Source organism: Duganella aquatilis (assembly GCF_009674565.1).
Lineage (GTDB): Bacteria > Pseudomonadota > Gammaproteobacteria > Burkholderiales > Burkholderiaceae_D > Rugamonas > Rugamonas aquatilis.
Map to the genome: position 1 here is coordinate 282,045 of NZ_WKJL01000002.1, position 56,383 is coordinate 338,427.

51 protein-coding genes and 1 riboswitch (2 of these 52 only partly in view) are annotated in these 56,383 nt (G+C 63.9%); of the genes, 14 read left to right on the forward strand and 37 right to left on the reverse strand.

Annotated features, from left to right (window positions below):
• The 3 genes in view from GJ698_RS05680 to GJ698_RS05690 are tightly spaced (at most 11 nt apart) and all read left to right on the forward strand, a layout consistent with a single transcriptional unit that may run on beyond the window.
• Positions 1-1,066 carry the 3' portion of an aromatic ring-hydroxylating oxygenase subunit alpha gene (locus tag GJ698_RS05680; RefSeq protein ID WP_154356632.1) on the forward strand. It extends 35 nt beyond the left edge of the window, so 1,066 of the gene's 1,101 nt are visible here — the last part of the coding sequence; its start codon lies beyond the left edge, outside the window; the stop codon is at positions 1,064-1,066.
• A 9-nt stretch (positions 1,067-1,075) separates the two neighbouring features.
• Positions 1,076-1,999, forward strand: coding sequence for a DMT family transporter (locus GJ698_RS05685; protein WP_154356633.1), 924 nt, complete (start codon positions 1,076-1,078; stop codon positions 1,997-1,999).
• A gap of 11 nt (positions 2,000-2,010) precedes the next feature.
• Positions 2,011-2,865: a sulfurtransferase gene (locus GJ698_RS05690; protein ID WP_154356634.1), complete on the forward strand. Its 855-nt coding sequence runs from the start codon at positions 2,011-2,013 to the stop codon at positions 2,863-2,865.
• 97 nt (positions 2,866-2,962) lie between these two features.
• Here GJ698_RS05690 and GJ698_RS05695 read toward each other — a convergent pair whose 3' ends face one another.
• The 5 genes from GJ698_RS05695 to polA form a co-directional block, all read right to left on the reverse strand.
• Entirely contained in the window at positions 2,963-3,250 is a 288-nt protein-coding gene (locus GJ698_RS05695; protein ID WP_154356635.1) for a hypothetical protein, read from the reverse strand.
• Complete coding sequence (locus tag GJ698_RS05700; RefSeq protein WP_154356636.1) at positions 3,204-3,827, reverse strand: glutathione S-transferase family protein; 624 nt, start codon at positions 3,825-3,827, stop codon at positions 3,204-3,206. The genes GJ698_RS05695 and GJ698_RS05700 overlap by 47 nt, the downstream gene beginning before the upstream one ends.
• A 27-nt stretch (positions 3,828-3,854) precedes the next feature.
• Positions 3,855-4,559 carry a ZIP family metal transporter gene (locus tag GJ698_RS05705; RefSeq protein ID WP_371865155.1) on the reverse strand — a complete coding sequence of 235 codons (705 nt, stop codon included), beginning with the start codon at positions 4,557-4,559 and terminating at the stop codon, positions 3,855-3,857.
• A 172-nt stretch (positions 4,560-4,731) separates the two neighbouring features.
• The gene (locus tag GJ698_RS05710; RefSeq protein ID WP_154356638.1) at positions 4,732-5,616 is read right to left on the reverse strand and encodes a dienelactone hydrolase family protein; all 885 of its coding nucleotides are present in this window, start codon (positions 5,614-5,616) and stop codon (positions 4,732-4,734) included.
• A 12-nt stretch (positions 5,617-5,628) separates the two neighbouring features.
• Positions 5,629-8,388: a DNA polymerase I gene (gene polA / locus GJ698_RS05715; RefSeq protein ID WP_154356639.1), complete on the reverse strand. Its 2,760-nt coding sequence runs from the start codon at positions 8,386-8,388 to the stop codon at positions 5,629-5,631.
• Between the two features lie 164 nt (positions 8,389-8,552).
• Here polA and GJ698_RS05720 point away from each other — a divergent pair, with 164 nt between their 5' ends.
• From GJ698_RS05720 to GJ698_RS05730, 3 genes are read left to right on the forward strand one after another with little or no spacing between them, the layout of a single operon-like run.
• Positions 8,553-8,963, forward strand: coding sequence for a hypothetical protein (locus tag GJ698_RS05720; protein ID WP_154356640.1), 411 nt, complete (start codon positions 8,553-8,555; stop codon positions 8,961-8,963).
• A 35-nt stretch (positions 8,964-8,998) separates the two neighbouring features.
• Positions 8,999-9,967, forward strand: a complete 969-nt coding sequence (locus GJ698_RS05725; protein ID WP_154356641.1) for a homoserine kinase — start codon at positions 8,999-9,001, stop codon at positions 9,965-9,967.
• Positions 9,967-10,749, forward strand: coding sequence for a BPSS1780 family membrane protein (locus GJ698_RS05730; RefSeq protein ID WP_154356642.1), 783 nt, complete (start codon positions 9,967-9,969; stop codon positions 10,747-10,749). Before GJ698_RS05725 ends, GJ698_RS05730 begins: the two co-directional genes overlap by 1 nt.
• On the opposite strand, the gene GJ698_RS05735 is transcribed toward GJ698_RS05730, so the two are convergent.
• The 11 genes from GJ698_RS05735 to thiC form a co-directional block, all read right to left on the reverse strand.
• The gene (locus GJ698_RS05735) at positions 10,746-13,046 is read right to left on the reverse strand and encodes a UvrD-helicase domain-containing protein (RefSeq protein WP_154356643.1); all 2,301 of its coding nucleotides are present in this window, start codon (positions 13,044-13,046) and stop codon (positions 10,746-10,748) included. The two genes, GJ698_RS05730 and GJ698_RS05735, sit on opposite strands and share 4 nt — an antisense overlap.
• A gap of 28 nt (positions 13,047-13,074) precedes the next feature.
• The gene (locus GJ698_RS05740; RefSeq protein WP_154356644.1) at positions 13,075-15,177 is read right to left on the reverse strand and encodes a M56 family metallopeptidase; all 2,103 of its coding nucleotides are present in this window, start codon (positions 15,175-15,177) and stop codon (positions 13,075-13,077) included.
• Between the two features lie 88 nt (positions 15,178-15,265).
• Entirely contained in the window at positions 15,266-16,372 is a 1,107-nt protein-coding gene (locus GJ698_RS05745) for an S-(hydroxymethyl)glutathione dehydrogenase/class III alcohol dehydrogenase (RefSeq protein ID WP_154356645.1), read from the reverse strand.
• A 36-nt stretch (positions 16,373-16,408) separates the two neighbouring features.
• Positions 16,409-17,338: a Gfo/Idh/MocA family protein gene (locus tag GJ698_RS05750; protein ID WP_154356646.1), complete on the reverse strand. Its 930-nt coding sequence runs from the start codon at positions 17,336-17,338 to the stop codon at positions 16,409-16,411.
• A 100-nt stretch (positions 17,339-17,438) separates the two neighbouring features.
• Positions 17,439-17,891, reverse strand: a complete 453-nt coding sequence (locus tag GJ698_RS05755) for a response regulator (RefSeq protein ID WP_154356647.1) — start codon at positions 17,889-17,891, stop codon at positions 17,439-17,441.
• A gap of 205 nt (positions 17,892-18,096) precedes the next feature.
• Positions 18,097-18,729 (reverse strand): ANTAR domain-containing response regulator, encoded by a 633-nt coding sequence (locus GJ698_RS05760; protein WP_154356648.1) that lies wholly within the window; start codon positions 18,727-18,729, stop codon positions 18,097-18,099.
• 71 nt (positions 18,730-18,800) lie between these two features.
• Positions 18,801-19,418: a thiamine phosphate synthase gene (thiE, locus tag GJ698_RS05765; RefSeq protein ID WP_154356649.1), complete on the reverse strand. Its 618-nt coding sequence runs from the start codon at positions 19,416-19,418 to the stop codon at positions 18,801-18,803.
• Positions 19,419-19,433: 15 nt separating this feature from the next.
• Positions 19,434-20,321 (reverse strand): bifunctional hydroxymethylpyrimidine kinase/phosphomethylpyrimidine kinase, encoded by an 888-nt coding sequence (gene thiD, locus GJ698_RS05770; RefSeq protein WP_154356650.1) that lies wholly within the window; start codon positions 20,319-20,321, stop codon positions 19,434-19,436.
• The gene (locus GJ698_RS05775) at positions 20,318-21,106 is read right to left on the reverse strand and encodes a thiazole synthase (protein ID WP_154356651.1); all 789 of its coding nucleotides are present in this window, start codon (positions 21,104-21,106) and stop codon (positions 20,318-20,320) included. The genes thiD and GJ698_RS05775 overlap by 4 nt, the downstream gene beginning before the upstream one ends.
• Before the next feature lie 12 nt (positions 21,107-21,118).
• Complete coding sequence (gene thiS, locus GJ698_RS05780; protein WP_154356652.1) at positions 21,119-21,322, reverse strand: sulfur carrier protein ThiS; 204 nt, start codon at positions 21,320-21,322, stop codon at positions 21,119-21,121.
• Positions 21,323-21,324: 2 nt separating this feature from the next.
• Positions 21,325-23,208: a phosphomethylpyrimidine synthase ThiC gene (thiC, locus tag GJ698_RS05785; RefSeq protein ID WP_154356653.1), complete on the reverse strand. Its 1,884-nt coding sequence runs from the start codon at positions 23,206-23,208 to the stop codon at positions 21,325-21,327.
• Positions 23,209-23,277: 69 nt separating this feature from the next.
• A riboswitch (TPP riboswitch) is annotated at positions 23,278-23,391 on the reverse strand.
• Between the two features lie 143 nt (positions 23,392-23,534).
• Between thiC and GJ698_RS05790 the strand changes: the two genes are divergently transcribed.
• Entirely contained in the window at positions 23,535-26,525 is a 2,991-nt protein-coding gene (locus GJ698_RS05790) for a ligand-binding sensor domain-containing diguanylate cyclase (RefSeq protein ID WP_166454808.1), read from the forward strand.
• A 4-nt stretch (positions 26,526-26,529) separates the two neighbouring features.
• Here the strand turns inward: GJ698_RS05790 and GJ698_RS05795 are convergent, their stop codons facing one another.
• Positions 26,530-27,345 (reverse strand): crotonase/enoyl-CoA hydratase family protein, encoded by an 816-nt coding sequence (locus GJ698_RS05795; protein WP_154356655.1) that lies wholly within the window; start codon positions 27,343-27,345, stop codon positions 26,530-26,532.
• Positions 27,346-27,466: 121 nt separating this feature from the next.
• Here GJ698_RS05795 and GJ698_RS05800 point away from each other — a divergent pair, with 121 nt between their 5' ends.
• Positions 27,467-30,262: a valine--tRNA ligase gene (locus GJ698_RS05800; RefSeq protein WP_154356656.1), complete on the forward strand. Its 2,796-nt coding sequence runs from the start codon at positions 27,467-27,469 to the stop codon at positions 30,260-30,262.
• Positions 30,263-30,346: 84 nt separating this feature from the next.
• On the opposite strand, the gene GJ698_RS05805 is transcribed toward GJ698_RS05800, so the two are convergent.
• The 3 genes from GJ698_RS05805 to GJ698_RS05815 are packed head-to-tail and all read right to left on the reverse strand — an operon-like array spanning position 30,347 to position 34,847.
• Entirely contained in the window at positions 30,347-31,312 is a 966-nt protein-coding gene (locus GJ698_RS05805; RefSeq protein ID WP_154356657.1) for a threo-3-hydroxy-L-aspartate ammonia-lyase, read from the reverse strand.
• Positions 31,313-31,330: 18 nt separating this feature from the next.
• Positions 31,331-31,957: a helix-turn-helix transcriptional regulator gene (locus GJ698_RS05810; protein WP_154356658.1), complete on the reverse strand. Its 627-nt coding sequence runs from the start codon at positions 31,955-31,957 to the stop codon at positions 31,331-31,333.
• Positions 31,958-32,009: 52 nt separating this feature from the next.
• A complete protein-coding gene (locus GJ698_RS05815) occupies positions 32,010-34,847 on the reverse strand; it encodes a TonB-dependent receptor (protein WP_154356659.1) in 2,838 nt (945 codons plus the stop codon).
• A 255-nt stretch (positions 34,848-35,102) separates the two neighbouring features.
• On the opposite strand from GJ698_RS05815, the gene GJ698_RS05820 reads away from it, so the two are divergent.
• Together GJ698_RS05820 and GJ698_RS05825 are read left to right on the forward strand one after the other, a co-directional pair.
• On the forward strand, positions 35,103-37,748 hold the full coding sequence (locus GJ698_RS05820) for a M1 family metallopeptidase (protein WP_154356660.1): 2,646 nt from the start codon (positions 35,103-35,105) through the stop codon (positions 37,746-37,748).
• Positions 37,749-37,824: 76 nt separating this feature from the next.
• The gene (locus GJ698_RS05825; protein ID WP_154356661.1) at positions 37,825-38,265 is read left to right on the forward strand and encodes a DUF2147 domain-containing protein; all 441 of its coding nucleotides are present in this window, start codon (positions 37,825-37,827) and stop codon (positions 38,263-38,265) included.
• Here GJ698_RS05825 and GJ698_RS05830 read toward each other — a convergent pair whose 3' ends face one another.
• The gene (locus tag GJ698_RS05830) at positions 38,266-39,027 is read right to left on the reverse strand and encodes a ThuA domain-containing protein (RefSeq protein ID WP_154356662.1); all 762 of its coding nucleotides are present in this window, start codon (positions 39,025-39,027) and stop codon (positions 38,266-38,268) included. It abuts the gene before it with no gap.
• Positions 39,028-39,096: 69 nt separating this feature from the next.
• On the opposite strand from GJ698_RS05830, the gene GJ698_RS05835 reads away from it, so the two are divergent.
• Positions 39,097-39,468, forward strand: a complete 372-nt coding sequence (locus GJ698_RS05835; protein WP_154356663.1) for a YbaN family protein — start codon at positions 39,097-39,099, stop codon at positions 39,466-39,468.
• Here GJ698_RS05835 and GJ698_RS05840 read toward each other — a convergent pair whose 3' ends face one another.
• The 13 genes from GJ698_RS05840 to tyrS form a co-directional block, all read right to left on the reverse strand.
• A complete protein-coding gene (locus GJ698_RS05840; protein ID WP_154356664.1) occupies positions 39,469-40,218 on the reverse strand; it encodes an SDR family oxidoreductase in 750 nt (249 codons plus the stop codon).
• A gap of 76 nt (positions 40,219-40,294) precedes the next feature.
• Positions 40,295-41,221 carry a LysR family transcriptional regulator gene (locus GJ698_RS05845; protein WP_154356665.1) on the reverse strand — a complete coding sequence of 309 codons (927 nt, stop codon included), beginning with the start codon at positions 41,219-41,221 and terminating at the stop codon, positions 40,295-40,297.
• Complete coding sequence (locus GJ698_RS05850) at positions 41,214-41,672, reverse strand: YaiI/YqxD family protein (protein WP_154356666.1); 459 nt, start codon at positions 41,670-41,672, stop codon at positions 41,214-41,216. The genes GJ698_RS05845 and GJ698_RS05850 overlap by 8 nt, the downstream gene beginning before the upstream one ends.
• Entirely contained in the window at positions 41,672-42,730 is a 1,059-nt protein-coding gene (gene ruvB / locus GJ698_RS05855; RefSeq protein WP_154356667.1) for a Holliday junction branch migration DNA helicase RuvB, read from the reverse strand. The genes GJ698_RS05850 and ruvB overlap by 1 nt, the downstream gene beginning before the upstream one ends.
• 573 nt (positions 42,731-43,303) lie before the next feature.
• Positions 43,304-43,882 carry a Holliday junction branch migration protein RuvA gene (gene ruvA, locus GJ698_RS05860; RefSeq protein WP_154356668.1) on the reverse strand — a complete coding sequence of 193 codons (579 nt, stop codon included), beginning with the start codon at positions 43,880-43,882 and terminating at the stop codon, positions 43,304-43,306.
• A gap of 28 nt (positions 43,883-43,910) precedes the next feature.
• Complete coding sequence (ruvC, locus tag GJ698_RS05865) at positions 43,911-44,468, reverse strand: crossover junction endodeoxyribonuclease RuvC (protein WP_154356669.1); 558 nt, start codon at positions 44,466-44,468, stop codon at positions 43,911-43,913.
• A gap of 69 nt (positions 44,469-44,537) precedes the next feature.
• Positions 44,538-46,124 (reverse strand): bifunctional phosphoribosylaminoimidazolecarboxamide formyltransferase/IMP cyclohydrolase, encoded by a 1,587-nt coding sequence (purH, locus tag GJ698_RS05870; protein ID WP_154356670.1) that lies wholly within the window; start codon positions 46,122-46,124, stop codon positions 44,538-44,540.
• 84 nt (positions 46,125-46,208) lie between these two features.
• On the reverse strand, positions 46,209-46,442 hold the full coding sequence (locus tag GJ698_RS05875) for a helix-turn-helix domain-containing protein (RefSeq protein WP_072788986.1): 234 nt from the start codon (positions 46,440-46,442) through the stop codon (positions 46,209-46,211).
• A 111-nt stretch (positions 46,443-46,553) separates the two neighbouring features.
• Complete coding sequence (gene dusB, locus GJ698_RS05880) at positions 46,554-47,570, reverse strand: tRNA dihydrouridine synthase DusB (protein WP_371865149.1); 1,017 nt, start codon at positions 47,568-47,570, stop codon at positions 46,554-46,556.
• A gap of 120 nt (positions 47,571-47,690) precedes the next feature.
• Complete coding sequence (locus GJ698_RS05885) at positions 47,691-48,341, reverse strand: histidine phosphatase family protein (protein WP_154356671.1); 651 nt, start codon at positions 48,339-48,341, stop codon at positions 47,691-47,693.
• Complete coding sequence (locus tag GJ698_RS05890) at positions 48,338-48,784, reverse strand: YbhB/YbcL family Raf kinase inhibitor-like protein (protein WP_154356672.1); 447 nt, start codon at positions 48,782-48,784, stop codon at positions 48,338-48,340. The genes GJ698_RS05885 and GJ698_RS05890 overlap by 4 nt, the downstream gene beginning before the upstream one ends.
• The gene (dtd, locus tag GJ698_RS05895; protein ID WP_154356673.1) at positions 48,785-49,231 is read right to left on the reverse strand and encodes a D-aminoacyl-tRNA deacylase; all 447 of its coding nucleotides are present in this window, start codon (positions 49,229-49,231) and stop codon (positions 48,785-48,787) included.
• A complete protein-coding gene (gene tyrS / locus GJ698_RS05900) occupies positions 49,228-50,481 on the reverse strand; it encodes a tyrosine--tRNA ligase (RefSeq protein WP_154356674.1) in 1,254 nt (417 codons plus the stop codon). Before tyrS ends, dtd begins: the two co-directional genes overlap by 4 nt.
• Positions 50,482-50,639: 158 nt before the next feature.
• On the opposite strand from tyrS, the gene GJ698_RS05905 reads away from it, so the two are divergent.
• Together GJ698_RS05905 and GJ698_RS05910 are read left to right on the forward strand one after the other, a co-directional pair.
• Positions 50,640-52,034 carry a M23 family metallopeptidase gene (locus GJ698_RS05905; protein ID WP_154356675.1) on the forward strand — a complete coding sequence of 465 codons (1,395 nt, stop codon included), beginning with the start codon at positions 50,640-50,642 and terminating at the stop codon, positions 52,032-52,034.
• Between the two features lie 101 nt (positions 52,035-52,135).
• The gene (locus tag GJ698_RS05910) at positions 52,136-53,233 is read left to right on the forward strand and encodes an anhydro-N-acetylmuramic acid kinase (protein ID WP_154356676.1); all 1,098 of its coding nucleotides are present in this window, start codon (positions 52,136-52,138) and stop codon (positions 53,231-53,233) included.
• Here GJ698_RS05910 and GJ698_RS05915 read toward each other — a convergent pair.
• On the reverse strand, positions 53,221-53,883 hold the full coding sequence (locus GJ698_RS05915; protein WP_154356677.1) for a TetR/AcrR family transcriptional regulator: 663 nt from the start codon (positions 53,881-53,883) through the stop codon (positions 53,221-53,223). The two genes, GJ698_RS05910 and GJ698_RS05915, sit on opposite strands and share 13 nt — an antisense overlap.
• A gap of 84 nt (positions 53,884-53,967) precedes the next feature.
• Between GJ698_RS05915 and GJ698_RS05920 the strand changes: the two genes are divergently transcribed.
• Positions 53,968-55,050 carry an FAD-dependent oxidoreductase gene (locus tag GJ698_RS05920; protein ID WP_154356678.1) on the forward strand — a complete coding sequence of 361 codons (1,083 nt, stop codon included), beginning with the start codon at positions 53,968-53,970 and terminating at the stop codon, positions 55,048-55,050.
• 44 nt (positions 55,051-55,094) lie between these two features.
• On the opposite strand, the gene erpA is transcribed toward GJ698_RS05920, so the two are convergent.
• Both erpA and argC read right to left on the reverse strand, forming a co-directional pair.
• Complete coding sequence (gene erpA / locus GJ698_RS05925; protein ID WP_154356679.1) at positions 55,095-55,445, reverse strand: iron-sulfur cluster insertion protein ErpA; 351 nt, start codon at positions 55,443-55,445, stop codon at positions 55,095-55,097.
• Between the two features lie 84 nt (positions 55,446-55,529).
• Positions 55,530-56,383, reverse strand: the 3' portion of a protein-coding gene (argC, locus tag GJ698_RS05930) for an N-acetyl-gamma-glutamyl-phosphate reductase (protein ID WP_154356680.1). The gene runs 184 nt beyond the window's last position; only the last 854 of its 1,038 coding nucleotides appear in the window; its start codon lies off the right edge, out of view; its stop codon occupies positions 55,530-55,532.

Below are 56,383 nucleotides of genomic sequence, written 5' to 3' on the forward strand. Positions count from 1 at the left end.
GCCAACCGCGCAACTTCCGGTCAACGTCTATTTTGACGAAACGCTACTGCAGCGTGAAATGCAGCAATTATTCAAAGCCGGTCCGCGCTATGTCGGCCACGAGCTGATGGTGCCAAATGTTGGCGATTTCGCCACACTGGCCGCCGAAAACGAAGGCCGCATGCTGGTGCGCAACGCCAATGGCATCGAATTGCTGTCCAACGTCTGCCGCCACCGCCAGGCGCTGATGTTCAATGGCCGCGGCAACGCCAACAACATTGTCTGCCCGCTGCACCGCTGGACCTACGACCTCAAGGGTGAATTGATCGGCGCGCCGCACTTCCCCGAAACGCCCTGCCTGAACCTGCCGAAGACCCAGCTGCAAAGCTGGAACGGCCTGCTGTTCGAGCAAAACGGCTACAACGTCATGGAAGAGCTGAACCAGCTGTCGGTGACCAAGGACCTGGATTTCAGCGGCTACATGCTGGACCACGTGGAAGTCCACCACTGCGACTACAACTGGAAGACCTTCATCGAGGTCTACCTGGAGGACTACCACGTCGAGCCCTTCCATCCCGGCCTGGGCAGCTTCGTCACCTGTGACGACCTGCGCTGGGAGTTCGGCCGCGAGTACAGCGTGCAGACGGTGGGCGTGCACAAGGGCCTGCAAAAGTCCGGTTCGGAAATCTACAAGCGCTGGCAGGAGCAGGTGCTGAAGTTCCGCGGCGGCGAACCGCCGCCGTATGGCGCCATCTGGCTGACTCTGTACCCGAACATCATGGTCGAGTGGTATCCGCACGTGCTGATCGTCTCGACCCTGTGGCCGGAAGGTCCGAACCGCACCAGGAACGTGGTGGAGTTCTACTATCCAGAGGAAATCGTGCTGTTCGAGCGCGAATTCATCGAGGCCGAACGCGCCGCCTACATGGAAACCTGTATCGAGGACGACGAGATTGGCCAACGCATGGACGCCGGCCGCAAAGTCCTGATGGACCGCGGCGAAACGGACGGCGGGCCGTATCAATCACCGATGGAAGACGGCATGCAACACTTCCACGAGTGGTACCAACGTAAAATGGATTTATAAGGTTTCACGATGCAGTCACTCTGGATGTTGTTTGCGAGTTTCATGTTTGCCGTCATGGGCGTCTGCGTCAAGCTGGCTTCTGCAGAATTCTCAACATCCGAGCTGGTCATGTACCGGGGCGTGGTCGGCGTGATCACCCTCGGCACCCTGGTCACCTTGCGCGGCGAAACCTTCCGCACCTCCATGCCGGGCGCCCACGTCTGGCGCGGCCTGATCGGCGTCACCTCGCTGTGGCTGTGGTACTACTCGATCGGCCAGCTGCCGCTGGCCACCGCCATGACCCTCAATTACATGTCGCCGATCTGGATCGCCGTGTGGCTGTTTGCCATGGGCTGGTGGCACGCCAAGGGCGACATCAAATGGCCGCTGATGGTGGCGGTGGGGCTGAGCTTTGTCGGCGTCACCCTGCTGCTGCGCCCTGCTTTCAATGCCAATCAACTGACGCCGGCGCTGATTGCGCTGGGTTCCAGCGTGATTACCGCCACCGCCTACATGCAGGTCCGCAAAATGGGCCTGGCCGGGGAGCCGGAGAACCGTGTGGTGTTCTACTTCACCGTCATGAACCTGGCCGCCGGCGTCGTCGGCGTGTTCCTGACCGGCGGCAGCGACGGTCCGGTATGGCATCCGATCTCCAGCGTGCGCAGCGGCTTGCTGTTGCTGGCCATCGGCGTGTGCGCCACCAGCGCGCAGATCGCCATGACGCGCGCCTACCGCCTCGGCAACACGCTGGTGGTGGCGAATCTGCAATACACCGGCATCGTGTTCTCCAGCGTCTGGGGCGTGTTTATCTTCGGCGACGTGTTCGACTGGCATAGCTGGGCGGGCATCGGCATCATTCTCGCGTCAGGGATGGCGGCAACGTTCTACAATACGCGCAGCACGCCACGCGGCAAGGCCATTGCCGATACCGATCCCATCGCCAGCGAAGTATAAGGAACCAGCCCATGCACACGACCCTGATCGACGCCGCCACCCTGTCCCAGCACCTGGACGATCCGAATTGGGTCATCCTGGATTGCCGCCACGACCTGATGCATCCGAACGCGGGCTTCGACAGCTTTGCCATCGGCCATATCGCCGGCGCGCAGTTTGCCAATGTGGACACGGATTTGTCGGGCGCGAAGATCGGGGCGGATGGCAAGTTCCTCGGCCGTCATCCGCTGCCGGGCAAGGCGGCGTTCATCGAAACCCTGCGCGGCTGGGGCATCGACGACGACACGCAGGTGGTGGCTTACGATGCGCATGGCGGCATGTTCGCGGCGCGCTTGTGGTGGCTGCTGCGCTGGGTTGGCCATGCTGCCGTCGCGGTGCTGGATGGCGGCCTGGTGGCCTGGCAGGCCGAAGCCCTGCCGCTGGTCACGCATGCCGAGCGCCGCACGCCGGGCGCGCTCAGCGAGCGTTCGTCGCTGGTGAGCACCGTGTCGGCGGATGAGGTGCTGGCCAATATCGACATGCAGGGCCGCACCGTGGTCGACGCGCGCGCGGCCGACCGTTATCGCGGCGAGAATGAAACCATCGATCCGGTGGGCGGCCACATCCCGGGCGCCAAAAACCGCTTCTTCAAGGACAACCTGACGGCCGACGGCCGCTTCAAGAACGCCGAGCAGCTGAAGGCCGACTTCGCGCCGCTGTTTGCCGATCCCTCGAAAGCCATCATGCAGTGCGGCTCCGGCGTCACCGCCTGCCACAACCTGCTGGCCCTGGAAGTCGCCGGCCTCCCCGGCGCCGCGCTGTATCCAGGCTCTTGGAGCGAATGGGTAGGCGACCCAGCACGACCAGTCGCCACCGGCCCCAACTAAGATTTACGGGTGTGCCGCGCCCAGCGCGTAATGCGGATTTCTGTTTTGCTCACACGATAATCGATCAAGTGACCGGTTTGCGGAATCGACTGGCAAACTATCCCGTTTTGCGTTTTTGTTTGCCATACGCAGCGATCAAAGCACGCGCTTTCGCCATCACCTCGGCATTATCAATACCCGGATGAGTCTTGAAGTATGCATCAGCATCCAGATCTGCTTGAATACTTTCCTCAACGTCGTCGAAACCATATTGCCAGACTTCAGGCCAGATTTCGTCAGCAGTAAGCAAAGTGAGCTGGCGCAGGCTCAAGGTGAAGGCTGAGCAGGCGAATTCGCTTTCAAGGTTCGCCGTTGCGGCAAAAGATATGGAAAGCAGGCCTTTCACTCAGGCGACCGTAGTACGCGGCAATTGCAGGATACTGTGGCCGTTCCATCGGCGTGGATAACCAGCGGTGTACGGACAGGCCGAGCACCACATCGGCCAGGGAAAAACGATCGCCAGCCGCATAGCTGCCAGTGGCAGCGAGATGATGATCAAGGATGCCGATATGCCGGTTCCAGTTCGCGACGCCAGCCTCGATCTGGGCCGGATCGCGATGAGCGGGACTGTTGCGCACCAGCGCCATGAACGCATAGCGCCATGCGTTATTCAATTCGGTAGCCTGCCAATCCATCCACTGCTCGACCCGCGCCCGCGCCTGCGCTGCGACCGGCAGCAGCCGCCCATCGTTCGTCTTGTTGCAGAGGTAGCGACAGATCGTATTCGATTCCCACAACACGAAATCGCCATCGACGATAACAGGCACCATCGCGTTCGGATTGAGCGCACGAAAACTGTCCTGCGCCGTGGATTGAAATCCCGCGCCCCAGTCCTCCCGCTCGAACTCAATACCAAGCTCGGCGCACGTCCACAAGACCTTGCGCACGTTGATGGAAGAAGCTTTCCCAAGGATTTTTAACATGACTCGTGCGGTGACGATGGGTCAGGCTTAGTGGTGGCCGCCAACCAGGAAGACGACGATGGCGACGCCGGCGGCGATCAGCAGCACTTGCGGCACGGTCTCGCGCATGGTGGCGCGGCGCTGCATTTGCGGCATCAGGTCGCTGACGGCGATGTAGATGAAGCCCGACGACGCAAACACCAGCACATAGGGAATCAGGCTGCTGGCGCGGTCCAGCGTGTAGTAGCCCAGCAGGCCGCCGGCGATCGCCAGCAGGCTGCACAGCAGGTTGTACACGTAGGCGCGGGTGCGCGAGAAGCCGGCGTTCAGCAGCACGATGAAATCGCCTATCTCCTGCGGAATCTCGTGGGCGATGATGGCCAGGCCGGTCACCAGGCCCAGTTCCGGATTCGCCAGGAAGGCCGCGGCGATCAAAATGCCGTCGGTGAAGTTGTGCATGCCGTCGCCGACCAGGATCATCCAGCCGGCCTTGCCCGCCTCATGCTTGTCGTGACCATGATGGTGGTGGTGGCCGTCATGCTCGTGGTGGTGCGAATGGCGCAGGATCGCCAGCTTTTCCAGCAGGAAGAACGCCAGCAGCCCGCCCAGCAAGGTGGCGAACAGGCTGCGCGCGCTGGCGGTCGATTCAAACGCCTCCGGCAAGGCATGCAGCAGCGACGTCGACAGCATGATGCCGACCGACAGGCTGACCATGCGCTCGACCACCTTGGACAGCAAGGTAAACGAGAACACGGCCGCCGCAGTGATGCTCACTACGCCAGCCAGTGTGGTTGCCAATAAGATGGAGATGAGTACGGGATCGATGTTATAGCCTCTGGTGCTGAAGCCGCGCGCGCTACCGCGCAGGCCGGGGCGTTATTTTACTCCCCGGCATGCTTTTTTGCTGATTTTGCTTAAAAACCGCTCACATGACGCCGTTTTGCTTGAACCAGGCCAGCGTCCGGCCCCAGCCGTCCTTGGCGTCGGCCTCGACGTAGCTCGGGCGGTAGTCGGCGTGGAAAGCGTGGCCGGAGTTCGGATAAATCACGAAAGTGGACTTGTTCGGTCCCTTGGCCAGCGCCGCTTTCATGACCGTGATCGACTCCTGCGAGATGCCGGTGTCCTTGGCGCCGTACAGGCCCAGCACGGGTACTGTCAGAGTGCCAGCAACATCGATCGGGTGCCTGGGAAAGTTGGCGTTGGTCTCCCCCATCAGACGGCCATACCAGGCCACGCCGGCCTTGATCGACGGATTGTGCGCCGCGTACAGCCAGGTGATGCGGCCGCCCCAGCAGAAACCGGTGATGGCGATCTTGTCGCCATTGCCGCCGTTGGCCTTGGCCCAGGCGACCACGGCGTCGAGGTCGGTCAGCACCTGCTCGTCCGGCGTCTTGGCGATGATGTCGCGTTGCAGTTCGGCGATCGATGCGATCCTGGTCGGATCGCCCTGGCGCACGAACAGGTCCGGCGCCAGCGCCAGGTAGCCTTGCTTGGCGAAGCGGCGGGCGACGTCGGCGATGTGTTCGTGAACGCCGAAGATTTCGGAGATCACCAGGATCACCGGCAGGTTGGTCTTGCCTTCCGGCTGGGCGCGATAGACCGGGACGTTCTGGCCGTTGACGTTGAGCGTGATGGTGCCGGCGGTCAGGCCGGCGGTATCGGTCTTGATGACGTTTTGCGCCATCACCGGCAGCGTGGCGGCGGCGAAGCCGGTGCCCAGCGCCACCTTCAGGAAATCGCGGCGGTCGACGCCGTCCGACAAATTCGTTTTAGCCAGCAAACTCTCTGCATCCCGCGTCAAATCGTCCATCCTGTAAACTCCTTAGTGTGCTTGATCCCAATTAGAACCGACGCCGACTTCGGCGATCAGCGGCACTTTCAATTGCGCCACGCCAGCCATCAGCTCCGGCAGTTTTTGCTTGACCAGCTCCAGTTCCGCATCCGGCACTTCCAGCACCAGTTCATCGTGGACCTGCATGATCATCTTGGTCTGTAGCTTATCCGTTTCCAGCCAGTTCTGCACCGCCACCATGGCCAGCTTGATCAGATCGGCCGCCGTGCCCTGCATCGGCGCGTTGATCGCCGCGCGCTCGGCGCCCTGGCGGCGCGGACCATTCGGCGAATTGATCTCCGGCAGCCACAGGCGGCGGCCGAACACCGTCTCCACGTAGCCGCGCGCCTTGGCCTGCAAGCGCGTGTCGTCCATGTACTGCTTCACGCCCGAGAAGCGCGCGAAGTAGCGCTCGATATAGCTCTGCGCCGCGCCGCGCTCGATGCCCAGGTTGCTCGCCAGGCCGAACGCGCTCATGCCGTAGATCAGGCCGAAGTTGATCACCTTGGCATAACGGCGCTGCTCGCTCTCGACCGACTCCGGCGCCACGCCGAAGATCTCGGCGGCGGTGGCGCGGTGAATGTCCACGCCTTCGGCAAACGCGCGCAGCATGTTCTCGTCTTCCGAAATGTGCGCCATGATGCGCAGCTCGATCTGCGAATAGTCGGCCGACACGATGTGCGAACCGGCCGGCGCCACGAAGGCTTCGCGGATGCGGCGGCCCTCCTTGGTGCGGATCGGAATGTTCTGCAGGTTCGGATCGTTGGACGCCAGGCGTCCCGTCACCGCCACCGCCTGCGCGTAGTTGGTGTGCACGCGGCCGGTATCCTTGTTGATGCCCTTCGGCAGCTTGTCGGTGTAGGTCGACTTCAGCTTGGACAGGCTGCGGTATTCCAGCAGCACTTTCGGCAGCGGATAGTCCTCGGCCAGCTTTTGCAGCACTTCCTCGTCGGTGGACGGCGCGCCGCTCGGCGTCTTTTTCACCACCGGCAGTTTCAGCTTCTCGAAGAAGATCTCGCCGATCTGTTTCGGCGAACCGAGATTGAACGGCTGCTCGGCCAGCTCATGCGCCTTGGCTTCCAGCTCCAGGATGCGCGCGCCCAGCTCGGACGACTGCTGCTCCAGCAAGGCGGCGTCGATCTGCACGCCATTGCGTTCGATCTTTTGCAGCACCACGGCGGTCGGCAGCTCGATATTGCGGTAGATGAAATTCAGCTTCGCGTCCGGCTCCACTTCACCGATCATCTTCTGATGCAGGCGCAGCGTGATATCGGCGTCTTCCGCCGCGTACTCGGTGGCGCGGCCGATTTCCACCTGGTCGAAGGTGATCATGCTGGCGCCCTTGCCGCACACGTCCACGAACGGAATCGTGGTGTGGTTCAGGTGGCGCAGCGCCAGGCTGTCCATGTCGTGCGTGCGGTGCGATTCAAAGACATACGATTCCAGCAGCGTGTCGTGATGGATGCCTTGCAGCGACACGCCATGGTTGGCGAAGATGTGGCTGTCGTACTTGAGGTTCTGGCCGACCTTCAGCCTGGTGGCGTCCTCCAGCCAAGGCTTCAGCCTGGCCAGCACATGCCCGCGCTCCAGCTGCTGCGGCACGCCCTGGTAGCTATGCGCGACCGGGATGTAGCAGGCCTCGCCCGCCTTCACCGACAGCGAGATGCCGACCAGTTGCGCCGTCATCGGCTCCAGCGAGGTGGTTTCGGTATCGACCGCGGTCAGCTCGGCGGCGTTGATGCGTTCGATCCACTTGTCCAGCTGCTCGTCGGTGTACACCGTTTCATAGGTGGCGATGACCGGTTCGGCGAACAGGTCGCCGTTGAGCGAGGCGGCGCCGCCCACCGGCGCATCCAGCGACACCTTGACCGTCGACGCCGGCGTGCTGGCCGCCGTGCCCAGTTCGCGCAGCAGCGTCTTGAAACCGTATTTGCTGAAGAAGGCCAGCAGCCCTTCCTTGTCTTCCTCGCGCGCGACCAGCGATTCGCCGATCGACACCATGTGGCCGCTCAGGTCGCAGTCCAGCTTGACGGTGATCAGTTCGCGGCCTTTCGGCAGCCATTCCAGCGCATCGCGCAGGTTCTGGCCGACGGCGCCGGTGATCTTGTCGGCGTTGCTCATCACGCCGTCCAGCGAGTCGTACTGGGTCAGCCATTTCAGCGCCGTCTTCGGGCCGCACTTGGACACGCCCGGCACGTTGTCGACGGTGTCGCCGATCAGGGTCAGGTAATCGATGATGCGGTTCGGCGGCACGCCGAACTTGGCCAGCACGCCGGCCTCGTCCATCTTCTCGTTGGTCATGGTGTTGATCAGCATGACCTTGTCGTTGACCAGCTGCGCCAGATCCTTGTCGCCGGTGGACACCACCACGTTCATGCCGGCCTTGTAGGCTTCGACGGACAGGGTGCCGATCACGTCGTCGGCCTCCACGCCCTCCACCATCAGGATCGGCCAGCCCATGGCCTTGACCGCTTCGTGGATCGGCTCGATCTGCAGGCGCAGGTCGTCCGGCATCGAGGCGCGCGTGGCCTTGTATTCCGGATACATGTCATCACGGAAAGTTTTCCCTTTAGCATCGAATACGCAGGCAATATAGGCCGCCGGGTAGTCGGCACGCAGGCGGCGCAGCATGTTGACCATGCCGTGCATGGCGCCGGTCGGATGGCCGTCGGCGCTGCGCAGGTCGGGCAGCGCGTGGAAAGCGCGGTAAAGATAGCTGGAGCCGTCTACTAACAACAGGGTATTTTGCATAGGTACGAGATGAGGGTGCTGAGCGTGAAGACAACATTATCGCAGGTTTTGACCGGGGTCCGGCAGCCTCCCTCCAAGGGAAAGCACAGCGATGGGTGTCTGTTTGTTACAATGGATCATACATACAAATTCTGCGGCTATTTCTCTGCTAAAGGCGATCCATCATGACGCGCACTTCCCTCCTCTGGCCTGCCCTCCTCCTGACGCTCGGCGCCCACACGGCGTTTGCCCAGTCGACCCCGAGCCAGGCCCCGCCAAAACTGGAAAAACTGGAAGAAGTAACCGATGACGGCGTCACCATTACCGCCAAGCCGGCCGAAAACAAAATCACGGAAAAACGCGACAACAGCGGCAACGTGACCGAAGCCACCGTCAAAAGCGGTCCCAGCACCTACACCCTGCGTCCCAACCACCCGGCCGGCACCGCCATGCCGGGTGACGCCATGAGCGGCAACCTGCGCGGCGCACAATGGACGGTGATGGAATTCGACCTCGGCAAGAAGAAAAAGAAATCTGTCGAAGAGGAAGCCGAGCAGGAGTTCAACACGCCGCCGCAATCTCCGCCAGCCAAATAAGCCACATCACCTACACGGAACCTTAGAATTCGCACATGGCAGTCTTTACCCCGGTATCGCTGGAGGATGTCACCCAGTGGATCACCCAATTTCCGCTCGGGCAAGCGCTTGAGCTCAAAGGCATCAGTTCCGGCATCGAGAACAGCAATTTCTTCCTGACTACCGAGCGCGATGGTGAACAACATCAGTATGTGCTCACCATCTTCGAGAACCTGTCATTCGAACAACTGCCGTTTTACCTCAACCTGATGCGCCACCTGGCCGAGCGCGGCGTGGCGGTGCCGGCCCCGATCGCCAACGACAAGGGCGAGCTGATCGTCGCCCTGCACGGCAAGCCGGCCGCCATCGTCACCAAGCTGGAAGGCCAGTCGCAGATGTCGCCGCAGCCGGTGCATTGCGCCGCCGTCGGCGCCATGCTGGCGAAGATGCATCTGGCCGGCCAGGATTACGCGCTGAAGCAGCCGAACCTGCGCGGTCTGGCCTGGTGGCATGAAACCACGCCCGAAGTGCTGCCGTTCATTCCGGAAGACAAGGCGCACCTGCTGAAGGCCGAAGTGCACTTCCAGGACGCCTTTGCCGCCTGCGACGTCCACAAGCAGCTGCAGGTGGGCCCGGTGCACGCCGACCTGTTCCGCAACAACGTGATGTTCGACGGCGAGCGCCTGACCGGCTTCTTCGACTTCTACTTTGCCGGCTGCGACACCTGGCTGTTCGACGTCGCGGTCACCGTCAACGACTGGTGCATCGACCTCGACACCGGCGTGCTGGACGTCGCCCGCGTGCGTGCGCTGGTGGATGCCTACCATGCCGTGCGGCCGTTCACCGCCGCTGAAAAAACCGCCTGGCAGCCGATGCTGCGCGCCGGCGCGCTGCGCTTCTGGCTGTCGCGCCTGTACGACTTCTACCGCCCGCGCGAGGCCGAGATGCTGACGCCGCACGATCCGGGCCACTTCGAGCGCATCCTGCGCGAACGCATCGCCACGCCGGCGCCGGAGCTGTTCTGATGGAAAAGCTACCCGCACGAGTCGGCCTGCACTGGGTCAAGCAAGGCTGGGCGGTATTCCGCAAGCAGCCGGGCGCGATGATGGCGCTGCTGTTCGTCTGCATGTTCGCCTCGCTGTTCATCCTGCTGTTGCCGGTGCTGGGACAGATCCTGTGGTGCGTGCTGATGCCGCTGTTCAGCGTCGCCCTGCTGCAGGGCTGCGCGGAGGTCGACCAGGGCCGGCGCGCGCTGCCGAATCTGCTGCTGTCCGGTTTTCAGTCGCCGATGCGCAAGCATCTGCTGGCCTTGGGCGGCCTGAATTTCCTGCTGATGGTGCTGGCGATGGTGGCGCTGTACAGCATGTCCGGCGACGCGCTAAACGCCCTGAAGGAGGCGCAAGCCAGGGGCGTCATCAAGCCGGAGGATGTCGACGGCCTGCTGGGCGGCCTGCTGACGTCGTCGGCCATTTTCCTGATCGGCTGGACGCTGACGTCGATGACGGCGCCGCTGATCTTCTGGCAGAAGATGGCCCTGAACAAGGCGCTGTTCTTCAGCGTGGTGTCGGTGCTGCGCGCGGCCAAGGCGTTCTTCACCGCCGTGGTGGTGCTGCACCTGCTGTACTTCGTCGGCGTTCAGATCGTGATGATGGTGTTCGGCACGTCGCAGATAGGCATCGTCGGCATTCTGACGCTGTTCCTGTTCTCGCTGGTGATGGTGCATTGCACGCTGTACGCGGCCTACGTTCAACTGTTCGGCCCGCCGCAGACGCCAGCGCCTGCGGCGGTCAACCTCGACAAGCCTTAAATCTTGTCGAGCTTGGCGATGCTCAGGTCCAGCACCTTCATGCCGGCGCTGCCGAAGTTGATCTGAGCGCGGGCATTATTGCCGCTGCCTTCGATATTCACAATCACGCCCTCGCCGAACTTGGCGTGGGCCACCGATTGGCCCAGGCGCCAGCCTGAACTGGCCTCGGCCGCCTTGCTGGCCATCTTCTGCGCCAGCGCCTTGTCCGACCCCACCAGCGGCGCCTCGTCCCAGGCCGACTTGCGCGCCGCGAACCAGCCCGGCTGCACCTTCGGCGTCAGCCACTTCAGCGCCTCTTCCGGCAACTCGTCAAAGAAGCGCGACTTCATGTTGTAGCGGGTCTGGCCGTGCAGCATGCGCGTCTGCGCAAAGCTCAGGTACAGGCGCTGGCGCGCACGCGTGATCGCCACGTACATCAGGCGGCGTTCCTCTTCCACGCCGTCATGCTCGCGCGAACTGCTCTCGTGCGGGAACAGGCCCTCTTCCAGACCGGTGATGAAGACGTTGTTGAACTCCAGGCCCTTGGCCGAGTGCACCGTCATCATCTGCACCGCTTCCTGGCCGACGGTGGCCTGGTTGTCGCCCGCCTCCAGCGACGCGTGCGACAGGAAGGCCGACAGCGGCGACATCACGGTCGCCAGCGGCGCGTCGGCATCCAGGATCTCGAAGCCGTCCTCGTTCACCACCGGCAAGCCGGACTGCGGCAGCGACTGTGGTCCCAGATGCGCCGGCGCGCCCTGGCCGAAGCCCTCTTCCGACACGAACTGCGTGGCGGCGCTGACCATCTGCTCCAAGTTTTCGATGCGGTCGGCGCCTTCTTTTTCGGTGGCGTAGTGGGTCAGCAGCGTCGACTGTTCCAGCACCACGCGCACCAGTTCCGGCAAGGCCATCTGCTGCGTTTCAAAGCGCGCGCCTTCGATCAGCTTGACGAAGCCGGCCAGCGAGGTGCCGGCCTTGCCGGTCACATAGGGCACGGCCGCGTACAGCGACACGCGGTACTGGTCGGCCGCCGCCTGCAAGGTCTCGATCGAGCGCACGCCGATGCCGCGCGCCGGGAAGTTGACCACGCGCAGGAAGGCGGAATCGTTGTGCGGATTGTCCATCAGCTGCAGGTAGGCGATGGCGTGCTTGACCTCGGCGCGCTGGAAGTAGCGCAGGCCGCCGTACACATGGTACGGAATGCCGGCCGAGAACAGCGCATGCTCGATCACGCGCGACTGCGCATTCGAGCGGTACAGCACGGCGATTTCGCTGCGCGAAGCGCCGTCGTGGATCAGGTTCTTGGTTTCCTCGATGATCCACGATGCTTCGGACAGGTCCGAATTGGCTTCGTAGACGCGCACCTGCTCGCCGTGGCCGGCGTCGGTGCGCAGGTTCTTGCCCAGGCGCTTGCTGTTATTGGCGATCAGCACGTTGGCGGCGTCCAGGATGTGACCGTGCGAGCGGTAGTTCTGCTCCAGCTTGATCAGGTTCTTGACGTGGAACTCGCGCTCGAAAGCGCTCATATTGCCGACGTTGGCGCCGCGGAAGGCGTAAATCGACTGGTCATCGTCGCCGACCGCGAACAGCGCGCTGCTGCTTTGCGTGCCGTGGCCGGACATCAGCTTCAGCCATTTGTATTGCAGGTCATTGGTATCCTGGAACTCGTCGACCAGGATGTGCTGGAAGCGCTGCTGGTAGTGTTCGCGCAACGGCTGGTTGCGGCTCAACAGCTCGTAGGTGCGCAGCAGCAGTTCGGCGAAGTCGACAACGCCTTCGCGCTGGCACTGGTCGTCGTACAGCTGGTACAGCTCGACCTTCTTGCGCTCGTCGGCGTTGTACGGATCGATCTTGTCGGCGCGCAGGCCCTGGTCTTTCGCGCCGTTGATGAAGTACATGATGTCCTTCGGCGGAAACTTCTCGTCATCGACATTGTTCGCCTTCAGCAGGCGCTTGATGGCCGACAGCTGATCCTGCGTGTCGAGAATCTGGAAGGTCTGCGGCAGCGCGGCGTCGCGGTGGTGGGTGCGCAGCAGGCGGTTGCACAGGCCGTGGAAGGTGCCGATCCACATGCCGCGCGTGTTAATCGGCAGCATGGCGGACAGACGGGTCAGCATCTCCTTGGCGGCCTTGTTGGTAAAGGTCACCGCCAGGATGCCGGAAGGCGACACCTGGCCGGTTTGAATCAGCCAGGCGATGCGGGTGGTCAGAACGCGGGTTTTACCAGAACCGGCTCCCGCCAGAATCAGTGCGCTCTGCGCGGGCAAGGTAACAGCGGCAAGCTGTTCGTCGTTGAGGTTGTGGAGAAGATTATGCATCCCGTGATTATACCGGGATGCCTCTTCATCATGCGGATGGTGCGGAAACGGCCTTACCGTTTTGCAAGCTTTCCTCCATCAGCGCGCGGATGGCGCGTTCGGCTTCGCGGACGGCATCGGCGTGCTTCAGGCTGAGTTGTGCCATCTGTCCGCTGAGCTCGCCCATCGGACGGCTGGCGGCGGCCATTTTCTTGTTCAGTTCGCGCAGCGGTGCATCGAGTTCATGCACTTTTTCCATCTTGGCCGAGAGTTCCTTTTGCTGTTCCGCCATCTGGCGTTGCAGCGGCTCCATTTCCTTTTGCAGGGCGGCCTGCTTTTCCTGGAAGGCGCGGATTTTTTCCTGGCTGCTGTCCGGGCCCAGCTCGCGTGCCGCTGCCTCGATGCGGCGGCCGATGCGTTCCTGGGCACGCGCCAGTTTTTCCATCGCGCGCTGGTTCACTTCAGCGTTCTGGGCGGATTTCTTGCCTAACTCGCCGGCGGCAATGCCGATCTCGGTGCCGACGTCGCTCATGATCTTGCCTTGGGCATTCATTTTCTTGCCCTGCTCGTCCATTTGCGCGCCGATGCGCTCGACCGGCGTCCAGGCCTGGTCGATGCGGGCCAGCACGGCAGGATCGCGCACCACATAGGTTTTGTCGCCGTCGCGGAACCAGAGGAAATCGCCCTTCATGCTGTCGCGCAGCCTGGCGACCTGCTTGATTTCCTGCGTGGTGGCGGAAACCGTGATGTTGTCGCGGCCGGCGTGCACGATGGCGTAGCTGTTGCGGGAGGATGGCGCCGGCGCGGCCGCCGGCGCAGGCGCTGCTGCCGGTGCAGGTGCGGCGGCGGATGCTGGGGCGGCAGGGGCCGCCGGGGCTGCGGGTGCTGCGGGTGCTGCAGGCGCCGCTTGCGCGACCAGCAGCGAGACTGGCCCGACTGGTCCGACTGGTCCGACTGGTCCAACTGGCGCAACCGGTGCGACTGGCGCGGGTTCGGCTGGCGGTGCAGGTTCGGCTGGCGGCGCTGGTTCCACCGTCATGGCCGGCGCCTCCGGCGCGGCAGGCGCTTCGGGCGCTTCAAAGGCTGGCGGCTCCATCATGGCGACGGCAGGCGCGGCCGGCAGCATGGGCGGCGGTGGCGGCGAGGCGTGGGCATAGAACACCGCGCCGGCGGCAAACAGGCCGGCCAGCGGCACAGCCATCTTCCAGCTGACCGGTTCAACATCGGGACGCAGCAGGCGTTTAATACGAGACATGAGATTTCCTCCGTGAGCCGCGTGGGCTAGTTGTGTAGTGTCGAACTGAAATCGATCCAGTTGCGACAGGGCTTGCGCCAGCTTTTGCGGCTGGCCGAGCATACCCACGGCCAGGTCGTCGGCGATTTGTTCCCGCTCGATCCGTATCCTGCGCGATATAGCCCAAACACTAGGGTGATAGAACAGCACGATCTCGATCGCGCTTTGTATGAGGTTGACGAGGTAATCGTGGCGCTTGATGTGCGCCAGCTCGTGCGCCAGCAGCGCTTCCAGCAGGTCGACCGGCATGCCGGTGATCAGCGCGCCTGGCACCAGCACGACGGGCTTCCAGCAGCCGGCGGTGACCGGGCTGTCGATGCGCTCGGACACGCCCAGCTGAACGAACTGTTCGATGTCGAAACGGCGCGCCAGCTCGGACAGGCGGCGCTGCCAGTAAGGATTGGTGGTGTATTGATCGGCGCGGGTATGGTCGGCCACCCACTTCAGGCCCAGCGCCAGGCGCAGCGACATCAGCGCCGCGCCCGCCAGCCACAGGCCGACGATCCACGGCAGCTGGCGGCGCAGCACGGACTTGACGTCATCCAGCGTGCTGTCGTCGATCAGCGAAACGGTGGCGCCGGCATCCGAGGCGGCCACGGTCTGCACCGCATTGCCGAAACCGGCGGCAGCCTGCACGTCGGCCAGTTGCAGGATGATGCTCGACAGCGGCAGCGCCGCGCACAGCAGCATGGCGGCGCACGCCACGGCGTAGCGCGTTTGCGGACGCGCCTTGCGCAGCAGCTGCATGGCCAACGCCACGCCCCAGCCGATCAACAGGCCTTGCCAGACGAAATGCAGCAGCGCCCAGCCGGTGGCAGGCACCAATGCTTGTAACAGGGAAGTGAGTTGAGGATTCATGCCGCGCTCCGGGTTGATGGATGTAGAATAAATTATCTAGATTGCGAAGTCTAGAACTTTTTTTCTACATCCAGCCCGGCGGGCTTTTTTAGTACAGCACGACGGAGCGGATCGACTCGCCGCTCTTCATCAGGTCGAAGCCCTGGTTGATGTCTTCCAGCTTCAGGCGGTGGGTGATCAGGTCGTCGATGTTCAGCTTGCCTTCCATGTACCAGTCGACGATCTTCGGCACGTCGGTACGGCCGCGTGCGCCGCCGAAGGCCGAACCCTTCCACTCGCGGCCCGTCACCAGCTGGAACGGACGGGTGGAGATTTCCTGCCCTGCCGCCGCCACGCCGATGATGATCGACTTGCCCCAGCCCTTGTGGCAGCACTCCAGCGCCTGGCGCATCAGCGTGGTGTTGCCGACGCACTCGAAGCTGTAGTCGGCGCCGCCGTCGGTCAGCTGGATGATGTGGTCAACCACGTTTTCCACTTCATTCGGGTTGATGAAGTGCGTCATGCCGAACTTGCGCGCCATTTCCTGGCGGGCCGGATTGATGTCGACGCCGATGATCTTGTCCGCGCCAACCATCTTGGCGGCCTGGATCACGTTCAGGCCGATACCGCCCAGACCGAACACGACCACGTTCGCGCCGGCTTCCACCTTGGCGGTGAACAGCACCGCGCCGACGCCGGTGGTGACGCCGCAACCGATGTAGCAAACCTTGTCGAACGGCGCATCTTCACGGATCTTGGCCAGCGCGATTTCCGGCACCACGATGTAGTTCGAGAAGGTCGACGTGCCCATGTAGTGATAGATCGGCTTGCCGTCGATGGAGAAGCGGCTGGTCGCATCCGGCATCAGGCCGCGGCCCTGCGTGGAGCGGATCGACTGGCACAGATTGGTCTTCTGCGACAGGCAGAATTTGCACTGGCGGCATTCCGGCGTGTACAGCGGAATGACGTGGTCGTCTTTTTTGAGCGATTTGACGCCGGGACCGACGTCCACCACGATGCCCGCGCCTTCATGGCCCAGGATCGCCGGAAAAATCCCTTCCGGATCAGCGCCGGACAGGGTGTAGTAATCGGTGTGGCAAATGCCGGTGGCCTTGATCTCGACCAGCACTTCGCCCTCGCGCGGGCCGCCCAGTTCGACTTCTTCAATCGTCAGGGGCTTGCCCGCCTGCCAGGCAACGGCTGCTTTGGTTTTCATGATGTTCCTTTCGCGTTGGAACATCATGATAACAAATCAGTCGTGGAATGCCTCTACCACTTTACGCTGACCCAGCATGAACGCGTCGGCCACGTGGCGCAGCGGCGCCACATCGACGTCCGACTTGCCGGCGCGGATGATGGCGGCGAAACGCTGGTACAGCGACGGATATTCGGCTTCCTTCTCCAGCGCCTGCTCGGCGCCGTCGATCCACAGGCGCGAGCCGCCGTCGGCCAGCCGCACCTCGCCCTTGGCGGTGGTGACGATGATGTCCCAGCTTTGCTTGCCGGTCTGGCGCCAGTCGAATTCGGCGTGCACCTCAACGCCGTCGGCGTCCTGGAAATGCAGGTCGGCGGCGATCGGCGCGTCGCGGTTTTCCGGGAATTCCAGCGCGGCCCTGGTCAGGAACACGGCCGACGGCAGGATCTCGGTGACGATCGACAGCGCATTGATGCCCGGATCGAACACGCCCAGGCCGCCGGCTTGCCAGATCCAGTCCTGGTTCGGGTGCCACTGGCGCACGTCTTCTTTCCAGACCACGTGCATGGCGGTCGGCTTTTCGACGGCCAGGTGGGCCTTGGCCGGCTGCACGCCCGGCGCATAGCGCGAGTGCCAGCTGGCGAACAGGCTCACGCCCTGTTCGGCGGCGTAGGCTTCCAGGTCGGCCACTTCCGACAGCGTGGCGCCCGGCGGTTTTTCCAGGAACACGTGCTTGCCGGCGGCCAGCGCCTTGCGCGCGGCGGCGTAGCGGTACTGCGGCGGCATGCACAGCGAGACGGCTTCGATGGACGGATCGGCCGCCAGCATCGCTTCAATGGTCGGGAAGCTGGGAACGTTGTCGATGGTGTTGTTGCGGCTGGCCGTCGCGACCAGCGCGTAGTCGGCATTCGCGGTGATGGCTGGCAGATGCTGGTCGTAAACGATCTTGCCCACGCCGACGATGGCGAGTTTGATTGGTGACGTCATCAATGTTTCCTGGTTGAGTTGATCCGGCAGACTATCATCTCAGCCAGCCGCGCAACAAGCGCGGAAGGACGTCACCTTGTATTTATTATCAATAAGCCGATTATTGGGGTTCAACCGGCATCGCAGGACCGATCCCCAGCAGGTCGGACACGGTGCGCCACAGCTGGCGCGGCGAGGTCCACGGCTTGGGCAGGAAGGCGCTGCCGGCGTTGTGATGCTCCGGATGGCGCGCCGAATACATCAGCACGCGCGCGTCGCCCTGGTAGGCGCGCAGCTCGGCCAGCAGGTCGATGCCGTCGCCGTCCGGCAGGTCCGGGTCCAGCACCACCAGCGCGAACTTTTCCTTGTGCAGCAGTTCCTGCGCGGCGGCCAGGGTCGGCACGTGGGTAACCTGGGTTTCCGGCACCAGCAGCGCGGCCAGCACCAGCGCCGCGTCGTGGTCGCTATCGATGTGCAGCACGCGGGGCGCCGAGGCAAAAATGGAAAAACCGATGGCGCCGCCGCTCTCTTCGGTCAACGGGCGATAGGTGCTGCTTGGATGATCGTTGGTCATGACTGTCTCCGCTGGATAAGCTAGGTGCAAGCTCGGCGGAGTTGGGCCGAAGGAATCGGGGGTGGCGCAGGGTACAGGCGGCCATTGAGGCGACAGGCGCAGATCAGGCATGTCGCTGCTGAGGCTGACGGATAGGTTTTATCCGCCGCTCAGACAGTAGTGTATCTCAAAAATGCTTCAGAGCAAGGAAAATTGCCCTGATCGTTTACTTTTTCAGACGGTTGTTGAACGCGGCGTGCAGGCTGTTCAAGGTTTCCTCGGCCGCCAGCAGCTGGTCCGCCACCTCGTTCACCTTGCGGCGATTGGAGCGGGCGTGGTCGCGCAGCACCTCGAATGCGGTGTTGCGGTCGGTCTGGAATTTGCACATCAGCAAGCCCACGGCCAGGCTGGTTTCGCGGCCGGCAGCCAGGGCGGCGTTCAGATTCAGCTCGGTACGGCGCAGCTGGCGGATCTCGTCGGCGCGCGCCAGGCCGGCGGCAAAGGCCGGCATCAGCTGCTTCTCGTCGACCGGCTTGACCAGGAAGCCGACCGCGCCGTAGGAGGCGGCCTGCTTGCCAGCGTCGGCATCGCCGCGTCCGGACAGGAACATGAATGGCACCGAACTGGTGGCGTGCAGCTGCTTGGCCAGTTCCAGGCCGTTCATGCCGGGCATGTGGATGTCCAGCAGGGCCAGGTCCGGCTCGCGCTGGGCAATGGCTTGCAGGGCTTGTTCCGCGGAAGGCGCTTTGGCTACGTCGTAGCCGGCATGGCTCAGGACTTCGCCAAGGAAGTCGAGCAGCAGTGGATCGTCGTCGACAATGAGAATGAGACGCTTGGGGCTGACGGAAGATAAAGGCATAGGGGCGGCTACCTCGGGCTATTGCTAACGAGTCCATTATAAAGCCGAAAACCGTCTGCACTCCAAGCGTTTTATTGCTGCGTAAATAGCAACTGGAATTGGCCTACCGCATCCGCCACACTTTCAGCTTGATAGATGCTGCTGATGGCGGCCACCATATCGGCGCCGCGGGCGACCAGCGGGGCGGCGTTTTCGGGGGTCATGCCGCCGATGACGACGGTCGGCACGTGGATCAGTTCGCGGGCCAGGTCGAGGATGGAGGGCGGCGTCGTGACCGCGTATTGCTTCACGCGCGAGGGGTAAAAGCCGCCGAAGGCGACGTAGCTGGCGCCGGCCTGCTGGGCGTTCAGCGCGCGCGGCAGGTCGCCGTAACAGGAGGCGCCGATGATTTTTTGTGTGCCCAGCCGGGCGCGGATGTCGGCCACTTCGGCGTCGGTGCCGCCGAGGTGGACGCCATCGGCGTCCAGTTGCTCGCACAGGTCGACGAAGTCATTGACGATGAACGGCACGCGGTGACGGCGGCACAACGCCAGCAGCGCGGCGGCCTGTTCGGCGCGCTGGTCCGGTCCGGCTTCCTTGTGGCGGTATTGCAGCAGCGCGATGTGGCCGGCCTTCAGCGCCTGTTCGCTGACGTGCAGCAGGCGGTCGGTGTTGTCCCAGTTGGGCGTGACGAGGTAGAGTCCTTGCATGATTTCTCCTGATGGTTAGCGCAGCGGGATGCGCTGGCCGGCGGCGATGGCGTAGGCGTCGCGCAGCGCGTGGTAGACGTAGTGCTGGGCGTGCTCCAGCGCCACGGCGGTCGGCAGGCCCAGCGCCAGCTGGCCGGCAATGGCCGACGCCAGCGTGCAGCCGCTGCCATGAAAAGCGCCATCGTGGCGCGGCCAGCGCCATTCGCGCGGGCGCGGCGCCGGCCCGCTGCCATCCACCGCGACAGTCAGGGCCGCCGCCGTTGCGCGGGTCGACGCAGCGCCGGCGAGCGGGGCGCCGGGGCCATACCAGCGGTTGACGACGTCATCGCCTTCGCCGTGGCCGCCGGTGATGAGGACGTGGCGGCAGCCGCGCGCGCGCAAGGCGGCGGCCTGCGCATCCGGCTGCACCACCGGCGGCACCACGCCGCTGAGCGCTTGCGCCTCCGGCCCGTTGGGCGTCAGCACGGTGGTCAGCGGCAGCAGCGGCGACAGGGCTTGCGCCGCATCGTCGCGCGACAGCAGATCGCCATGGCCGCTGGCCAGCACCGGGTCCAGCACCACCGGCAGCTCCGGACGCGGCATCGCATCGCCGCGCGCGCGCAGCCACACGATGAACTCCGCAATCGCCCGCGCATTGGCGGCGCTGCCGGTAATTCCGATCTTCACCGCGCTGATCGCCATCTTGCCGGCCACGGCCTGCGCCTGCCGCAGCACCAGTTCCGCGTCCACCGGCTGCACGCCGTACACCCGGTCGTTGTCCTGCACCGTGAGCGCCGTGCAGACCGTGAGCGCGTGCGCGCCCTGCCCCGCGATCGCCTGCGTGTCCGCCGTCAGCCCGGCGCCGCCGGACGGATCGAGTCCGGCGAACACCAGCACACAGGGACGCGCATCGGCGCCGCTCATGCCAGCCGGCCCGCCATCGGCGACGACGGCGACGCTGCGAACTTGCGTGGAATACGGCCCGCCAGATAAGCCTCGCGGCCGGCCTGCACGCCCAGCTTCATGGCGCGCGCCATGCGCACCGGATCCTGCGCGCCGGCGATGGCGGTGTTCATCAGCACACCGTCACAGCCCAGCTCCATCGCGATGGCCGCGTCGGACGCGGTGCCGACGCCGGCATCGACCAGCACCGGCACCCTGGCCTGCTCGATGATCAGCGACAGGTTCCACGGATTCAGGATGCCCATGCCGGAACCGATCAGCGACGCCAGCGGCATCACCGCCACGCAGCCGATATCCTCCAGCATGCGCGCCTGGATCGGATCGTCGCTGCAGTAGACCATCACATCAAAGCCGTCCTTCACCAGCGCCTCGGCGGCGACCAGCGTTTCCGGCATATTGGGAAACAGCGTCTGCTCGTCGCCCAGCACTTCCAGCTTCACCAGCTTGTGGCCGTTGAGCAGTTCGCGCGCCATCTGCAGGGTATAGACGGCGTCCCTGGCGTTGTAGCAGCCGGCCGTATTCGGCAGGATGGTGTACTGCGATGGCGGCAGCACATCCAGCAGGCTTGGCGCCTTCGGGTCCTGGCCGATATTCACGCGGCGGATCGCCACCGTGATGATTTCCGCTTCGGCGGCATCGGTCGCCTCGCGCGTCTGTTGCAGATCCTTGTACTTGCCGCTGCCAACCAGCAGCCGCGATTGATACGCCTTGCCGGCGATCGTCAATACGTCATTTACATCATTCATCTCGTTCTCCAGTTAGCCGCCGCCGATGGCGCGCACGATATCCACTTTGTCCCGCGCCCGCAGCACGCGCTCGGGCCACTGCTGGCGCGGCACCACGCTGCGGTTGACCGCCAGCGCCAGCGCCTGGCCGGTCAACGCCAGCGCATCCACCAGCTGGTGCAGCGTATGCTCCGGCGGCACCAGGTGCGGCGCCCCATTCAGTTCAATCTCGATCATGGTCAGGCCTTGCTATACAACTCGGCGCCGTTCCTGATGAACTCCACCGCCTTGACCTGCATGCCGTTCTCCGCATACGCGCGCACCTCCTGCGTGATCTTCATCGAACAGAAATGCGGCCCGCACATCGAGCAGAAATGCGCCACCTTGGCCGAATCCTTGGGCAAGGTCTCGTCATGGAATTCGCGCGCCTTGTCCGGATCCAGTCCCAGATTGAACTGGTCATCCCAGCGGAATTCAAAGCGCGCCTTGGACAGCGCGTTGTCGCGAATCTGCGCCCCCGGATGTCCCTTGGCCAGATCCGCCGCATGCGCCGCGATCTTGTACGTGATGATGCCGTCCTTGACGTCGTTCTTGTCCGGCAGGCCCAGGTGCTCCTTCGGCGTCACATAGCACAGCATGGCCGTGCCATACCAGCCGATCTGCGCCGCGCCGATGCCGGAGGTGATGTGGTCATAGCCCGGCGCGATATCGGTGGTCAAAGGCCCCAGCGTGTAGAACGGCGCCTCGTGGCACTGCTCCAGCTGCAAATCCATGTTCTCTTTAATCAGCTGCATCGGCACGTGGCCCGGACCTTCGATCATCACCTGCACGTCGTGCTTCCAGGCGATCTGCGTCAGCTCGCCCAGCGTTTTCAGCTCGCCCAGCTGCGCCTCGTCGTTGGCGTCGTAGATCGATCCCGGACGCAGGCCGTCGCCCAGCGAGAACGACACGTCATACGCCTTCATGATTGCGCAGATGTCTTCAAAATGCGTGTACAGGAACGATTCCTTGTGATGCGCCAGGCACCACTTGGCCATGATCGAACCGCCGCGCGAGACGATGCCCGTCATGCGCTTGGCCGTCAGCGGCACATAGCGCAGCAGCACGCCGGCGTGGATGGTGAAGTAGTCGACGCCCTGCTCCGCCTGCTCGATCAGCGTGTCGCGGAAGATTTCCCAGGTCAGGTCTTCGGCCTTGCCGTTGACCTTTTCCAGCGCCTGGTAAATCGGCACCGTGCCGATAGGTACAGGCGAATTACGGATGATCCACTCGCGCGTTTCGTGGATGTGCTTGCCGGTCGACAGGTCCATCACGGTATCACCACCCCAGCGGATCGACCAGGTCATCTTCTCGACCTCCTCGCCGATCGACGACGTCACCGCCGAGTTGCCGATGTTGGCGTTGATCTTGACCAGGAAATTGCGGCCGATGATCATCGGCTCCACTTCCGGATGGTTGATGTTGGCCGGGATGATGGCGCGGCCACGGGCGATTTCCGAGCGCACGAATTCCGCCGTGATCTCATCGGGAATGCTGGCGCCGTAGTTCTGTCCCGGATGCTGGCGGCCCATCAGGTCGGCCAGCCGCTGGCCCATCGGGCCGGACGCCTTCAGGCTCTCGATGTACTCCTTGCGGCGCAGGTTTTCGCGGATGGCGACGAACTCCATCTCCGGCGTGATGATGCCCTGGCGGGCGTAATGCATCTGCGTGACGTTTTTGCCTTCGCGCGCACGGCGCGGCCGGCGGTGCAGGTTGAAGCGCAGCTCTGCCAGCGCCGGATCGGCCAGGCGCGCCTTGCCGTAGACGGAGGTCGGGCCGTCCAGTTCCTCGGTGTCGTCGCGCTCCAGTATCCACGGCAGGCGCGGCGTGTCGGCCAGGCCGGAGCGGATGTCGATCCGCGCGTCCGGATCGGTGTACGGGCCGGAGGTGTCGTAGACGTAGACTGGCGGATTGGCCTCGAAGCCGAACGACGCCGGCGTGTCGGCCTGCGACACCTGGCGCATCGGCACGCGGATATCGGCGCGGCTGCCTTGCACGTAGATCTTGCGGGAATTGGGTAGTGGCTGAATCGCTGCCTCGTCCACCGTTGCGGTGGCGGACACGAATTTCGGGTTGGCGTTCATTTGGCTCCTTTGTTGGGCTACAGGAGCCAGCAAAGGAGGGAGGACGACAGTCCGCACCCATGCGTGGTGCGGCGGCATCCTGAGCTTCCCTTCGCTGGCATTATCCAGATCAGGTTCGGAGGGTATTTCTCACCCGCGTCGCGCATATCCAAGATGCGCGACGCAGGACCCCTAGCGTGTGCTACCTTGCGGCAGCGCGCCGATTATACGCCCGCCGTTCGAAAAGTGGCAAAAATCCTACATTCTCGGCGCGGACACTCAGGTATAGTTGTCTGATGCCATATAGCAATTGTCACCGACCCAACATCCTGCCGCGCATTTTCGCCTTGCTGAGCCTCCTGCTCTGCCTGCTGATGCAGGGGGTGCCGGTGCGCGCCGCGCCCGGCGAACGCTGGGCCGGCATGACCCACACCGCCTTCAAGCGCTATGCGCACAACGACATCAGCAGCGGCCTGTGTTTCGCCCAGGACGCCCAGGGCTTTCTGTGGATCGGCACCCAGTCCGGCCTGACGCGCTGGGACGGCAACCGCCACGTCAAGTACGTGGCCGACGCCCGCGACGACGCCCTGCCCGACAGCTACATCATCAGCGTCCACGTGGACAGCCGGGGCCGCCTCTGGGTCGGCATGAATTCCGGCGGCCTGGCGCGCTACGATCCGGAACACGACAACTTCGTGCGCTACCGCGCCTCCCCCACCGGCCTGCGCGACCCGCGCGTGGCCGCCATGACCGACGACGGCGAAGGCGGCCTGTGGATCGCCACCGGCAGCGGCCTCGACCATCTGGCCGCCGACGGCCGCTTCAGCCGCCGCGGCGACAGCTGGGGCGCCGCCGCCCTGCCCGAAGGCGGCATCGACGCCCTGGCGCGCGACGCCGACGGCACGCTGTGGGCCGGCACCCGGCGCGGCCTGTTCCAATTGCAGCAAGACCAGCCGGCGCGGCCGGTGCCGCTGGCCGGCAAGTCCGGCATCGCCATCGGCGTGCTGCGCAAGGACAGCGCCGGCCGCCTGTGGATCGGCAGCCGCACCAGCGGCGCCTTCCTGCTCGCGCCCGGCGCGGCGGTGGCGGCGCCGGTGCTGGAAAGCGGGCCGCAATCCTCGCTACAGAATGAACGCATCTCGGCCATTATCGAAGCGGCGCCAGGCGAAATCTGGGTCGGCACCGACGGCGCCAACGGCGGCATCGTGGTGCTCGACGTCGAGCACCATACCTCGCGCCGCATCCGCCACCGCACCGACACGCCGGACAGCCTGGCCGACAACGACGTGATGGCCATGTTCATGGAACGCAGCGGCATCATCTACGCCTCCGACATGGCCGGCATCAGCCAGCACGCGCCGCAGCCGCGCGCCGTGACCACCATCCGCCATGTGAACGCCGCCCGCAGCGGCGTCGCCAGCGTGCCCGGCGTGATGGTCGCGCCCGACGGCCGGCTGTGGCTCGGCATGATCAGCGGCGGCATCGACATCATCGATCCCTACCAGGGCTACAGCGGCAGCCTGGCCGCCGGCACCGGCCTGCCGCAGGGCCGCGTGCTGACGCTGGTGACCGGTCCCGACGGCGACGTCTACCTCGGCACCCAGCATGGCCTGTTCCGCGCCAGCGCCGATGGCCGCAGCGTGCAGCGGGTGCTGCTGCCGCAGCGGCGGCCCGAGGAGGAAATCTATGCGCTGGCGGTGGCCGGCAACACGCTGTGGCTGGGCGGCCTGGACGGCCTGTGGGGCTTCGACCTGACGCCCGGCGCGGCGCCGCGCCTGCTGCGGCACGAAGAAAAAAACCTCGGCGATGCGCGCGTGACCGCCATCCTGCCGGCCGGCGACAACATCTGGGTCGGCACCCGCACCGGCCTGGCGCGCGTCAGCGCCGACGCGGTCGAGGCCATCCCCACCGACCTGACGACGCCGGACCGGCTGCCGCCCGGCTATGTGTCGTCGTTGATGCTGGATCAGCAGGGCCGCCTGTGGCTGTCGAATTTCGGCACCGGCGTCGTGATCCTGGAACGCACCGACGCCGACGGCCGGCGCCGCTTCCGCCGCATCGGCATGCAACAGGGCCTGCCCGACAGCGGCGCCAACAAGCTGCTGCAGGACGCCCAGGGCATGGTCTGGGCCAGCACCGACGCCGGCCTGGCGCGCATCGATCCCCGTTCGCTGGCGGTGCGGGCGCTTGGTCCCGGCGAAGGCGTGGACGTGCCGACCTACTGGACCAATGCCGGCGCCGTCACCCCGGCGGGCGAACTGGTGTTCGGCGGCCTGTCCGGCCTGACCGTGGTGCGGCCGAAGGCGCTGGTCGACTGGCACTACACGCCGCCGGTGGTGGTCACGCGCATCCAGCTGAACGACAAGGAAATCCCGATCGGCCCGTATAACGCGGGCCTGGCCGGCAAGGCCGCGCCGATCACCGTGACCACCGCCGCGCGCGAACGCGGCTTTTCGGTGGAGTTTGCCGCGCTCGACTACTCGGCGCCGGAGCGCAACCGCTACGCCTACCAGCTGAAAGGCTTCGACCGCCACTGGGTCGACAGCGAGGCCACCTCGCGCCGCGCCAGCTACAACAACCTGCCGCCGGGCGACTATGTGCTGCAACTGCGCGGCTCCAACCGCAACGGCGAGTGGGCCGCGCCGCTGGAGGTGCCGGTGCGGGTGCTGCCGGCCTGGCACCAGGAGCCGGTGGCGCGGCTGGCGATGATCGCGCTGGTGCTGGTGCTGGGCGCCGGCCTGGTGCAGGCGCGCACCGCCTTCCTGCGCCGCCGCCAGCGCGAACTGGAAGCGATGGTCGAGGCGCGCACCGCCGAACTGCGCGCCACCCAGGCGCAGCTGGAAACGCTGGCTTACGGCGATCCGCTCACCGGCCTGGCCAACCGCCGCCTGTTCAACGACGAATTGCGCCATCTGGTGGCGCAGGCCGAGCGCGGCGGCCCGGCGTTCACGCTGCTGCTGATCGACCTGGACCGCTTCAAGCCGGTCAACGACACCTATGGCCACGACGCCGGCGACGCGCTGCTGGCCGCCACCGCCGACCATCTGCGCGCGGCGGTGCGCGAGGCCGACCGGCCTTTCCGCCTGGGCGGCGACGAATTCGCCGTGCTGCTGAGCCATACCAACAACAGCGAGACGCTGGAACCGGTGTGCACGCGCATCCTGGCCAACCTGGCGTCACCGCTGCCGCATGGCGATGCCATGATCGCCATCAGCGCCAGCATCGGCGCCGCCGTCTACCGCGAGGGCGACAGCCACGAGCAGCTGTACAAGCGCGCCGACGTCGCCCTGTACGAAGCCAAGGCGACCGGCCGCGACAGCTGGCGCCTGGCCGACTAGCCGGCTAGTCCTTGAACTGCGGCGTGGTCTTGCTCATGCCGGCCATCATCGCCGCCTGCAGGTCGGCCGACATCAGCATGGCGGCGTTCCAGGTGGCGACGTAGTTGAGGCCGTCGGCGACGCTGTGGTCGCGGGCGTAGTTGATCATCTCCTTGACGCCGCGCACCGACAGCGGCGACTTGGCGGCGATGCCGGCGGCGATCTCGCGCACGCCGGCGCGCAACGCCTCCGGCGATTCGAACACGCGGTTCACCAGGCGCATGTCCTTGGCCTCGGCGGCGTCGAACTTGCGCGCGGTGTAGGCCAGCTCGCGCGCCATGCCGTCGCCGATCAGCCGCGGCAGGCGTTGCAGCGTGCCGACATCGGCCACCATGCCGATATCGATTTCCTTGACGGTGAACCAGGCGTCGACCGAGCAGTAGCGCATGTCGGCGCAGCAGATCAGATCGATGCCGCCGCCGACGCAGGCGCCGTGCACGGCGGCCAGCACCGGCTTGCGGCAGCGTTCCAGACTGGTCAGCGTATCCTGCAGATCGAGGATCACGCGGCGCAGGTTCTCGCGCGTGCGGCCGTCGCAATCGTCGCGCACCTGCGCGCCGACGCCCATCATCATCTGCAGATCGATGCCGGCGGTGAAGGCCTTGCCCTCGCCTTCCAGGATCGCCACGCGGATCTCCGGCGTCTCATCGATGTAACGGAAGGCGCTGCGGATATCGTTCCACATCGCCGCATTCATCGCATTCAGCTTGTCCGGCCGGTTCAGCCGCACCGTCGCGATCTTGTCTTCCACACTCAGCGTCAATGTTTCAAAGTCAGGCATGCCAGGTCTCCTCGTTGTAATGATGATATTTTGCCACTGCCACAATAATGCGCAGCAGGGGCTGCGTCATCTATAATGGCTGTCTCCGCAAACGCATTTACTAAAATATATCAGCCATATCATGGAATTAGCCAAGTCTTTCGAGCCTGCCGACATTGAACAGTTCTGGCGTACCGAGTGGGAATCGCGCGGTTATTACACCGCCACCCTCGACGCCGGCAAGCCTTCTTTCAGCATCCAGCTGCCGCCGCCGAACGTCACCGGCACCCTGCACATGGGCCATGCCTTCAACCAGACCATCATGGATGGCCTGACCCGCTACCACCGCATGCTGGGCCATAACACCGCCTGGATCCCCGGCACCGACCACGCCGGCATCGCCACGCAAATCGTCGTGGAGCGCCAGCTCGACGCGCAGAAAATCTCGCGCCACGACCTCGGCCGCGAAGAGTTCATCAAGAAGGTGTGGGAGTGGAAAGAAAAATCCGGCTCCACCATCACCGGCCAGATGCGCCGCCTGGGCGCCTCGCCGGACTGGCAGCGCGAATACTTCACCATGGACGAGACGCGCTCGAAAGTGGTGACCGACGTCTTCGTCCGTCTGCACGAGCAAGGCCTGATCTACCGCGGCAAGCGCCTGGTCAACTGGGACCCGGTGCTGGGCACCGCCGTCTCCGACCTGGAAGTGGTGTCGGAAGAAGAAGACGGCTCGATGTGGTACATCAAGTACCCGCTGGCCGATGGCAGCGGCTCGCTGACCGTCGCCACCACCCGTCCTGAAACCATGCTGGGCGACGTCGCCGTGGCGGTCGATCCAACCGACGAACGCTACCAGGCGCTGGTCGGCAAGATGCTGACGCTGCCGCTGGTCGGCCGCGAAATCCCGATCATCGCCGACGAATACGTCGACAAGGCCTTCGGCACCGGCTGCGTGAAGATCACGCCGGCGCACGACTTCAACGACTACGCCGTCGGCCAGCGCCACAAGCTGGCGATGCCGTCGATCCTGACGCTGGAAGCCAAGATCACCGACGACGCGCCGGAAGCCTATCGCGGCATGGACCGCTTCGCCGCCCGCAAGCAGATCGTCGCCGACCTGGAAGCGCAGGGCCTGCTGGTCGAAGTCAAGCCGCACAAGCTGATGGTGCCGCGCGGCGACCGTACCGGCGTCGTCATCGAGCCGATGCTGACCGACCAGTGGTTCGTCGCCATGAGCAAGCCGGCGCCGGAAGGCACTTTCTTCCCGGGCAAATCGATCGCCGAAACGGCGCTGGAAAAAGTCGCCAGCGGCGACATCAAGTTCGTCCCTGAAAACTGGAGCAACACCTACAACCAGTGGCTGAACAACATCCAGGACTGGTGCATCTCGCGTCAGCTGTGGTGGGGCCACCAGATTCCGGCCTGGTACGACGACAACGGCAACATCTACGTCGCCAAGACCGAAGCGGAAGCGGTCGCCAAGGCCGCCGCGCAAGGCGTCACCACGCCGCTGCGCCGCGACAACGACGTGCTGGACACCTGGTTCTCGTCCGCGCTGGTGCCGTTCTCGACCCTGGGCTGGCCGGAAGAAACCCCGGACCTGAAGGCCTTCCTGCCATCGTCGGTGCTGGTGACCGGCTTCGACATCATCTTCTTCTGGGTGGCGCGCATGGTGATGTTCACCCTGCACTTCACCGGCAAGGTGCCGTTCGAGACCGTGTACGTGCACGGCCTGGTGCGCGACTCGCAGGGCCAGAAGATGTCCAAGTCCAAGGGCAACACGCTGGACCCGATCGACCTGATCGACGGCATCGGCGTCGAAGCGCTGGTGGAGAAACGCACCACCGGCCTGATGAACCCGAAAGCGGCCGAGAAGATCGCCAAGGCCACCCGCAAGGAATTCCCGGAAGGTATCGCCGCCTATGGCACCGATGCGGTGCGCTTCACGATGGCCTCGTACGCCTCGCTGGGCCGCAACATCAACTTCGACCTGGGCCGCGCCGAAGGCTACCGCAACTTCTGCAACAAGCTGTGGAACGCCACCCGCTTCGTGCTGATGAATACCGAAGGCAAGGACTGCTCGGCTTCCGAGGCCGACCTGTCGAACGCCGACAAGTGGATCATCTCGCTGCTGCAAAAGGCCGAGCTGGATGTGGCCAAGGGCTTCGAAGACTACCGCTTCGACAACATCGCCTCGACCATCTACAAGTTCGTGTGGGACGAGTACTGCGACTGGTATCTGGAAGTGGCCAAGGTGCAGGTACAGAACGGTACTGAAGGTCAGCAACGCGCGACCCGCCACACGCTGCTGCGCGTGCTGGAAGTGGTGCTGCGCCTGGCGCATCCGGTGATCCCGTTTGTGACCGAAGCGCTGTGGCAGGCGGTTGCGCCGCTGGCCGGCAAGACCGGCGATTCGATCATGCTGCAACCGTATCCGATCGCGAATACCGCCAACATCGATGAGTCGGCCGAGGCGTGGATGCAGCAGCTGAAGGCGCTGATCGATGCGACCCGTAATCTGCGCGGTGAAATGCAACTGGCGCCGTCGCTGCGCGTGCCGCTGATCGTCGAGCCGGGCAATGCGGCCGACAAGGAAGCGCTGGCGCTGTGCGCACAGTACATCCAGGCGCTGGGCAAGCTGGCCGAGGTGCAGATTGTCGATGCGCTGCCGGATTCGCCTGCGGCGGTGGCGGTGGTCGGTACGACCAAGCTGATGCTGAAGGTGGAGATCGACGTCAAGGCCGAGCGTGAGCGTCTGAGCAAGGAGATCGCGCGTCTGGAAGGCGAGATCAACAAGGCTAACGGCAAGCTGTCGAATGAGAGCTTTGTGGCGCGTGCGCCGGCGGAAGTGGTGGCGCAGGAGAAGGAACGCGTGGCCAACTTCTCGGCGACGCTGGACAAGATGCGCGAGCAGATTGCCAAGTTGCCACCCGCCTAAACCCACACGGCCAGGTGGGGTCTGACCCCGTACGGGGTCAGACCCCTAAGCGGTACGGCATGCGTATCGCTTGGCTTGCGGGTCTCAGGCCAGTAGTTCGGCGTAGCGGGCAATGTCCACATTGCCCCCGCTGATGATGATGCCGATGCGCTTGCCTTGCAGTTGGGTTTTTATGGCGCGTGCGGCGGCCAGCCCCAGGCCGCCGGTCGGTTCAATCACCATTTTCATGCGTGCGGCGATGAAGCGCATTTCAGCGCGCAGCTGTTCGTCGCTCACCGTCAGGATGTCGTCCACGTCGCGCTGGATGATCGGGAACGTCAAATTGCCCAGGTGCTGGGTTTGCGCGCCGTCGGCAATCGTCTTCGGCGTTTCGATGTGCACGATGCTGCCGCTGCGGAACGATTGCTGGCCGTCGTTGCCGGCTTCCGGCTCCACGCCGTAGATCTTTGCCGCCGGCGACAATGCGCGCGTTGCCAGCGCTGTCCCGCTCAGCAGACCGCCGCCGCCCAAGGGCGCGAATACATAGTCCAGGCGTCCCACCTCTTCCAATAATTCCTTTGCCGCCGTGCCCTGCCCGGCGATCACGTCCGCATGGTCGTACGGCGGGATCAGCGTCAGGCCGTGCTTGGCGGCCAGGTCGCGGCCGATCTGTTCGCGGTCTTCCGTGTAGCGGTCGTAGATCACCACTTGCGCGCCGTAGCCGCGTGTCGCGGCGATCTTGGCGGCCGGGGCGTCGTGCGGCATGACGATGGTCGCCGGAATGCCCAGCAGCTTGGCCGACAAAGCCACCGCCTGCGCGTGATTGCCCGACGAGAAAGCCACCACGCCCGCCTTGCGCTGCTCCGGCGTGAACTTGGCCAGCGAATTGTAGCCGCCGCGGAATTTGAACGCGCCCATGCGCTGGAAGTTTTCACACTTGAAGAAGATTTCCGCGCCCAGCTCGGTATTCGCCGTGGTCGAGGTCAGCACCGGCGTGCGGTGGGCCACGCCGGCAATCCGCTCGGATGCGGCAACCACGTCTTCAAAAGTAGGCAGTTTCAGTTCACTCATGATTTTTCCTGTAGTGGATTAGCGCGCATCGTTGTAGACGGTGGCGCGGGAGACGTTGAGATAGGCGGCGACGATGTCCATCGCGCGGCGCACTTCGCTCAGGCCGGATTCCTTCAGCTCGCGCATCAACGCCTTGCGCTCGTCGGACTTCAGCGCGCGCGGCGTGGTGCCAAGGCGTGCGGCGAACTGGTCGATGCGCTGGCGGATGGCGTCGGCGCCGCTCGGCGCCATGGTTTCCGTGACGGCGGCGGCCGTGTCCACGCTGCCGAATTGCGTCAGCATGGTGTTCAGGCTGCGGAACACGGTCAGGTCCACATTCAGGCACAGCGCGGCGATGTAATGGCCCTGGCTGTCCTTGATGCCGATCGAGGTGCTCTTGGCCAGGCGGCCGTCGGGGAAGGTGTTGGGATAGTTGGCGATGACCTGCTCGAACGCCGGATCGGCAGCGCGTGCGAGGCCCAGCTCGGTCGCCGGCGCGCCGACGTCGCGGCCCGACAGGTTGTTGTGGATCGCCAGGATGGCGTGCTCCGGCTCGGTCAGGTCGTGCAGCACGACTTCGCAGAAAGGCGCGAGCGTTTTGCCCAGCCCTTCCGCGACTTGCTGCATCTGCGCGAGCAGATTCTGATGTTCAGCTGTTTTTTTCATCTGCACATATTATCTTATTTTAGATAATATGTGCAGTTTTAGATCAAAACGGTCAGAACGTGTAGTTCACGCCCACGTTGACGAAGCGACCAATCGCACCGGCCGAGTGCAGCGACAGATTGTATGGCCGGCCGCTGCCGTAGGTGCTGACGTCCACCGGCGGCGCCTGGTTGAACAGGTTGGTCACCGAAGCGTGGAAGGTCCACTGCTTGTCCAGCTTGTAATGCGCCGACAGGTCGGTTTCCAGGAAGGAGTGCACCTTGCAGAACTGCTCAGGCGTATTCCCCTCCGGGAAAATGCCGTTCATGGTGCCGCCGTCCGCGCAGGTCAGCTGGCCGCTGGTCGGGTCGGTCAGGTTGTAGCTGGAAATCCAGTGGAAGGTGGTGGCGACATCCCACTTGCCCTTCTCCCAGGTCAGCTCCAGCTGCGCGCGGTCCTTCGGATTGGCGGTGTCGGCGCCAATGCCTGCCGGACCGTGGCCGCCGGCCAGCTCATACGCCACGCCGCCGATGTTCATCACGTAGCTGAACGCGTGGGCGAACTGGAACTCGGTTTTCAAGCGGCCGTAGTCGCCCAGGTTGAAGCGGTAGCGGGTGTCGAATTCCATGCCGCGCGTGCGGGTGCTGTTGGCGTTGATCGGCGTCGCTGGGTAATACGCGATGCGGCCCACGCTTGGCGTGCAGGTGTAGGTGCCGCCGTTGCCGTCGGCGCAATCGCTAGGCTCCGGCGAGTTGCGTACCGGCGTGCCGGACAGCGGGCCGCCGACGATCTGGTCCTTGACGGTGATCTGGTACAGGTCGATCGCCGTGCTCCAGCCCTTGACCGGTTCCAGGATCAGGCCCAGCGTGGCGGACACCGATTTCTCCGGCTTCAGGTCGGGATTGGTGGTGGTCAGGCCGATCAGCGATTCGTTACACGAAGCGATCACGGTGCCGCGCGGATACTGGCCATTGGCCTGGTAGCCGGAGGCGCACAAGATCGGATCGGCGTTGCTGCCGACGCCGCCGCTGCTGGCGGAGTTGCCGTTCTCGGCCGGCCCCGGCGCGCGGAAGCCTTTCGACAGCGTGCCGCGCAAGGCGATGGCGTCGGTCGGCATGTACTTGAACGCCAGCTTAGGCGTGGTCGAATTGCCGGCCAGGCTGTAGTGGTCGAAACGCACGGCGCCGTCGATTTCCAGGTTCTTCAGCACCGGCGCCACGAATTCCATGTAGGCCGAGCTGGCGGTCTCGGAACCGAAGGCATAGGCGCCGTTGGTGTTGCCGTCGGCGTTAGGCATGGCCGGCGCCGACAGCTTGGTCTTGAAGGTTTCGGCGCCGATACTGACCATCAGGTCGCCCCCTGGCAGCGTGGCCACCGAACGCGAGCCGTGCAGCTCGGCGAAGTCCAGTTCCGAAGTATCGTACGAGGACACGTTGCGGAAGATGGCGGCCATGTCTTCCGGCGTGTTCTGGCCGTACACCAGGTAAGGATTGGTCGCACGGTTCAGCGCCGCGTTCAGCGCCGGCACGTTCAGGTTGCCCGTGCTGTTGCGGTCCAGGTTGTTGCGCGTGTAGCCGATCGAGGCGTCGATATCCCACGACGCCCAGTTGCCGGTCACGTCCGCCACCAGGCGGTAGGCCTTGGAGTCGGTGGTGATGTTGCGGTCCGGTGCGCCGGGAATCGGGCCGCGCAGGATGGCGGCGACGCCGAACGGATTGCCCGGATAATTGGCCGGCACGCGTATCGTCGGAATCGCGGTGCCAGCCAGGTAGTGCGGCGGCACGCCGGACATCATTTCCAGCTGCTGGCCGTATGCCGACGGGAAGTTGGTGAAGCCCTGCGGCAGGCGCACCTTGCTCTCGAACATGGAGGCCTTGAAGTCCGCCTGCCAGCCGTTGCCGAGGTTCTTGGTCAGGCTGGCGATCAGGTTGATGTTCTCGGTCTTCGGCTGGATTTCCTTGTACGGATCGTCATAGGCGCAGCCGCCCGACGCCAGTTGCGCGTAGCTGCTGCAGGCCGAGCCGGGGAAGAAGCCGAAGGCGGCGCTGTTGTTGGCGCCCGGTACGCGCGTCACATTCGGATTCAGGAAGTATGGCGACAAGGTCAGCGGCGCGGTGTTCTGCGGCGTGATGACGCCGGTGGCCTTGTTGCTGCCGCCGTAAGCCGACATGTCCAACGCCTGCCAGGTGCCGCCGTCGGCGCGCTGGTTGTAGCGGATCGAATCCTGGTGGCGGTACTCGGCGCTGAAGTAGGCGTTGTAGCCGTCCTTGTCGAGATCGCCCAGGCCGTGCGTGATGGTGGCGTGGCTGGTCTGGCCGCCGCCCTGGGTCGCCCGGCCGCCCTCGGCCGAGAGGAATGTGCCGGTCAGGTTTTTCTTCAGGATGACGTTGACCACGCCGGCCATCGCGTCCGAACCGTAGACGGCCGAAGCGCCGTCCTTCAGGATCTCGATGCGCTCGACCGAATCGAACGGAATATTGGAAATGTCGACGAACGAGCGCGAGCCGTCATCCGCCAGCGGATACGGCGCCATGCGGTGGCCGTCGATCAGCACCAGCGTGGCGTTGTCGTTCAGGCCGCGCAGCGAGATGCCGGCGCCGCCGGCCGCGAAGCCGCCCGAGAAGGTCTGGCTCAGCGTGCCGGCGCCATTGGCGGTGATGTGTTGCAGCACATCGGCCACCGAGGTGTAGCCCGAGTTTTTCAGATCGGCGGCCGTCAGCACCTGCACCGGGCTGGGCGTTTCCGCGTCGGCGCGGCGAATGAAACTGCCGGTGATTTCAACCTTGGTGATCGGCGACTCGGCCTGCGCGTCCGCCTGCGCCATCGCCGGTGAAATGAAGGCAGCCGAAAACGCGCCGGCAGTGATCAGTTGCGTGATCGCCAGCGGAATAGCTTTCAAATTTCTGGACATCAAAACTCCCTTTTTAGATTATTAAATACCTTTCAGATGGATACGCGCAGCGTCCTGCAGCGTGCTAAACGGTTTAGATCGAATAAAATATAGGTATGCGAAATTCGCATGTCAAATGCAACATGCAAGCATCGTTGTGTTTAGTGAATCTGCACGCATCAAACACAAACTCTGCAACAACGGTTGACGATGGCGATATTTCCGGCATAGATTTAGTCGGATTTACTTCACGCGCCTTCAGGAGATGTCTTCGTTATGCACAGTTTGCTTTTGCCCCGTACCCTGCTTGCCAGCGCCGCCGCGCTGCTGTTGAATGCTGCATCGGCCGCGCCCGCGCCGCAGCAAGCCCCGTTCTCGTTCGACCAGGCGCCCGGGCATTTGCCGAAGAACGTCATCCCCGTCAACTACGACGTCAGCATCGTGCCCGACGTGGACAAGCGCACGCTGCGCGGCAAGGAAACCGTCGAGCTGCTGTTCCGCGAAGCCAGCGCCACCATCCAGTTCAACGCCATCGACATGCGCTTCCAGCAGGTGCGCTTTGACGGCAAGCCGGTCAAGAGCACGGTGATCGACGCCAAGCGCCAGATCGTCTCCGTCACCCTGCCCAAGCCGGCCGCGCCCGGCAACCACACGCTGACGCTGGCCTACACCGCCAAGATCGAGACCGGCCCGCGCGGCCTGTTCGCCCAGCCGTTCGTCAAACCGGACGGCAGCAAGGACATCCTGCTGTCGACCCAGTTCGAAGCCACCGATGCGCGCCGCATGTTCCCGTGCTGGGACGAGCCGGCGTTCCGTTCGACCTTCCAGCTGACCACCACCACGCCGGCCAAGTGGGTGTCGATCTCCAACATGCCGGTGACCAAACGCACGGTGAGCGGCAACACCGCCACCACCAGCTTCGCGCGCTCGCCGAAGATGCCGTCCTACCTGATCGAGCTCACCAGCGGCGACATGGCCAGCATCAGCACCAAGGCCGGCAACACCGACATCAACGTGTGGGCGGTGCGCGGCCAGGAACAGAACGGCGCCGTGGCGCTGAGCAATGCGCGCCAGATCCTGCTCGATTACAACGAGTATTTCGACCACCCGTTCCCGCTGCCCAAGCTGGACGCCATCGCCGTGCCGGGCGGCTTCCAGGGCGCGATGGAAAACTGGGGCGCGATCACCTACAACGACCAGACTTTATTACTGACGCCGGCCTCCACCATCGACAACCGCCAGCTGGTGTTCAGCATCGAGGCGCACGAGATGGCGCACCAGTGGTTCGGCGACCTGGTGACCATGGGCTGGTGGGATGACATCTGGCTCAACGAAAGCTTTGCCTCCTGGCTCACCGCCAAGGAAACCGAGATGCGCAATCCGACCTGGCATGTGCGCGAGCAGGAAGACGGCGGCAAGGAAGCAGCGATGCGCGTCGACGCCCGCATCGATTCGAAGCCGGTGCACAACCCGGTCATCGACGAACTGGCGCCGGAGAACGGCGCCGACGGCCTGATCATCTACAACAAGGGCCAGGCGGTGTTGCGCATGCTGGAAGCGTACATCGGCCCGGACACCTTCCGCACCGGCATCCGCGCCTACATGAAGGACCGCGCCTATTCCAACGCCACCAGCGTCGACCTGTGGAACGCCTTGAGCAAGGCCAGCGGCAGCGATATCGGCGCGCTGGCGCACCTGTGGATCAACCAGCCAGGCTTCCCGATCGTTTCGGTGGCCGCCACCTGCGACGTCGCCGGCGCGCGCACCATCCAGCTGACGCAACAGCGCTTCCTGCTGCAAGGCAGCGACACCGCACACCAGCACTGGAACGTGCCGCTGCGCATGCGCATCGGCGCCGACGCCCAGCCGCAATCGCTGCTGTTTACCGAACCAGGCCAACGCGTGGCGGCCGGCCGCTGCGACCAGGCGCTGAGCATCAACGCCGGCGCCGACGGCTTCTTCCGCACCGCCTACGACGACGCCACGCTGCGCACCAACGCCCAGCAATTCCGCAGCATGCCGGCCGGCGACCGCATCGCGCTGCTGGACGACCAGTGGGCGCAGGTGGAGCAAGGCACGCAGCCGCTGGCTTCCTACCTGTCGCTGGTGGCCGCCATGGGCGACGATCCCAACGAGCGGGCCTGGAACCAGATCATTGAAGCGCTGTCGACGGTGGAACAGGCCGAGCGCGGCACGCCCGGCCATGCCGCCTACCTGGCCTACGCCAGCAAGCTGCTGAAACCGGTGGCGACGCGGCTGGGCTGGCAGCCTGCGGCCGACGAGACCGCCGGCGTGCAGCGCCTGCGCCGCAGCATCATCGGCCGGCTCGGCGCCTGGGGCGACCAGGAAATCGTGGCGCAGGCGCGGCAACGCTTTGCCGCCTTCCTGAAGGACCGCAAGAGCATCACGCCGGACGAGCAGAGCATGATCCTGACCATCGTCGCGCAGAACGCCGACGCCGCCACCTTCGAGCAACTGCACGCGGTGGCCAAGGGCGCCGCCAATGAAACCGAAGTGCGCCGCTACTATCCGATCCTGATGCGCGTGCGCGATCCGCAACTGGCGGCGCAGGCGGCGGCCATCGCGCTGTCGCCGGAGATTCCGGCGCAGGCCGAGGTGCTGCGGCTGGGACTGGTGTTCGGACTGAACGACGCCAATCCGCAATTGTCGTGGCAGACCTTCACCACCAATGTCGACCGGCTGACCGCAGCGAATCCGGGCAACCGTCCCAACGTGCTGGCCAAGAGCGCGCCGGGCGTCTACTGGAGCAGCGTGCCGCTGGATCAGATGTCGGAATGGATCAAGGCGCATCTGGACGCGGGCATGACCTCGACGCTGGAAGACAACCTGGCCTATGCGCGCTTCCGTCTCGATGAAAAAGCCCGCCTGGTGCAGGCCGCCAACCAGATCACTGGAGGTTGAGAAACCGACGAAGCCCTCTAATCGGAGGGCTCCTGTGTGTGCCATCATTGGCACACAACAACCATAGGAGACCTCCATGAAATTCATCGCCTTCATCGCCACAGCCGTACTGTCGATCTCGCCGGCCTTTGCCGACAGCAGCTCGCCAGTCGGCCTGTGGAAAAACATCGACGACGTCAGCGGCAAGCCGAAGGCGCTGATCCGCATCACCGAAAACAACGGTGTTCTGCAAGGCAAGATCGAACAACTGTTCCGCGAGCCGAACGAAGACCCGTCGCCGAAATGCGAAAAATGCGACGACGCGCGCAAGGACCAGCCCATCCTCGGCATGACCATCCTGTCCGGCCTGAAGAAAGACGGCGATGAATACGCCGGCGGCGAAATCCTCGACCCGAACAACGGCAAGGTCTACAAGAGCAAGATGCACCTGACCGACGGCGGCAAGAAACTCAGCGTGCGCGGCTACATCGGCGTACCGATGCTGGGCCGCTCGCAGACCTGGGTGCGCCAGGAGTAATTACGGCTTGACGCCCTTGCCGGTGGCAGTCCACCAGATGCCACCCATCAGATGCGCCAGGTATTGCGGATCCTTGTACATATTGCCGTCATGCCCCAGCGCGGTGACGAACACGCGGCTCTTGTCCACGTAGTGATACCAGCTCACCGGATGGTCCTTGCCCATGCCGTGCGACACCTGCCCCGGCCAGATCTTGGTCGGGTCGTAGCTGCTCTCGTCGACGTTCAGCACCGGATTGATACTGATCTTGTACGGATCGTCGAACACATACCATTCATCGCTCCAGATCCAGTGGTCCGGCAGGCCGAAGGCGGCCGGGAATTTTTTATCGACCACATCGGCCACGCCGGTTTGCAGCATCGGATGCGTGCCGACGTGGCGGCCGATCAGCTTTTCAAACCACGGCCAGGTGTTCGGCGGAATGATCAGCGAACGGTGCACCAGCATGGCGTTGCCGCCGGCTTTCATGTAGTCCTCGAACTTCTTGCGGCGCGCCTCGTTGAGCTCTTCCGGCGGCGTGTTCAGGAACATTACGGCGGCGTACTGGCTCAGGTCGCCATCGAAGACTTCCGGCTTGTTGGTATAGGTCATGTCGAACGCATGCAGCTTGCCGAGCTTTTCAAAACTGTCGCGCGCCACCGGGATGTATTCGTAGTGGTATTTGCTCGGCATGGCCAGCACCAGGATCTTGTACTGCGTGTCGGCCCAGGCACTGGACATCATCACGACACCGGCCAGGACGGCCAGCAGGATTTTCTTCATCGTCTCCTCCATTGAAGTTAGCGCTATCATTTTGTCACAGTCTAACCCAAGGTGATACGATTTGGCCAAATGAAAATAATTCTCAACACGATAGGCGTGCTGGCGGTGATACTGGGCGTGCTCGGCATCTTTCTGCCGCTGCTGCCGACCACGCCCTTCCTGCTATTGGCCTCCGCCTGCTTCGCGCGCGCCTCGCCGCGACTGCACAACTGGCTGCAAACCAACCGCGTCTTCGGCAAGTATCTGCGCGATTACGAAAACGGCCGCGGCATACCGCTGCGCGGCAAGATCTGGGTGCTGATCTTCATGTGGGGATCGATGAGCTATTCGATCTGGCGCACCGACCACCTGTGGGTGCGCCTCCTGGTCGTGCTGATCGGCGCCTGCGTGACGCTCTACCTGACCCGCTTCGTCCCCACCATGCGCATCGATAAGAAGTGACTACGTCGCCTGTTTGGTCGGCATGACGACGACCTGTTGCAGGTTCACGTGCTTAGGCTGCGCCGCCAGGAAGGCGACGACTTCGGCCACGTCCTGCGGCTGCAGCAACTCCATGCTCTGCGCCGCGCCGGCAAACCAGTCCTTGGCGCCCTGGAAAGTCCAGTGGCCTTGCAGTTCGGTCTCGGTGATGCCCGGCTCGATCAGCGACACGCGGATGTCCTTCGGCCCCAGTTCCGCGCGCAGGTGGCGGCTCAGGTGGCTGACGTAGGCCTTGGTGCCGCTGTAGACCGCGAAGTACGGATAGATGTTCTGGGCGGCGATGGACGAGGTGTTGATCAGGTCCACCGTGGCGCCCTGCTCCGCGCTCCTGACCAGCTGCGGCACGAAGGCCGAGATCACACGCATCACGCCGGTCACGTTGAGGTCGATCTGGTGTTCCCAGGCATCGGTTTCACACGCCTCGATGGCGCCCGGCAGCATCACGCCGGCATTGTTGAAGACCAGGTTGGCCGGACCGTAAGCGCTCTCCACTGCGGCCGCAGCGGCCTCGACCGAAGCCTGGTCGGTGACATCGACCGCCAGCGCCAGCGCTTCGCCGCCGGCGGCGCGGATCTCATTGACAGCGTAGTCCAGCACTTCCTTGCGGCGCGCCAGCAAGGCGACTTTGGCGCCGCGTGCGGCCAGCAGTTTGGCGGTGGAAAGGCCGATGCCGCTCGAAGCACCGGTAATGACAGCAACGCGATTGTTCATGGTAGTTCTCCTGTTGGGTTGAAAGACAGGTGAACTATAGGCGTGCCAGCACAACCAAAGTAGTGGCTATCAGCCGTTACAGCATCAACTTAAAGTTGATATAAAATTCCTGGCTGTTGAGCAAGCGCTCGACGATGAAGTCGACGAAGCGCCGCACGCGGCCCGGCATGTCCGCGCGCTGCGGGAAGTACAGGTAAAAGCCCATGCGCGCGCTGACGTAGTCGGTCAGCAGCGGTGTCAGCAGCCCGGCGCGGATGGCGGCGGCGGCGTTGATGCTGTCGATCTGGCCGATGCCGATACCGGCCAGCACGGCGTGCATCTCGGTGTCCGGATCGTTGCTGAGCAGGACAGGCTGCACGTGGTGGAACACGGTGTCGCCGTCAATCTCGAATTCCCAGGCCATCGGCCGGCCGCTGCCGGGCTGGCGGTAGGCGGTGCAGCGGTGCGACTGCAAATCCGGCAGGCTGCGCGGCGTGCCGTGGCGCTTCAGGTAATCCGGCGAGGCGCAGACGATCTGCTGCACCGGGAACAGGCGGCGGCTGACGATCTGCGCGTCGGGCGCATTGCCGCCACGGAAGCCGACGTCGATGCGGTCGTTGACCAGGTCGCTGAAGCCGTCTTCCTGGATCAGGTCGATCTGGATGCCGGGATAGCTCAGCTGGAACTCGGCCAGCAAGGGCATCAGGATGCGCCGCCCCATCGAGCCGGAGGCGGCCACGCGTATCGTGCCTTCGTCCTCGCGCGCGGCGCTGCGGGCGCGGGCCAGCGCGCCGACCACGCCGTCCATGCTGGGCTTGATCGATTCCAGCAGGCGCTGGCCTTCCTCGGTCAGCGAACTGTTGCGCGTGGTGCGGTGGAACAGGCGCACGCCGAGATGCTGCTCGAACTGGCGGATGGTCTTGCTGACGGCCTGCGGCGTGGTGCCCTGCGCTTCGGCGACCTTGTTGAAGCTGCCCAGTTCGGCAGCCCGGATAAAGGTCGAGATGGCGCGCAGTTCATCCATTGCTGCGCTTGTGCTTGGCCAAGTGGCGGTCCAGGCTGTTGGCGAAACTCTGCCGGTCGGACTGGCTGAAGGCAGCCGGGCCGCCGGTGTCGACGCCGCTGCCGCGCAGCTCGTCCATGAAAGCGCGCATGGTCAGCATCTGCGCGATGTTGTCGTTGGTGTAGAACTCGCCGCGCGGGTTGAGCGCGTAGCCGCCCTTCTTCAGCACGTCCGACGCCAGCGGGATGTCGCCGGTGACGACCAGGTCGCCCGCTTCCAGCAAGCGCACGATTTCCTGGTCCGCCACATCGGTGCCGGACGGCACCTGCACCGAGCGGATGAAGCGCGACGGCGGCACGCGCAGCAGCTGGTTGGCCACCAGCGTGACCTGCATCTGCATGCGGTCGGCCACGCGGTAGAGAATTTCCTTGATGACGGCGGGACAGGCGTCGGCGTCGACCCAGATCTGCATTACAGATCGCTCCACAATTCGCCGTTGGGGCTGATGCGCGGCGGCGTCACGCCAAAGTGCTTGTAGGCGGCCGGCGTGGCGACGCGGCCGCGCGGCGTGCGTTGCAGGAAGCCTTGCTGGATCAAATAGGGTTCCAGCACGTCTTCGATGGTGTCGGCCGCCTCGCCGATGGCCGCCGCCAGGTTGCCGATGCCGACCGGGCCGCCACCGAATTTGTACAGCACCGCTTCCAGCAGCTTGCGGTCCATGACGTCGAAGCCGACCGTGTCGACGTCGAGCATGACCAGCGCGGCGTCGGCCACGGCCTTGGTGATTTCGCCGTTGCTCTTCACTTCGGCATAGTCGCGCACGCGGCGCAGCAGGCGGTTGGCGATACGCGGCGTGCCGCGCGCGCGGCGGGCGATTTCGTGCGCGCCTTCGGGATCGATGGCGGCTTTCAGCAGCGCGGCGCTGCGGGTGACGATCTGGGTCAGCTCGCTGGTGTTGTAGAACTCCAGGCGGGCGACGATGCCGAAGCGGTCGCGCAGCGGATTGGTCAGCATGCCGGCGCGGGTGGTGGCGCCGACCAGCGTGAACGGTTGCAGGTCGAGCTTGACCGAGCGCGCCGCCGGGCCTTCGCCGATCATGATGTCGATCTGGTAGTCTTCCAGCGCCGGGTACAGGATCTCTTCGACCACCGGCGACAGGCGGTGGATTTCGTCGATGAACAGGACGTCGTTGGCTTCCAGGTTGGTCAGGATGGCGGCCAGGTCGCCGGGCCGTTCCAGCACAGGGCCGGAAGTCTGGCGCAGGTTGACGCCCATCTCGCGCGCGATGATGTTGGCCAGCGTGGTTTTACCCAGGCCTGGCGGGCCGAACAGCAGCGTGTGGTCGAGCGCTTCCTGGCGCTTGCGGGCGGCGGAGATGAAGATTTCCAGCTGATCGCGGATCTTGGACTGCCCGACATATTCATCGAGATGCTTGGGGCGCAACGCGCGCTCGATCGCCTCTTCGTTGGGCGAGGACGGGGCGGCATCGATGATGCGCTGTTCGGTAAAGTTGTCGGTCTGGATGCTCATCCCACCATTTTACCCTGCCTCGGCGATCGGCTTAGTCGAGTTTGGGCGGGGTTTGCAGGATGAGGAGGAACTGATATCAAGACCAGCGGCTCCACCTTGCATTCAGCGAGCAATTCCTCCCAGGCTCTCACGGAGCCCCTCAATCGTTCGAGCGCGGCTGAGAAATCGGGACTCTGACGCGGTGAGGGATTCAAATCCGAATCCGAATCGCTGTCGCCACCAATATTTGATATGTCCATGCTGCCTCCGTAGCGCCGCCAGTTTGCCATCCGAAAGTGCCAACTCTGCCGAATAATCATTGCCGGCCAAAACCGTCGCGCCGAGCACGTAGCCTTTCTGCGCAAGGATATGACCACGCAAGTTGGCGAGAGTTCCGCCATGACTCACAAAATCATCCACCAAAAAGTAATTCAAACCGACCGTAACACGCCCAGAGAAAACTACCTGGAGGCGTGTATGTAGACCGGCGGGAAGTGGTTCCAGGGATAGCGCGTTGCTTGCGGCATGGTGGCGGCTCCGCTTGGCTCGTTGATCGAGCTTAGGGGGAGCCGCTGGTGATGCGTTTGAGGCGGATCAGCCTTTGGAGAGGGCTTTGAGGGCTTGCTTGATGCCGTCGGAGACGCCGCTGCCGGCAGGGACGGTTTTCAGCGCCAGCAGGGCTTCCTTGTCGGAGTAGCCCAGCGCCAGCAGCGCGTTCAAAATATCCGATTGCGAATCCGGCACGGCGTGCGCGCCGCCGGCGCCGATGTCCGCGCCCAGCTTGCCTTTCAACTCCAGCAGCAGGCGCTCGGCGGTCTTCTTGCCGATGCCGGGCACTTTGACCAGGCGGCCCGATTCCTGCAGCGTCACCGCCTGCGCCAGGTCGGCGATCGACATGCCGGACAGGATGGACAGCGCGGTACGCGCACCGACACCGGTGATCTTGATCAGCTGGCGGAACACCGCGCGCTCTTCGGCATTGCCAAAGCCGAACAGCAAATGCGCATCCTCGCGGATCGCCTGGTGCGTGAACAGCACCACTTTCTCGCCCACACCTGGCAGGTTGTAGAAGGTGCTCATCGGCACGTCGACTTCATAGCCGACACCGCCCACATCCACCAACAATTGCGGCGGATTTTTTTCAAGCAAAATACCGGAGAGACGACCGATCATCGTGTTTAACCTTTAAATTGGGGAAGAATTAACCGACCAGCCGGCCGCGACGCATGCGCAAGCCCGCCAGCGGGCCGCTGGCCGCACCGGAACCGGCGCCTGCACCAGCGATCAAGGTCAGCGTTTCGCGGCTGTGGGCGTGGCAGATGGCGACGCCCAACGCATCGGCGGCATCGGTGCCCGGCAAACCCGGCAGCGACAGCAGGCGCGCCACCATGTCCTGCACCTGCGCTTTCACGGCGCGTCCGGTGCCGACCACGGCCTGCTTGACCTGCGTCGGCGAATACTCGGCCACGCTCAGTTCGGCCGACACCAGCGCGCAGATCGCCGCGCCGCGCGCCTGGCCCAGCAGCAAAGTCGATTGCGGATTGACGTTGACGAACACCTGTTCGATGGCCGCGCACTCGGGCTGGTAGACGCGCGCCACTTCGGCCACGCCGTCCAGGATCACCTTGAGCCGCGTCGGCAGGTCGCCCTCGCCGCTCTTGATGGTGCCCGAGGCGATGTAGCGCAACTTGCCGCCCTGCTTGTGGATGACGCCAAAGCCGGTAGTCCGCAAGCCTGGGTCGATGCCGAGAATAATCATTGATGGATTGTATGCAGTAAAGAAAAAGCCCGCAAGCTTGCGGGCTTTTTAAACGGAGTCAGCCGTGAATTAATGACGGAAGTGGCGCGTGCCCGTGTACACCATGACGACGCCGCGCTCGTCGGCCGCATCGATCACTTCCTGGTCGCGCATCGAGCCGCCCGGATGGATGACGCAGGTCGCGCCTGCATCGACCACCACGTCCAGGCCATCGCGGAACGGGAAGAAGGCATCCGACGCCACCACCGAACCAGCCAGCGACAGGCCGGCGTTCTGCGCCTTGATCGACGCGATGCGGGCCGAGTCGATACGGCTCATCTGGCCAGCGCCGACGCCCAGCGTCATGTTATTGCCGCAGAAGACAATCGCGTTCGATTTCACGTACTTCGCCACGCGCCAGGCAAACATCATGTCCTGCAGTTCCTGCTGCGTAGGCTGCTTCTTGCTGACGACTTTGACATCGGCCAGCATCACGTTTTTCGCGTCGGCCGACTGCACCAGCAGGCCGCCGCCGACGCGCTTGAAGTCCATCGCGTTGACGCCATTGCCCAGCGGGATTTCCAGCAGGCGCACGTTCTGCTTGGCCGACAGGATCTGCTTGGCTTCGGCGGTGAACGACGGCGCAATCAGCACCTCGACGAACAGCTTGGCCAGCTCGGTCGCCGCCACGCCATCGACTTCCACGTTGAAGGCGATGATGCCGCCAAACGCCGACGTCGGGTCGGTTTGCAGCGCGCGCTTGTACGCATCGGCCGCGTTCGCGCCCAGCGCCACGCCGCACGGATTGGCGTGCTTGACGATGACGCAGGCCGCCGACTGGTCGAAGCCGCCCATGCTCTTCACGCATTCCCACGCCGCATCGGCGTCAGCGATGTTGTTGAACGACAGTTCCTTGCCTTGCAGCTGCTTGTAGTTGGCCAGCGCGCCTTCGGTCTTGGTCACGTCGCGGTAGAACGCGGCGGACTGGTGCGGGTTCTCGCCGTAGCGCATGTCCTGCACTTTTTCAAACGCCACGTTCAGCGTTTTCGGATAGGCGCTGCGGCTGCCGTGGGCGCGGGTCGCATCCAGGCTGGTCAGGTAGTTGGCGATGGCGCCGTCGTACTGCGCGGTGTGCGCGTAGACCTTGGTGGCCAGCGTGAAACGGGTATCGTAGCTGACATAGCCAGGCGCATTGTCGGTGGTCTTCATTTCCGCCAGCACCACGCCGTAGTCGGATGGATCGCAGATCACCACCACGTCCTTGTGGTTCTTGGCAGCCGAACGCAGCATGGCCGGACCGCCGATGTCGATGTTCTCGATGGCGTCGTCCAGCGTGCAGGTGTCCTTGGCCACAGTGGCCTGGAACGGATACAGGTTGACCACCACCATGTCGATGGTGGGAATGTTGTGCTCTTCCAGCTTGGCCACGTGCTCAGGGAAATCGCGGCGGGCCAGGATGCCGCCGTGGACTTTCGGATGCAGCGTTTTCACGCGGCCGTCCAGCATCTCCGGGAAACCGGTGTAGTCGGCAACTTCGGTCACGGCGACGCCGTTATCGGCCAGCAGTTTGGCGGTGCCGCCGGTCGACAGGATGTTGACGCCCATGGCGGACAGCGCGCGCGCGAAGTCCAGCACACCGGTTTTGTCGGAGACGGAGATGAGAGCTTGTTTAATCATGGCGATGAAAGACGAGGTGGTTAAATATTCGGTCAGCAACAGCGGCTGTCCCCAGCCACTTCATGCCGGATAGAACGGGCGCTTTTACAGCAGGCCGTGTTCCTGTAATTTCTTGCGCAAGGTATTGCGGTTGATGCCCAGCATCTGCGCGGCGTGCGACTGATTGCCGTCGGCACGGGTCATAACCACTTCCAGTATCGGTTTTTCAACGGTCAGCACAACCATGTCGTAGATGTTCGATGCCTGTTGCTCGCCCAGGTCGGCGAAGTATTCTTCGAGACTCTTCTGGACTACTTCCTGGATACTTTCTTTGCTCATTTTCTTGTCGTTCGGCTAATTAATCTGTTGACGCTGGTAAATCGCTCCGGCTTGTGGCTGGAAACGTTTACCCTTCTGATGATGTGACTTTTTTTATACTCTCGGAGCCGTTCAGGCTGCCTGCAAATCTTCAGCGAGGCGGTATTGTAACCGTTCGCCGTAGGTCCACTGGGATTCGAAGAATTGGTCTACGGCAAGCAACTGTTCTTCGACGGATTCCAGCAGGTTCATTTTCTGCCGGAACGCCTCGCCGCCCTGGAGGTCGCGCACATACCAGCCGATGTGCTTGCGCGCCGTGCGCACACCGAGATAGTCGCCGTAGAAGGCGTAGTGGCCGCGCAGGTGTTCATCCATCAGCGCGCGCACCTCGTCGACATACGGCGCCGGCAGGTGCTTGCCGGTGCGCAGGTAATGGTCGATCTCGCGGAAAATCCACGGACGGCCCTGCGCGGCGCGGCCCACCATGACGGCGTCGGCGCCGGTGTAGTCCAGCACGAATCTGGCTTTTTCCGGCGACGTGATGTCGCCGTTGGCCACGACTGGAATTGAAACCGATTTCTTGACGGCGGCAATGGTGTCGTACTCGGCGTCACCCTTGTAGCCGTCGGCGCGGGTGCGGCCATGCAGGGTCAGCATGGCGATACCGGCGTCCTCGGCGATGCGCGCGATGTTCAGCGCGTTCTTGTTCTCGCGGTCCCAGCCGGTGCGGAACTTCAGCGTGACCGGCACATCGACCGCGCCCACCACCGCATCGACGATGCGCTTGACCAGCTCTTCGTCCTGCAGCAGGGCCGAGCCGCACCAGGCGTTGCACACCTTCTTGACCGGGCAGCCCATATTGATATCGATGATCTGCGCGCCGCGCTCGACGTTGAAGCGGGCGCAATCGGCCAGGTCCTGCGGGTCGGCGCCGGCGATCTGCACCGCCTTCGGCTCCATCTCGCCGGTGTGGTCGGTGCGGCGCGAACTCTTTTCCGTGGCCCACAGGCGCGGATTGGAGGCCGCCATTTCAGACACCGCATAGCCCGCGCCCAGCTCTTTGCACAGCTGGCGGAAAGGACGATCCGTCACCCCCGCCATGGGAGCGACAAAAACGTTGTTACGCAGTAAATGAGGGCCGATTTGCACTGACGATACCTGAATGTCGGGAGAAGGAACCTTCTATTTTAACCGAAGCCCTGCTCAAATAATAAGCACTATTTTTTATGAATTCGGCAAATGTGCAGTCTTGACTTTATAAGCGCCGCTTCAGATCACGTCGTCCATGGCGGCCGGCGCAAGGTGGCCCACCTCGCCCCAGCTAGTGAGCACCAACTTGCCGTCCTCGACGATGAAGCGGTTGACGCTGGCGTTCTTGACCTGGAAATCGCGCGGACTGTCGAGCTGGATGCCGCGCGCCTCGCGGTAGGCGCATTCCAGCACGCCGCCGTGGGCCACCACGGCCACCGTCCGGCCCGGATGACGCGCCGCCACCTTGCGCAGCGCGCCGATGACGCGCTCGTAGAACTGGCGGAAGCTTTCCGCCATGCGCTCGCCGTGCGGCATCACGGCGTCGATATCGCGCGCCTGCCACAGGGTGAAGTCGGCCGGGTATTCGTCCTGGATGTCCTGGTACAGCATGCCTTCGAACACGCCGTAGGCGCGCTCGCGCAGCTGGGCGTCGGTTTGCAGCGCGATGCCGGCGTGCTGCGCGGCCACCGCCTGCGCGGTCTGCACGGCGCGCTGCAGGTCGCTGGAGACCACGGCGTCGATCTTTTCGGCGGACAGCGCGCGCGCCAGCGCCGCGGCCTGGCGTTCGCCCTCTTCGTTCAAGGGAATATCGATGTGGCCCTGCAGGCGGCGCACGGCGTTCCAGGCCGTCTCGCCGTGGCGGATCAGCAGAATGGTGGTGTCAGTCATATGTGTGTATAAGTGCCGATCAGCTGTGCTTCGTCGACGATATGGCCATACATGGCGGTCAATACATCGGCACAGCTGAAGCGCGCCGGCAGTGCCAGCCGCGCCACGTCGAGCGCGTAGATGCGAAAAATATAATGGTGCGTTTCATTCCGCACCGGCAAGGGGCCATGATACCCGACCGTGCCGAAGTCGTTCAGGCCCTGGCGCAATGCCTCGCTGGCGCCTTCGGCAACCGACGCCTGCGACGGCGGAATATCCACCGCGCCCCAGTGAAACACATCGCCGTCCGGCGCATCGCCCAGCATGCACAGCACCACCAGCGAGGCGACGCCGGCCGGCACCTCGCTCCAGCGCAGTTGCGGACTGCGGTTGCCGCCCGCCACAAAGGCGCACGCCGCCGGCATGGCGGCGCGGTTGCGGAAGGTATCGCTGGTCAGCTTCATTTACCTGGCGTTGGTTTGCAGCCAGAAGGTGACCGGACCATCGTTGGTCAGCGACACTTTCATGTCGGCGCCGAACTGGCCCGTTTCCACCCTGGCGTGCTTGAGGCGCGCCTGTTCGACAAAATAACTGAACAGGCGCAGGCCGTCGGCCGGCGCGGCGGCCGGCGTGAACGACGGCCGGGTGCCGGACTTGGTGTCCGCCGCCAGCGTGAACTGCGGCACCAGCAGCAGGCCGCCCTGGGTGTCGGTGACGCTGCGGTTCATCTTGCCGGCATCGTCGGCGAACACGCGGTAACCGAGCAGCTTTGTCAGCAGCGTGTCCGCATCCTTTTCCGTATCGTTGCGCTCGGCGCAGACCAGCACCATCAGGCCGGCGTCGATGGCGCCGATGGTGGCGCCCTCCACCACCACGCTGGCGCTGCTCACGCGTTGCAGCAGGGCGATCATGCGCTCAGGGTCACGCGGGCAAACTTGCGTTTGCCGACTTGCAGCACGAAAGTGCCGGCCTCGATCTTCAGCGCCTTGTCGCTCAGCACGGTGCCGTCCAGGCGCACGCCGCCCTGGTCGATCATGCGCATCGCTTCCGAGGTCGACGGGCACAGGCCGGCCGCCTTCAGCAGTTGCGGGATGCCCAGCGGCGCGCCGCCCAGCGCCACTTCCGGCACGTCGTCCGGGATGCCGCCTTTCGAGCGGTTGACGAAGTCGGCCAGCGCATCTTCGGCCGCCTGCTGCGAATGGAAGCGCGCCACGATTTCCTGGGCGATCGCCACCTTGGCGTCGCGCGGGTTCTTGCCGCCTTCCACTTCCGCCTTCAAGGCCGCCACATCGGCGATCGAGCGGAACGACAGCAGATTGAAGTATTTCCACATCATGTCGTCGGAAATACTCATGATCTTGGCGAACATGGTGTTGCCCGGCTCGGTGATGCCGATGTAGTTGTTCTTCGATTTGGACATTTTTTCAACGCCGTCCAAACCTTCCAGCAGAGGCATGGTCAAAATACACTGAGGTTCCTGGCCGTAGTCCTTTTGCAGTTCGCGGCCCACCAGCAAATTGAATTTCTGGTCGGTGCCGCCCAGTTCCAGGTCGGACTTCAGCGCCACCGAGTCGTAGCCCTGCATCAGCGGGTACAGGAATTCGTGCACGGCGATCGGCGTGCCATTTTTAAAGCGTTTGGTGAAATCGTCGCGCTCCATCATGCGCGCCACGGTGTAGCGCGAGGCCAGCTGGATCATGCCGCGCGCGCCCAGCGGGTCGCACCATTCGGAGTTGTAGCGGATTTCGGTCTTGGCCGGGTCCAGCACCAGCGAGGCTTGCTTGAAGTAAGTCATCGCGTTTTGCTCGACCTGCTCCTTGGTCAGCGGCGGACGGGTGGCGTTGCGGCCGGACGGGTCGCCGATCATCGAGGTGAAGTCGCCGATCAGGAAGATCACCTGGTGGCCGAGGTCCTGCAGCTGGCGCATCTTGTTCAGCACCACGGTGTGGCCCAGGTGCAGGTCCGGCGCGGTGGGGTCCAGGCCCAGCTTGATGCGCAGCGGGACGCCGCTTTGTTCGGAGCGCGCCAGCTTTTGGGCGAACTCGCTTTCAATCAGCAACTCGTCGACACCGCGTTTGGTGATGGCGAGGGCCTCTTGCACGTTGTCGGACAATGGCAACGCTTTAGAGGGAGCCGGCGGTATCGAAGAAGGAGTAGTCATAATTTTTTTAGCGTATTTTTCAGAAAAAGGTAGTCAGCTTCAGGAGTTTGTTATAATCCTCGATCCATCAATCTTGCCGCACGAAAACTAACAAAACACATAATTAGAAGAAATAAAACGTTCCTGAATAGTTCAAGCGGCAAATTTTAACTGATTGCATGAACCAAATACATAAATTCACAAGCTCACGCTTGTTCAGTCTGCTAGGTTCTACGCGCAAGGCGCGCATCATCAGCGCGTCTGCATTGTCACTTGCAGTTGTTGCATTTGGTGCCGCCGGCGTGGCTCCGCTCGCGCCTGACGCGTCCGATCTGCCGGTGAAAACTGTACAGGAAGCCGTGGTTGCACCAGACCTGAGCACGCAAATCAACACGCTGGAACAACAATCTTCCAATGCCCACTTCGTCCACGAGGAAAAAATCCGCGCTGGCGATACGCTGGCAACGTTGTTGACCCGTCTGGGCGTGGATGACGACAAGGCCGAGAACTTTATCAAAAAAGATAAAGTGGCGAAAGGCGTCATGCAGCTGAAGACCGGCAAGCGCGTGCAGGCGCAGACCGACGACGAAGGCAACCTGCAGTGGCTGCGCGCCACCGTGGTCGACGGCAAGGACGATCCGGTCACCAACATCAAGATTACCCGCCAGGGCGAAGGCTTTGTCGCCACCGCCGAACCAGCCAAGCTGGAACGCCGTGTGGAAATGCATGCCCGTAACATCACCTCGACCTTGTACGCTGCGACCGACTCCAGCGAAGACGGCGCCAAGCTGCCGGACAACATCGTCAAGCAGATCATCGAAATGTTCTCGACCAACGTCGACTTCCGCGGCGACCTGAAGCGCGGCGACAGCTTCAACGTGGTCTATGAAACCTTCTGGCAGGATGGGGAATTTGTGCGCGCGGGCCGTGTGCTGGCAGGCGAACTGACCAACAAGGGCACGACTTATCAATCGGTATGGTTTGAAGATCCGCAGAGCAAGCAAGGCGGCGGCTACTACAGCTTCGACGGCAAATCGCTGAAGAAGGCCTTCCTGAAATCGCCGGTGGAATTCTCGCGTATTTCGTCCGGTTTCTCGATGCGCGTGCATCCGATTTCCGGCCAGTGGAAACAGCACAAAGGTATCGACTTCCCGGCGCCGACCGGCACCCCGATCCGCGCCGCGGGCGACGGCACCATCGATTTCGCCGGCACCCAGAATGGCTACGGCAATTTCGTCGTCATCAAGCACTGGAACAACTACACCACCGCCTATGCCCACATGAGCCGCTTCGGTACGGGCATCAAAAAAGGCGCCAAGGTCAGCCAGGGCGATGTGATCGGCTACGTCGGCACCACCGGCTGGTCGACCGGCGCGCACTTGCACTACGAGTTCCGCGTGGCTGGCGAGGCCAAGGACCCAAGCAAGATGAACGTGCAGGCACAAGCGCCGCTGACCGCCGCCGAAATGGGCCGCTTCAAGGTCTACGCCAACGATATGACCCACCGCTTCGCTTTGCTGCGGCCGGCAGGAGCCGGCGGCAATACCCGCATGGCGTCAGTCGCGTCGAAATAAACTCTCTACAAAACAGGCCGCTTAGTCGGCCTGTTTTTTATTATGATGCGCTCTTGAGGTCGCTTTCTCTGTGCGACACCCCACACATCACGAGGGCACGTATGACTTTGTATATCGGCTTAATGTCCGGCACCAGCCTGGACGGCGTAGACGGCGCGCTGGCGCAGTTTGACGGCGACGCCACCACCACTCTCGGCGCGGCCTACATCAGCTTCCCGCCCGCCCTGCGCGCCGAACTGATGGCCTTGCAGGCCGCCGGCCACAACGAGATCGAACGCGAGGCGCTGGCGGCCAACCTGCTGGCGCAGCACTATGCGCAATGCGTGGCGGAGCTGCTGCGCACCACGGGCCGCATGCCGCAGGAGATCCGCGCTGTGGCCGTGCATGGCCAGACCATCCGCCACCGTCCCGAACTGGGCTTTACGCGCCAGACCAACAATCCCGCCCTGCTGGCCGAGCTGTGCTGCATCGACGTGATTGCGGATTTCCGCAGCCGCGACGTCGCCGCCGGCGGCCAGGGCGCACCGCTGGTGCCGGCCTTCCATCAGGCCCTGTTCAACCAGGCAGGACAGACGCGCGTGGTGGCGAATATCGGCGGCATCGCCAACATCAGCGTGTTGAGCGGCGATGGCCGCGTGGTCGGCTTCGACACCGGTCCCGGCAACGTGCTGATGGACGGCTGGATCCATCTCCACCGCCAGCAGGAATACGACGCCGACGGCGCCTGGGCCGCGACCGGCAAGGTCATCCCCGAGCTGCTGGCGGCACTGCTGAAGGAGCCGTATCTGGCCCAGCCCGCGCCGAAGAGCACCGGCCGCGACCTGTTCCACCTTGAGTGGCTGGACGCGCGCCTGGCCGCGCACACGTCGGCCGCGCCGGAAGACGTGCAGCGCACGCTGACGCAATACACCGCGGTCACGCTGGCGGACGCCATCAAGGCCTACGGCAGCGCTGCGGACGCGGTCTACATCTGCGGCGGCGGCGCCTACAACAGCGTGCTGATGGAAGCCCTGGGCAAGGAACTGGGCAATCAGGTGATGGTGGCGTCCACGCAGGCGCTGGGCGTTGCGCCCAACTGCGTGGAGCCGCTGGCCTTCGCCTGGCTCGGCTACCGCTTCACCGAACGCCTGGCGGGCAACCTGCCTGCCGTGACCGGCGCACAGGGCGAGCGCGTGCTGGGTGCGCTCTACCCGCGCTGAAGGCCGCGCAGGATAAGGTCGACGCCGGCCAGGAAGTCCATGCGGTCGTCATGCTCGCGTAGTTGCGCAGCGATGCTGCGGGTGAACGGATAGGCGTCCGCATCAAGCTGCGCCCAGGCGCCGGCAAGCTGCCCCAGGATGGCGCTGCGGTCGCCGCCCAACTGCTTGCCGGTCTGCGCATTGGCGGCGTTCTGCACGCTGACGCCGAGGATGTAGCCGAGCAGCGCGGAGACGGCGGCGAATTGTTCGGCCTGCGGAATGCCGAGGGCGCGGATCTGCTGGCCCAGGCGTTCGAGTATCCGCACCAATGGCGCCTGCCACGGCGCCCGCGTCAACGCCGGACCTATCCATGGATGGGCGTCGATCGCATCGAACAGCTCCAGCGCCACGGCGCGGATGATGTCCTGCGGCGACGCATCCACCGGCGGCGCGCCCAGTCTGCGAGCCACGATGGCGTCGCAGGCGGCTGCCAGCAGATCGTTCTTGTTGGCGATGTGCCAGTAAAGCGCGCCGGCGCCGGTGGCCAGCCGCTCGGCCAAGGCACGGAACGTCAGTCCGCCCTCCCCGCTGCTGTCCAGCAGCGCAATCGCTTCTTCAATGATGCGCTCGCGCGTCAGCGCATCCTCGCGGCGCAGTGTGTTTTTTACCATGGCCGCTATCTTGACATAACTGATAGGCTGCCGCAAAATTCTTATGGAACGTTGTTCCATTATTTTTTCAACCATGGAAATCATATGAATATTGCGATCATTGGCGCCGGACTCGGCGGGCTGACGCTGGCGCGCGTGCTGCACGTGCACGGCATTGCGGCCACCGTCTACGAGGCGGAAGCCTCTCCAGGCGCTCGCGCGCAGGGCGGCATGCTCGATATTCACGATCACAACGGGCAACTGGCGCTGAAGGCGGCCAATCTGTACGAGGAATTCGTGGCGCTGATCCATCCTGGCGGCCAGACCACGCGCGTGCTCGACCAGGACGGCAAGGTGCTGTTCGACGATCCCGACGACGGCAGCGGCGGCCGGCCCGAAGTGCAGCGCGGCGAGTTGCGGCGCATCCTGCTGGCGTCGCTGCCAGAGGGCGCGGTGCAATGGGGCCGCAAACTGGCGCAAGCCGTCCCGCTGGGCGACGGCCGCCACGAACTGACATTCACCGATGGCGCGACGGTGACCTGCGGCCTGCTGGTCGGTGCGGATGGAGCCTGGTCGAAAGTGCGCCCTCTCCTGTCCAACGCCAAGCCGGCGTATGCCGGCATTTCGCTGGTCGAGACCTGGCTGCATGACAGCGACCAGCACCATCCGGCCAGCGCGGCGGCCGTGGGCGGCGGCGCGTTGTTTGCTGTGGCGCCCGGCAAAGGCATCCTGGCGCACCGCGAACCGGCGGGCGTGCTGCATGCGTATGTGGCGCTGACCAAGCCGCAGGAATGGTTTGCCGAAGGCGATATCGCCGGGGAGTTCGAAGGCTGGGCGCCGGCGCTGACCGCACTGATCACCGCCAGCGACACGGCGCCGGTGGTGCGCATGATCCACGCGCTGCCGCCGGACCATCGCTGGCGGCGCATGCCGGGCGTTACGCTACTGGGCGACGCCGCGCATTTGATGGCGCCGTCCGGCGAAGGCGCCAACCTGGCCATGTTCGACGGCGCCGAGCTGGCCAGGGCCATCGTCGCCCATGCTGGCGACACCGAGGCGGCACTCGCCGCATACGAAGCGGAACTGTTCCCGCGCAGCGCGCAGGCGGCGGCCGAGGCGGAGGAGCTGCACGGCATCCTCTACGGCGAGCAGTCGCCGCACAGCCTGGTCGCGATGTTCACCAAATAAAAACGGCGGCACAAGGCCGCCGTCATGGGCAAAGCTGGAACAGCTTAGACCGAGAACGAGGAACCGCAGCCGCAAGTCGACGTTGCGCTTGGGTTCTTGATCACGAATTGGGCGCCTTCCAGGTCGTCCTTGTAGTCGATTTCCGCGCCGACCAGGTACTGGTAGCTCATCGAATCGATCAACAGCTGAACGCCGTTCTTGACCATGGTGGTGTCGTCTTCGTTGACGATTTCATCGAAGGTGAAGCCATACTGGAAGCCGGAGCAGCCGCCACCCTGCACGAATACGCGCAGTTTCAGGTCCGGATTGCCTTCTTCTTCGATCAGTTGGGCGACCTTATCAGCAGCGCTATCAGTGAAAATGATAGGGGCTGGCATTTCGGCAACAGCATTCATTTCTAACTCCTACGAGAAAACAATTAGGGTCCATTATAGACCCTCAACATAAGTTCTGCTGCGGACCCCGCAAAACAGCGGGTTTTATGGCAACAGGGCAATCTGCATCAAGCCGGTGGTCTCTTCCAGGCCAAACATCAGGTTCATGCACTGGACCGCCTGGCCGGATGCGCCCTTGACCAGGTTGTCCTGCACCACCAGCACGATGACGGTGTTGCCGTTGTCCGGACGGTGCAGCGCCAGGCGCAGCATGTTCGAGCCACGGGTCGAGCGGGTTTCAGGGTGCGAACCGAACGGCATCACATCGACGAAGGCGCTGTCCTTATATTGGTCCTCGAACAGCTTCTGCAAGTCTTCGTTGCTGATGTCCTTGGTCAGGCGCGCGTACAGCGTCGAGTGCATGCCGCGGATCATCGGCACCAGGTGCGGCGTGAAGATCAGGCTGACCTTGTCAGAAGTGAAACGTTGCAGCTGGGCCGAGGTTTCCGGCGTGTGGCGGTGGCCAGCCACGCCGTAGGCCTTGAAGTTGTCCGACGCTTCCGAGAACAGGGTGCCGATTTCCGCCTTGCGGCCGGCGCCCGACACGCCCGACTTGCAGTCGGCGATCAGCGAACCGGCATCGACCAGACCGTTCTTCAGCAACGGGTAGTAGCCCAGCTGCATGGTGGTCGGGTAGCAGCCCGGATTGGCGACCAGGTTGGCCTTCTTGATCTCTTCACGGTTCAGTTCGGCCAGGCCGTAGGCTGCGTGTGCCAGCAGGTCCGGGCAGGTGTGCTCGATCTTGTACCATTTTTCGAAGACGGCTTTTTCCTGGATGCGGAAGTCGGCCGCCAGGTCGATCACCTTGACGCCGGCTTTCAGCAGCGCGGGCGCCTGGGCCATGGCGACGCCGTGCGGGGTGGCGAAGAACACCACGTCGCACTTGGTCAGGTCGGCGT

Bases quoted from the DNA above. Each gene is read 5' to 3' on its own strand.
- GJ698_RS05685 (WP_154356633.1), top strand. From the start codon at position 1,076: ATGCAGTCACTCTGGATGTTGTTTGCGAGTTTCATGTTTGCCGTCATG.
- GJ698_RS05690 (WP_154356634.1), top strand. From the start codon at position 2,011: ATGCACACGACCCTGATCGACGCCGCCACCCTGTCCCAGCACCTGGAC.
- GJ698_RS05700 (WP_154356636.1), bottom strand. From the start codon at position 3,827: ATGTTAAAAATCCTTGGGAAAGCTTCTTCCATCAACGTGCGCAAGGTC.
- GJ698_RS05710 (WP_154356638.1), bottom strand. From the start codon at position 5,616: ATGGACGATTTGACGCGGGATGCAGAGAGTTTGCTGGCTAAAACGAAT.
- polA (WP_154356639.1), bottom strand. From the start codon at position 8,388: ATGCAAAATACCCTGTTGTTAGTAGACGGCTCCAGCTATCTTTACCGC.
- GJ698_RS05720 (WP_154356640.1), top strand. From the start codon at position 8,553: ATGACGCGCACTTCCCTCCTCTGGCCTGCCCTCCTCCTGACGCTCGGC.
- GJ698_RS05725 (WP_154356641.1), top strand. From the start codon at position 8,999: ATGGCAGTCTTTACCCCGGTATCGCTGGAGGATGTCACCCAGTGGATC.
- GJ698_RS05730 (WP_154356642.1), top strand. From the start codon at position 9,967: ATGGAAAAGCTACCCGCACGAGTCGGCCTGCACTGGGTCAAGCAAGGC.
- GJ698_RS05735 (WP_154356643.1), bottom strand. From the start codon at position 13,046: ATGCATAATCTTCTCCACAACCTCAACGACGAACAGCTTGCCGCTGTT.
- GJ698_RS05740 (WP_154356644.1), bottom strand. From the start codon at position 15,177: ATGAATCCTCAACTCACTTCCCTGTTACAAGCATTGGTGCCTGCCACC.
- GJ698_RS05745 (WP_154356645.1), bottom strand. From the start codon at position 16,372: ATGAAAACCAAAGCAGCCGTTGCCTGGCAGGCGGGCAAGCCCCTGACG.
- GJ698_RS05750 (WP_154356646.1), bottom strand. From the start codon at position 17,338: ATGACGTCACCAATCAAACTCGCCATCGTCGGCGTGGGCAAGATCGTT.
- GJ698_RS05755 (WP_154356647.1), bottom strand. From the start codon at position 17,891: ATGACCAACGATCATCCAAGCAGCACCTATCGCCCGTTGACCGAAGAG.
- GJ698_RS05760 (WP_154356648.1), bottom strand. From the start codon at position 18,729: ATGCCTTTATCTTCCGTCAGCCCCAAGCGTCTCATTCTCATTGTCGAC.
- thiE (WP_154356649.1), bottom strand. From the start codon at position 19,418: ATGCAAGGACTCTACCTCGTCACGCCCAACTGGGACAACACCGACCGC.
- thiD (WP_154356650.1), bottom strand. From the start codon at position 20,321: ATGAGCGGCGCCGATGCGCGTCCCTGTGTGCTGGTGTTCGCCGGACTC.
- GJ698_RS05775 (WP_154356651.1), bottom strand. From the start codon at position 21,106: ATGAATGATGTAAATGACGTATTGACGATCGCCGGCAAGGCGTATCAA.
- thiS (WP_154356652.1), bottom strand. From the start codon at position 21,322: ATGATCGAGATTGAACTGAATGGGGCGCCGCACCTGGTGCCGCCGGAG.
- thiC (WP_154356653.1), bottom strand. From the start codon at position 23,208: ATGAACGCCAACCCGAAATTCGTGTCCGCCACCGCAACGGTGGACGAG.
- GJ698_RS05795 (WP_154356655.1), bottom strand. From the start codon at position 27,345: ATGCCTGACTTTGAAACATTGACGCTGAGTGTGGAAGACAAGATCGCG.
- GJ698_RS05800 (WP_154356656.1), top strand. From the start codon at position 27,467: ATGGAATTAGCCAAGTCTTTCGAGCCTGCCGACATTGAACAGTTCTGG.
- GJ698_RS05805 (WP_154356657.1), bottom strand. From the start codon at position 31,312: ATGAGTGAACTGAAACTGCCTACTTTTGAAGACGTGGTTGCCGCATCC.
- GJ698_RS05810 (WP_154356658.1), bottom strand. From the start codon at position 31,957: ATGAAAAAAACAGCTGAACATCAGAATCTGCTCGCGCAGATGCAGCAA.
- GJ698_RS05815 (WP_154356659.1), bottom strand. From the start codon at position 34,847: ATGTCCAGAAATTTGAAAGCTATTCCGCTGGCGATCACGCAACTGATC.
- GJ698_RS05820 (WP_154356660.1), top strand. From the start codon at position 35,103: ATGCACAGTTTGCTTTTGCCCCGTACCCTGCTTGCCAGCGCCGCCGCG.
- GJ698_RS05825 (WP_154356661.1), top strand. From the start codon at position 37,825: ATGAAATTCATCGCCTTCATCGCCACAGCCGTACTGTCGATCTCGCCG.
- GJ698_RS05830 (WP_154356662.1), bottom strand. From the start codon at position 39,027: ATGAAGAAAATCCTGCTGGCCGTCCTGGCCGGTGTCGTGATGATGTCC.
- GJ698_RS05835 (WP_154356663.1), top strand. From the start codon at position 39,097: ATGAAAATAATTCTCAACACGATAGGCGTGCTGGCGGTGATACTGGGC.
- GJ698_RS05840 (WP_154356664.1), bottom strand. From the start codon at position 40,218: ATGAACAATCGCGTTGCTGTCATTACCGGTGCTTCGAGCGGCATCGGC.
- GJ698_RS05845 (WP_154356665.1), bottom strand. From the start codon at position 41,221: ATGGATGAACTGCGCGCCATCTCGACCTTTATCCGGGCTGCCGAACTG.
- GJ698_RS05850 (WP_154356666.1), bottom strand. From the start codon at position 41,672: ATGCAGATCTGGGTCGACGCCGACGCCTGTCCCGCCGTCATCAAGGAA.
- ruvB (WP_154356667.1), bottom strand. From the start codon at position 42,730: ATGAGCATCCAGACCGACAACTTTACCGAACAGCGCATCATCGATGCC.
- ruvA (WP_154356668.1), bottom strand. From the start codon at position 43,882: ATGATCGGTCGTCTCTCCGGTATTTTGCTTGAAAAAAATCCGCCGCAA.
- ruvC (WP_154356669.1), bottom strand. From the start codon at position 44,468: ATGATTATTCTCGGCATCGACCCAGGCTTGCGGACTACCGGCTTTGGC.
- purH (WP_154356670.1), bottom strand. From the start codon at position 46,124: ATGATTAAACAAGCTCTCATCTCCGTCTCCGACAAAACCGGTGTGCTG.
- GJ698_RS05875 (WP_072788986.1), bottom strand. From the start codon at position 46,442: ATGAGCAAAGAAAGTATCCAGGAAGTAGTCCAGAAGAGTCTCGAAGAA.
- GJ698_RS05885 (WP_154356671.1), bottom strand. From the start codon at position 48,341: ATGACTGACACCACCATTCTGCTGATCCGCCACGGCGAGACGGCCTGG.
- GJ698_RS05890 (WP_154356672.1), bottom strand. From the start codon at position 48,784: ATGAAGCTGACCAGCGATACCTTCCGCAACCGCGCCGCCATGCCGGCG.
- dtd (WP_154356673.1), bottom strand. From the start codon at position 49,231: ATGATCGCCCTGCTGCAACGCGTGAGCAGCGCCAGCGTGGTGGTGGAG.
- tyrS (WP_154356674.1), bottom strand. From the start codon at position 50,481: ATGACTACTCCTTCTTCGATACCGCCGGCTCCCTCTAAAGCGTTGCCA.
- GJ698_RS05905 (WP_154356675.1), top strand. From the start codon at position 50,640: ATGAACCAAATACATAAATTCACAAGCTCACGCTTGTTCAGTCTGCTA.
- GJ698_RS05910 (WP_154356676.1), top strand. From the start codon at position 52,136: ATGACTTTGTATATCGGCTTAATGTCCGGCACCAGCCTGGACGGCGTA.
- GJ698_RS05915 (WP_154356677.1), bottom strand. From the start codon at position 53,883: ATGGTAAAAAACACACTGCGCCGCGAGGATGCGCTGACGCGCGAGCGC.
- GJ698_RS05920 (WP_154356678.1), top strand. From the start codon at position 53,968: ATGAATATTGCGATCATTGGCGCCGGACTCGGCGGGCTGACGCTGGCG.
- erpA (WP_154356679.1), bottom strand. From the start codon at position 55,445: ATGAATGCTGTTGCCGAAATGCCAGCCCCTATCATTTTCACTGATAGC.